This window comes from Streptomyces sp. NPDC049040, assembly GCF_043197715.1.
Taxonomy (GTDB): Bacteria; Actinomycetota; Actinomycetes; order Streptomycetales; family Streptomycetaceae; genus Actinacidiphila.
In genome coordinates this window covers 282,378-332,679 of sequence record NZ_JBICTO010000003.1, presented here as the reverse complement: position 1 = coordinate 332,679, position 50,302 = coordinate 282,378, and the positions used below count along the sequence as shown (strand labels likewise).

37 protein-coding genes and 1 riboswitch are annotated in these 50,302 nt (G+C 73.6%); of the genes, 22 read left to right on the top strand and 15 right to left on the bottom strand.

Annotated elements, in window-relative coordinates; genetic code table 11:
- The first annotated feature begins 371 nt into the window (after nt 1-371).
- The 4 genes from ACGFMP_RS10645 to ACGFMP_RS10630 all read left to right on the top strand — a co-directional run bounded on the left by ACGFMP_RS10645 (nt 372) and on the right by ACGFMP_RS10630 (nt 6,265).
- The gene (locus tag ACGFMP_RS10645) at nt 372-1,184 is read left to right on the top strand and encodes an SAM-dependent methyltransferase (RefSeq protein WP_393671692.1); all 813 of its coding nucleotides are present in this window, start codon (nt 372-374) and stop codon (nt 1,182-1,184) included.
- Nucleotides 1,181-3,370 carry a putative bifunctional diguanylate cyclase/phosphodiesterase gene (locus tag ACGFMP_RS10640; protein WP_393671690.1) on the top strand — a complete coding sequence of 730 codons (2,190 nt, stop codon included), beginning with the start codon at nt 1,181-1,183 and terminating at the stop codon, nt 3,368-3,370. Before ACGFMP_RS10645 ends, ACGFMP_RS10640 begins: the two co-directional genes overlap by 4 nt.
- 82 nt (nt 3,371-3,452) lie before the next feature.
- Nucleotides 3,453-4,751 (top strand): SLC13 family permease, encoded by a 1,299-nt coding sequence (locus ACGFMP_RS10635; protein WP_393671689.1) that lies wholly within the window; start codon nt 3,453-3,455, stop codon nt 4,749-4,751.
- 338 nt (nt 4,752-5,089) lie between these two features.
- A complete protein-coding gene (locus ACGFMP_RS10630) occupies nt 5,090-6,265 on the top strand; it encodes an acyl-CoA dehydrogenase family protein (RefSeq protein WP_393671687.1) in 1,176 nt (391 codons plus the stop codon).
- A gap of 203 nt (nt 6,266-6,468) precedes the next feature.
- On the opposite strand, the gene ACGFMP_RS10625 is transcribed toward ACGFMP_RS10630, so the two are convergent.
- Nucleotides 6,469-6,960 carry a hypothetical protein gene (locus tag ACGFMP_RS10625; protein ID WP_393671686.1) on the bottom strand — a complete coding sequence of 164 codons (492 nt, stop codon included), beginning with the start codon at nt 6,958-6,960 and terminating at the stop codon, nt 6,469-6,471.
- A gap of 287 nt (nt 6,961-7,247) precedes the next feature.
- Here ACGFMP_RS10625 and ACGFMP_RS10620 point away from each other — a divergent pair, with 287 nt between their 5' ends.
- From ACGFMP_RS10620 to ACGFMP_RS10600, 5 genes are all read left to right on the top strand, one after another.
- Nucleotides 7,248-8,489: an FAD-binding protein gene (locus ACGFMP_RS10620; protein ID WP_393671685.1), complete on the top strand. Its 1,242-nt coding sequence runs from the start codon at nt 7,248-7,250 to the stop codon at nt 8,487-8,489.
- A 35-nt stretch (nt 8,490-8,524) separates the two neighbouring features.
- Nucleotides 8,525-8,965: an Lrp/AsnC family transcriptional regulator gene (locus ACGFMP_RS10615; RefSeq protein ID WP_393672138.1), complete on the top strand. Its 441-nt coding sequence runs from the start codon at nt 8,525-8,527 to the stop codon at nt 8,963-8,965.
- 172 nt (nt 8,966-9,137) lie between these two features.
- Entirely contained in the window at nt 9,138-10,802 is a 1,665-nt protein-coding gene (locus ACGFMP_RS10610; protein WP_393671684.1) for an amidohydrolase, read from the top strand.
- A gap of 599 nt (nt 10,803-11,401) precedes the next feature.
- Nucleotides 11,402-13,105, top strand: coding sequence for an apolipoprotein N-acyltransferase (lnt, locus tag ACGFMP_RS10605; RefSeq protein ID WP_393671683.1), 1,704 nt, complete (start codon nt 11,402-11,404; stop codon nt 13,103-13,105).
- Nucleotides 13,102-13,992: a polyprenol monophosphomannose synthase gene (locus ACGFMP_RS10600; protein ID WP_393671681.1), complete on the top strand. Its 891-nt coding sequence runs from the start codon at nt 13,102-13,104 to the stop codon at nt 13,990-13,992. Before lnt ends, ACGFMP_RS10600 begins: the two co-directional genes overlap by 4 nt.
- Before the next feature lie 76 nt (nt 13,993-14,068).
- On the opposite strand, the gene ACGFMP_RS10595 is transcribed toward ACGFMP_RS10600, so the two are convergent.
- A complete protein-coding gene (locus ACGFMP_RS10595; protein ID WP_393671679.1) occupies nt 14,069-14,761 on the bottom strand; it encodes a hypothetical protein in 693 nt (230 codons plus the stop codon).
- Between the two features lie 89 nt (nt 14,762-14,850).
- Here ACGFMP_RS10595 and fxsA point away from each other — a divergent pair, with 89 nt between their 5' ends.
- The gene (gene fxsA / locus ACGFMP_RS10590; protein WP_393671677.1) at nt 14,851-15,447 is read left to right on the top strand and encodes an FxsA family membrane protein; all 597 of its coding nucleotides are present in this window, start codon (nt 14,851-14,853) and stop codon (nt 15,445-15,447) included.
- Between the two features lie 245 nt (nt 15,448-15,692).
- Here the strand turns inward: fxsA and ACGFMP_RS10585 are convergent, their stop codons facing one another.
- Both ACGFMP_RS10585 and ACGFMP_RS10580 read right to left on the bottom strand, forming a co-directional pair.
- The gene (locus ACGFMP_RS10585) at nt 15,693-16,067 is read right to left on the bottom strand and encodes an RNA polymerase-binding protein RbpA (protein ID WP_031517570.1); all 375 of its coding nucleotides are present in this window, start codon (nt 16,065-16,067) and stop codon (nt 15,693-15,695) included.
- 256 nt (nt 16,068-16,323) lie between these two features.
- Nucleotides 16,324-16,953: a YitT family protein gene (locus tag ACGFMP_RS10580; protein ID WP_393671676.1), complete on the bottom strand. Its 630-nt coding sequence runs from the start codon at nt 16,951-16,953 to the stop codon at nt 16,324-16,326.
- 172 nt (nt 16,954-17,125) lie between these two features.
- On the opposite strand from ACGFMP_RS10580, the gene ACGFMP_RS10575 reads away from it, so the two are divergent.
- Entirely contained in the window at nt 17,126-18,616 is a 1,491-nt protein-coding gene (locus ACGFMP_RS10575; protein ID WP_393671675.1) for a PLP-dependent aminotransferase family protein, read from the top strand.
- A 505-nt stretch (nt 18,617-19,121) separates the two neighbouring features.
- Here ACGFMP_RS10575 and ACGFMP_RS10570 read toward each other — a convergent pair.
- Both ACGFMP_RS10570 and ACGFMP_RS10565 read right to left on the bottom strand, forming a co-directional pair.
- Nucleotides 19,122-20,696 (bottom strand): hypothetical protein, encoded by a 1,575-nt coding sequence (locus ACGFMP_RS10570; RefSeq protein ID WP_393671673.1) that lies wholly within the window; start codon nt 20,694-20,696, stop codon nt 19,122-19,124.
- 147 nt (nt 20,697-20,843) lie between these two features.
- Nucleotides 20,844-21,038: a hypothetical protein gene (locus ACGFMP_RS10565; RefSeq protein WP_073502384.1), complete on the bottom strand. Its 195-nt coding sequence runs from the start codon at nt 21,036-21,038 to the stop codon at nt 20,844-20,846.
- A 269-nt stretch (nt 21,039-21,307) separates the two neighbouring features.
- Here ACGFMP_RS10565 and ACGFMP_RS10560 point away from each other — a divergent pair, with 269 nt between their 5' ends.
- The 3 genes from ACGFMP_RS10560 to ACGFMP_RS10550 all read left to right on the top strand — a co-directional run bounded on the left by ACGFMP_RS10560 (nt 21,308) and on the right by ACGFMP_RS10550 (nt 24,436).
- The gene (locus ACGFMP_RS10560) at nt 21,308-21,937 is read left to right on the top strand and encodes a uridine kinase (RefSeq protein WP_393671672.1); all 630 of its coding nucleotides are present in this window, start codon (nt 21,308-21,310) and stop codon (nt 21,935-21,937) included.
- A gap of 73 nt (nt 21,938-22,010) precedes the next feature.
- Nucleotides 22,011-23,027, top strand: a complete 1,017-nt coding sequence (locus ACGFMP_RS10555; RefSeq protein WP_393671671.1) for a GNAT family N-acetyltransferase — start codon at nt 22,011-22,013, stop codon at nt 23,025-23,027.
- A 388-nt stretch (nt 23,028-23,415) separates the two neighbouring features.
- A riboswitch (cyclic di-AMP (ydaO/yuaA leader) is annotated at nt 23,416-23,606 on the top strand.
- Between the two features lie 5 nt (nt 23,607-23,611).
- Nucleotides 23,612-24,436, top strand: coding sequence for a peptidoglycan DD-metalloendopeptidase family protein (locus ACGFMP_RS10550; protein WP_393671670.1), 825 nt, complete (start codon nt 23,612-23,614; stop codon nt 24,434-24,436).
- A gap of 99 nt (nt 24,437-24,535) precedes the next feature.
- Here ACGFMP_RS10550 and ACGFMP_RS10545 read toward each other — a convergent pair whose 3' ends face one another.
- From ACGFMP_RS10545 to ACGFMP_RS10525, 5 genes are all read right to left on the bottom strand, one after another.
- Nucleotides 24,536-27,283: an AAA family ATPase gene (locus ACGFMP_RS10545; RefSeq protein ID WP_393671669.1), complete on the bottom strand. Its 2,748-nt coding sequence runs from the start codon at nt 27,281-27,283 to the stop codon at nt 24,536-24,538.
- A gap of 9 nt (nt 27,284-27,292) precedes the next feature.
- A complete protein-coding gene (locus tag ACGFMP_RS10540) occupies nt 27,293-28,114 on the bottom strand; it encodes a phytanoyl-CoA dioxygenase family protein (protein WP_393671667.1) in 822 nt (273 codons plus the stop codon).
- A 57-nt stretch (nt 28,115-28,171) separates the two neighbouring features.
- On the bottom strand, nt 28,172-29,323 hold the full coding sequence (gene rho / locus ACGFMP_RS10535) for a transcription termination factor Rho (protein WP_393671666.1): 1,152 nt from the start codon (nt 29,321-29,323) through the stop codon (nt 28,172-28,174).
- A gap of 329 nt (nt 29,324-29,652) precedes the next feature.
- Nucleotides 29,653-30,849: a D-alanyl-D-alanine carboxypeptidase family protein gene (locus ACGFMP_RS10530; RefSeq protein ID WP_393671665.1), complete on the bottom strand. Its 1,197-nt coding sequence runs from the start codon at nt 30,847-30,849 to the stop codon at nt 29,653-29,655.
- Between the two features lie 121 nt (nt 30,850-30,970).
- Complete coding sequence (locus ACGFMP_RS10525; protein ID WP_393672136.1) at nt 30,971-31,981, bottom strand: MsnO8 family LLM class oxidoreductase; 1,011 nt, start codon at nt 31,979-31,981, stop codon at nt 30,971-30,973.
- Nucleotides 31,982-32,180: 199 nt separating this feature from the next.
- Here ACGFMP_RS10525 and ACGFMP_RS10520 point away from each other — a divergent pair, with 199 nt between their 5' ends.
- Complete coding sequence (locus ACGFMP_RS10520) at nt 32,181-33,455, top strand: transglycosylase family protein (protein WP_393671664.1); 1,275 nt, start codon at nt 32,181-32,183, stop codon at nt 33,453-33,455.
- 24 nt (nt 33,456-33,479) lie between these two features.
- On the opposite strand, the gene ACGFMP_RS10515 is transcribed toward ACGFMP_RS10520, so the two are convergent.
- The 4 genes from ACGFMP_RS10515 to ACGFMP_RS10500 form a co-directional block, all read right to left on the bottom strand.
- Nucleotides 33,480-34,133: a phosphatase PAP2 family protein gene (locus tag ACGFMP_RS10515; RefSeq protein ID WP_393671662.1), complete on the bottom strand. Its 654-nt coding sequence runs from the start codon at nt 34,131-34,133 to the stop codon at nt 33,480-33,482.
- A 106-nt stretch (nt 34,134-34,239) separates the two neighbouring features.
- Complete coding sequence (locus ACGFMP_RS10510; protein WP_393671661.1) at nt 34,240-35,244, bottom strand: aldo/keto reductase family protein; 1,005 nt, start codon at nt 35,242-35,244, stop codon at nt 34,240-34,242.
- A 44-nt stretch (nt 35,245-35,288) separates the two neighbouring features.
- Entirely contained in the window at nt 35,289-37,652 is a 2,364-nt protein-coding gene (locus ACGFMP_RS10505; RefSeq protein ID WP_393671659.1) for a discoidin domain-containing protein, read from the bottom strand.
- A gap of 482 nt (nt 37,653-38,134) precedes the next feature.
- Nucleotides 38,135-38,791, bottom strand: a complete 657-nt coding sequence (locus ACGFMP_RS10500; RefSeq protein ID WP_393671658.1) for a hypothetical protein — start codon at nt 38,789-38,791, stop codon at nt 38,135-38,137.
- 207 nt (nt 38,792-38,998) lie between these two features.
- On the opposite strand from ACGFMP_RS10500, the gene ACGFMP_RS10495 reads away from it, so the two are divergent.
- The 7 genes from ACGFMP_RS10495 to ACGFMP_RS10465 all read left to right on the top strand — a co-directional run bounded on the left by ACGFMP_RS10495 (nt 38,999) and on the right by ACGFMP_RS10465 (nt 49,816).
- Nucleotides 38,999-39,664, top strand: a complete 666-nt coding sequence (locus ACGFMP_RS10495; RefSeq protein ID WP_393671656.1) for an LAETG motif-containing sortase-dependent surface protein — start codon at nt 38,999-39,001, stop codon at nt 39,662-39,664.
- 307 nt (nt 39,665-39,971) lie between these two features.
- Complete coding sequence (locus tag ACGFMP_RS10490) at nt 39,972-42,692, top strand: alpha/beta fold hydrolase (RefSeq protein ID WP_393671655.1); 2,721 nt, start codon at nt 39,972-39,974, stop codon at nt 42,690-42,692.
- The gene (locus ACGFMP_RS10485; protein ID WP_393671654.1) at nt 42,689-43,570 is read left to right on the top strand and encodes an ABC transporter permease; all 882 of its coding nucleotides are present in this window, start codon (nt 42,689-42,691) and stop codon (nt 43,568-43,570) included. The genes ACGFMP_RS10490 and ACGFMP_RS10485 overlap by 4 nt, the downstream gene beginning before the upstream one ends.
- Nucleotides 43,571-43,819: 249 nt before the next feature.
- Nucleotides 43,820-44,629: a hypothetical protein gene (locus ACGFMP_RS10480; protein WP_393671653.1), complete on the top strand. Its 810-nt coding sequence runs from the start codon at nt 43,820-43,822 to the stop codon at nt 44,627-44,629.
- 220 nt (nt 44,630-44,849) lie between these two features.
- The gene (locus tag ACGFMP_RS10475) at nt 44,850-46,400 is read left to right on the top strand and encodes a glycosyl hydrolase family 18 protein (protein WP_393671652.1); all 1,551 of its coding nucleotides are present in this window, start codon (nt 44,850-44,852) and stop codon (nt 46,398-46,400) included.
- Between the two features lie 153 nt (nt 46,401-46,553).
- Nucleotides 46,554-47,390 (top strand): undecaprenyl-diphosphate phosphatase, encoded by an 837-nt coding sequence (locus ACGFMP_RS10470; RefSeq protein WP_393671651.1) that lies wholly within the window; start codon nt 46,554-46,556, stop codon nt 47,388-47,390.
- 185 nt (nt 47,391-47,575) lie between these two features.
- Nucleotides 47,576-49,816, top strand: a complete 2,241-nt coding sequence (locus ACGFMP_RS10465; protein ID WP_393671650.1) for an RICIN domain-containing protein — start codon at nt 47,576-47,578, stop codon at nt 49,814-49,816.
- The last annotated feature ends 486 nt before the right edge of the window (nt 49,817-50,302 follow it).

Genomic DNA, 50,302 nt, shown 5'->3' with positions numbered 1-50,302 from the left:
CGCGGCCCCCGCCGCTGACCGCACCGCCGCCGACCGCACCGCCCCCGCCGCGGCCCCGGCCGGCCCCCCCCCCCCCCCCCCCCCCCCCCCCCCCCCCCCCGCCCCCCCCCCCGCCCCCCCCCCCCCCCCCCCCCCCCCCCCCCCCCACCGCCGTGTGCCGCCCCGTTCGGTCATGTGTGCGCAAAATCGCCGTGGCGCGAATTCGCAGCTGCACATGCCGGTGGTTGTTGTCCGAAAACGGACCTCTCATCTCCGGTTGCTTGTTTCGCTCGGTACAGGTGATCAGTAGCCTCGCAGAGTAAGCGGCCCACCGTCCGCGAGAGTTGACTCCGGACGCGTCGACCCGGCCCCACGACCTGGAGACTCACACCGTGACCGACCGTCCTTCCTGGGCACCCCCCGGCATCGACATCACCGTGCCCAGCGTCTCGCGGGTCTACGACTACTTCCTCGGCGGCTCCCACAACTTCGAGGTCGACAGGGAAGCGGCCAGAAACGCGCTCAAGGCCATCCCCGCGATACCGCGGGTCGGGCAGGCCAACCGGGCGGTGATGCGCCGCGCGGTCCGGCACGCGATGGGTCAGGGCATCGACCAGTTCCTCGACATCGGCTCCGGCATCCCCACCTTCGGAAACGTGCACGAGGTCGTCCACGCGCTGAACCCGGACGCGAACGTCGTCTACGTCGACAACGACCCGGTGGCCGTCGCCCACAGCAAGGCGGTGCTGGACGGAAACGAACACGCCACGATCGCCGCCGCCGACCTGCGCGACCCGCGCTCGGTCCTTGAACACGCCGAGACCAGCCGGATGCTGGACCTCGACCGGCCGGTCACCCTGCTGCTCGTCGCCGTCCTGCACTTCCTGTCCGAGGCGGACAACCCCTACGAGGTCGTCGCCACCCTGCGCGACGCGCTCGCGCCCGGCAGCATCCTGGTGGTCACCCACGGCGCCCCGCAGCAGGCCTTCGACGCCGACCAGCGCCGGGTGCAGGACGTCTACCAGCGCACCAGCACCCCGGTGGTGCTGCGGGACACCGCTGAGGTGGAACGCTTCTTCACCGGCTTCGACCTGCTCGAGCCCGGCGTCGTCCCGGTGCAGGACTGGCGCCCGGACACCCCGCCCGCCGAGGACGAGGACCCCGCACTGCTCGCCTTGCTCGCCGGTGTGGGGCTGAAGGCGTGACCGCGCGACCGGCCGTCGCAGGACACGGGCCGCGGGCCGCGGGCGCGACGGTGTACGGACCGCCGACGGACCGGGACAACCTGGCGCGGTTCGCCGCGATCTGGAGCCGGGCGATCTACCCGGTGACCGCCACCTCGATGACCCGGGCGGAGTTCGAGCAGCACCTGCTCCCGCTGGCGCGGACCCTGAAGGACACGCTGCACGCCGAGCGCTTCGACCCGCGCGACGCCGCCCCGGTCGGTGCGGGCCTGGTCGACGCGCACTGCACCGACCCCGAGGCGCTGCCCAGCATCCTCGGCGTCATCGACGCCTACCTGGTGCTCTACTGCGGCCCCGGGCTCGACCTGCCCGCAGAGGAGTGCCGGGTGCGCTGCTCGCGGCTCCAGCACGCGGTCGCCGTCGGCTTCTCGCACGCGCTGCGCGAGCGCACCCTGCACGAGCAGGAGTCGATCTCCCGCGCCGCGCTCACCGCCAAGTCCGAGGCGGAGGGCGCCCTGGCGGAGAGCGAGGCCCGCTTCCGCGCGGTCTTCGAGACCGCCGCCATCGGCATCGGCATCGCCGACCTCGAAGGCAACGTGCTGGAGGTCAACGCCGCGCTCACCCGGATGTTCGGCAGCGAGGCGTACATCAGGCACCGCAGGACCGGCGACTGGGTGCACCCCGACAACGCCTCCGGCACCGAGGACCTCAACCGCCGGCTGGTGCGCGGCGAACGCGACCACTACGAGATCGAGAAGGCCTACCCCCGCGCCGACGGCTCCGTGCTGTGGGCCAACGTCCAGGTCTCGCTGCTGCGCGACGCGGCAGGCCGGCCGCGCTACCAGCTCGCCCTGCTGGAGGACGTCACCGAGCGCCGCCGGCTGCTGGAGCGGCTGCGGCACCAGGCCACCCACGACGCGCTCACCGGACTGCCCAACAGGGCGCTGTTCTTCGAGCGCCTCGACCAGGCGCTGGCGGGCTCCGCCGAGGACCGCAGGATCGGCGTCTGCTACCTCGACCTGGACGGCTTCAAGGCCGTCAACGACAGCCTGGGCCACGCCGTCGGCGACCGGCTGCTGGTCGCCGTCGCCGAGCGGCTGCGCGGCTGCGTGACCTCGCCCGACCAGCTGGTCGCCAGGATCGGCGGCGACGAGTTCGTCGCCCTCTACGCCGACCCGCCGAGCCTGCGCTCGGTCACCGACCTGGCCGGCCGCATCCTGAAGACGCTGTCCACCCCGGTGCTGCTCGACGACCGCCAGCTCCCCGTGCACGGCAGCATCGGCATCGTGCACGGCAAGGTCGGCGCCCGCGGACCCGCCGACGTGCTGCGCAGCGCCGACATCACCATGTACCGCGCCAAGGAGCGCGGCGGCAACCGCTACGAGGTCGCCGACCCCGACGCCGACGCCCGCGCCATCACCCGCCACGGGCTCACCAACCAGCTGCCCAGCGCCCTGCGGCACGGCGAGTTCTTCGTCGAGTACCAGCCGCTGATCGGCCTGGAGGACGGCGCCGTGCTGGGAGCCGAGGCACTGGTCCGCTGGTGCCACCCGGTGCACGGGGTGCTCGGCCCCGACCAGTTCATCCCGCTCGCCGAGAGCACCGGGCAGATCGTGCCGCTCGGCCGCTGGGTGCTGGAGCAGGCCGCGCAGCAGGCCCGCGACTGGCAGGACGGGCACATCGCGGGTCCCGCGCCGCGGATCAACGTCAACCTCTCGCCGGTGCAGCTCGGCCACCCCGACCTGGTGGCCGAGGTCGCAGCGGTCCTGGACGAGACCGGCCTCGAACCCAGCGCGCTGTGCCTGGAGGTCACCGAGAGCGCCCTGATCGGCGCCCACGAGTGCGCCCTCAAGCCGCTGCGCCGGCTCGCCGACCTCGGGGTGGCCATCGCGCTCGACGACTTCGGCACCGGCTACTCCAACCTGTCGTCGCTGCGCTGGCTGCCGGTCAGCGTGCTCAAGCTCGACCGGTCCTTCACCCGCGGCATGCGGCAGCAGCCGGCCGACCCGGTGGAGCTCAAGATCGTCGAGGGCATCGTCTCGCTCGCCCACACCCTCGACCTCACCGTGACCGTCGAGGGCGTCGAGACCCGGGCCCAGGCCGAGCACCTGCGCGCGCTGGGCTGCGACACCGCGCAGGGCTGGTACTACGGCAAGGCCGGCCCGGCCGACCAGCTGCACATGCTGACGCTGGCGGACGCGAGCTGACCGCCCGCGGCGCGCCGCCCCCGGCGGCGCGCACGGCGGGTCGCGCGTCGGCGGCGCTGCGCGGACGGTGCGGGCCGCTGTGATGGAATCCCCGGGTACACCGCATCCGGACCGGGGAGTTCCACTGAGTACCGCAGCCGCAGAGACGCTGTCCGTGGCCGCGCTGCTCGTCGTGCTCGGCTTCGCCGTGCTGCGGCCGCACGGCTGGCCGGAGGCGGCGGCCGCGGTACCCGCCGCGGCGCTGCTCACCGCGGTCGGCGCGGTCCCGCCGTCGGCCGCCTGGGGCCAGATCAAGGAGCTGGCACCCGTCGTCGGCTTCCTGGCCGCGGTACTGGTGCTGGCCGAACTGTGCGCCGACGACGGCCTTTTCACCGCCGCGGGCGACGCCATCGCCCAGGCCTGCCACGGCGAACCGCAGCGGCTGCTCGCCGGGGTCTTCGCCGTGGCCGCCGTGGTGACCGCGGTGCTCAGCCTGGACGCCACCGTCGTGCTGCTCACCCCGGTGGTCATCGCGACCGCCGCCAGGGCCGGTGCCCGGCCCCGTCCGCACGTCTACGCCTGCGCCCATCTGGCCAACTCCGCCTCGCTGCTGCTGCCGGTCTCCAACCTGACCAACCTGCTGGCCTTCACCGCCGCCGGGGTGACCTTCACCCGCTTCGCGCTGCTGATGGCCGTGCCGTGGCTGCTGGCCATCGGCATCGAGTACGTGATCTTCCGCCGCTTCTTCGCCGCCGACCTCAAGGTCGCGGAACACCCGCCGGAGCGCGGTGAACCGCCCGCGGTGCCGGTGCTCACCCTGGTGGTGCTCGGCCTGACGCTCGCCGGCTTCGCGGTCACCTCGCTGGCCGGCGTCAACCCCGCCTGGGCGGCGCTGGCCGGCGCGCTGGTGCTCGGGGTGCGGGCCCTGCACCGCCGCAGGGCCACCGCGGGAAGCCTGGTGGCCGCGGCAGGCCCGCTGTTCTGCCTGTTCGTCCTCGCGCTCGGCGTGGTCGTCGAGGCGGTGGTGCGCAACGGCCTGTCCGACGCCGCCGACCACATCCTGCCGTCCGGCAGCGGACTGCCCGCGCTGCTGGCCACGGCCGCCTTCGCCGCCCTCCTGGCCAACGTGATCAACAACCTGCCCGCCGTCCTGGCACTGCTCCCGCTCGCCGAGACCGGCGGCGCGGGCCCCGTGCTCGCGGTGCTGATCGGCGTCAACCTCGGCCCCAACCTGAGCTACGCCGGGTCGCTCGCGACGCTGCTGTGGCGGCGGGTGCTCCAGGACCACGGCACCGACGCCTCGCTGCGCACCTTCACCCGGCTCGGACTGCTCACCGTGCCGCCGACGCTGGTGGCCTCCACCGTCGCGCTGTGGGCGGGGCTGCGGCTCACCGGCACCTGACGGCCGGCCGCGGGACACCGGCCCCCTGCCGGCCTTCCCGACCGCCCCGACCGGGCGGATGTCGGCGGCGCCCGGCGGACGGCGGCGCGCCCGTGCGGACCGGGGGCCGCGCGGGGAGGGCCCGCCACCCCGGGAAGCGCTCCTCCGCCACGCTCGCCCGGGCCAGGCGTCGGTGACGGCGTGTCGTCCTATCGGGCATACTCCAACCCGCCGGTCGCGTTGATCAGCCCGTGCCGTGATCCGGTACGGGAGCTTTGTGACCGGATATGCCCATCGGACGGCACCGCCCACCCGCGCGGTATGCCGCCGTCGCCCCCGTAAGGGAGGAGTCCGCCGCCATGCAGAGTTACGGACCGCAGCCGGTGTCCCGCGAACTGCCCACAGAGGAGGCGCGCGACCTGCTCGCGCTCACCCGGGACCTGGCCCAGCGGGAGATCGCCCCCGCCGCGGCAGCGCAGGAGGAGGCAGGGCGTTTTCCGCGTGAGACCTTCGCCCTGATCGGTGAGGCCGGGCTGCTCGGCCTGCCCTACCCGGAGGAGTACGGCGGCGGAGGCCAGCCGTACGAGGTGTACCTCCAGGTGCTGGAGGAGCTCGCGGCCGCCCGGCTGACCGTCGGCCTCGGAGTCAGTGTCCACACCCTGGCCTGCCACGCCCTGGCCCGTTACGGCAGCAAGGAGCAGCGCGCCGAGCACCTGCCCGGCATGCTCGGCGGCGCCATGCTGGGCGCCTACTGCCTGTCAGAGCCGACCTCGGGCTCCGACGCGGCGGCCCTGCGGACCCGGGCGGTACGCGACGGCGACGGCTGGACGATCGACGGGACCAAGTCCTGGATCACCCACGGCGGCGTCGCCGACTTCTACACCGTGCTGGCCCGCAGCGGCGGCGAGGGCGCGCACGGCATCTCGGCGTATCTCGTACCGGGCGACGCATCGGGACTGTCGGCGGCGCCGCCCGAGCGGAAGATGGGCCTGAAGGGCTCGCCCACGGCGCAGGTCCACTTCGACGCGGTCCGGGTCCCCGACACCCGCAGGATCGGCGAACCCGGCCAGGGCTTCGCCATCGCGCTGAGCGCCCTGGACTCGGGGCGGCTCGGTATCGCCGCGTGCGCCACCGGCGTGGCGCAGGCCGCCCTGGACACCGCGCTCGGCTACGTCATGGAGCGCCGGCAGTTCGACCGGCCGGTCGCCGACTTCCAGGGCGTGCGCTTCATGCTCGCCGACATGGCCACCAGGATCGAGGCGGGCCGGGCGCTCTACCTGGCGGCGGCACGGCTGCGCGACGCGGGGCAGCCCTTCTCCGCGCGGGCCGCCATGGCGAAGCTCTTCTGCACCGACACCGCGATGCAGGTGACCACGGACGCCGTCCAGCTGCTCGGCGGGTACGGCTACACCGCGGACTTCCCGGTCGAGCGCTACATGCGGGAGGCGAAGGTGCTGCAGATCGTGGAAGGCACCAACCAGATCCAGCGGATGGTGGTGGCCCGCCACCTGGCGGGCCCTGAGACCAGGAGCTGACCAGCGGTTCCGCGGTGACGCGGGGTGTGCCGGGCCGGCGTCGTGCGCGCCGGCCGGGCGCACCGAGAGCCGTCCCGCGCTCCGCGGCGAGCAGCGCGCGGGGCCGGGGCGCGGCGGGCACCGGTCGTCCTGCTGCCGGGCCGCCGTCCGGCGATCCGGCAGCGCCCCGGCGTGGCCGCCGCCGTGTGTCCGCGGGGCGGCCGTCAGGCCGCGAGCCGCTGCTCGGGCATGTGGATGGGGCGCGACTCGGGGCCGCCGACGTGCGAGAACGGCTGGGTACGCCAGTCGAGGCCGACGGGCAGCGTCAGCAGCGCCGCGAGGTCCTGCTGCGCGCTCGCGCCCGCGCCGCCGTCGGCCGGACGGGCGTCGGCCACCGCGCGGCCGGAGCCGCCGCACACGGTCAGCCCGAACGGATTCCACGGCGTGGGGCACAGCGCGTGCTGCGGCAGCCGCTCCTCGTCGGTGAAGACCGCGATGGGGCGCCCGCAGTCCGGGCACGACAGCCGGACGACGTCGCCGAAGTCCTCCTCGAACGCCTCGTCGGCGTCCATGTCCTCGCCGTCCATGAGGTCGTCCGGCAGGCCGGAGTCAGCCGATTCCACGGCCGGGAAGGCGAACGCGGCGTCGCGTTCGTGACCCTCCTCGAACGCGGGCCTGATCCGCTCGCTGCGGCTGTGGCGCACGTGATTTCGCATGCTGCGTCCCCCTCGGGTGGAATGCCCTTCATCGGGTCGGCCGGGCGTCACGCCTGCGGCCATAGCGAGCACTTCCCGCCACGCTACGCGGGTAACCACGCCATAGCGGACGGAGCGGTCCACCCGGTGTGGCCTTCGTCACACTGCTCGTTATGGCTGGTTCATGCGCCCCCGCCGTGCGCCTGCGCACCCCCCTGCGCCCCCGCGCGGCGCCTTGCCGCGCAGCCGGATAAGGTGCCAACGGGCGAGGCCAGGACAGGTCGCGCCGGGAGCGGAAGCGTGGCGAGATGCAAAACAACTGGGCGGGCAACCTGACCTTCTCCGCGGCCGAAGTACGCCGTCCTGCCACCGTCGCCGAACTGCGGGCCCTGGTGGCCGCCGGCCGCCGGGTCAAGGCGGTCGGCAGCGCCCACTCGTTCAGCGACATCGCCGACACCGACGGCACCCTCGTCGACGTGTCCGCGCTGCCGCCCGAGATCGACGTCGACTCCGCCGCGCGCACCGTGCGGGTCGCCGCCGGCGTGCGCTACGCGGAACTCGCGGCACATCTGCACTCCCGCGGATTCGCACTGCCCAACATGGCGTCCCTGCCGCACATCTCGGTCGGCGGCTCCGTCGCCACCGGCACCCACGGCTCGGGCGACGCCAACGGCGGCCTGGCCACCTCCGTCTCCGGCTTCGACCTGGTCACCGCCGACGGCGGCATCCACACCATGAGCCGCGCCGCGGACGGGGGCGCCTTCGACGGCGCCGTCGTCGCCCTGGGCGCACTCGGCGTCGTCACCCACCTCACCTTGGACCTGCGCCCCGCCTTCGACATCCGCCAGCGGGTGTTCACCGGTCTCGAACTCGCCGACGCCACCGCGAACTTCGACGCGATCACCGCCGCCGCGTACAGCGTCAGCCTCTTCACCGACTGGCGCGGCCCGCGCTTCACCCAGGTATGGCTCAAGCAGCTCGCCGACGCCCCCGGCGCCGACTTCCCGTGGGCCAAGCCCGCCGACACCAAGATGCACCCGGTGCCCGGCGTCGACCCCGTGCACTGCACCGAGCAGTTCGATGTGCCGGGCCCCTGGCACGAGCGGCTGCCGCACTTCCGCCCCGGCTTCACGCCCAGCAGCGGCGATGAGCTGCAGTCCGAATACCTGGTGCCCCGCGCCCACGCCGCCGCCGCGCTGACCGCCCTGGACGCCATGCGCGACACCATCGCGCCGGTCCTCCAGATCTGCGAGGTCCGCACGGTCGCCGCCGACCGGCTCTGGCTCAGCCCCGCCTACGGCCGCGACACCGTGTGCCTGCACTTCACCTGGATCAAGGACACCGCCCGCGTCCTGCCGGTGCTGGGCGCCATCGAGCAGGCGCTGGCCCCCTACGACCCCCGCCCGCACTGGGGCAAGCTCTTCACCACCGCCCCCGCCGAGGTCCGCGCCCGCTACCCCCGCATGCCGGACTTCCTCGCCCTGGCGTCCGCCACCGACCCGGCCCGCACCTTCTCCAACGGCTTCCTCGACCGGATGCTCCACGCATGACCGAAACCACCGGCGGGCCGGTAAGGTCGTCGGCTGTGGAGGAGCTGGATCGTCAGATCGTGGAACTGCTCATGGCCGACGGGCGCATGAGCTACACGGACCTGGGCAAGGCCACGGGCCTTTCCACCTCCGCGGTGCACCAGCGGGTGCGCAGGCTCGAACAGCGCGGCGTCATCCGCGGTTACGCCGCGATCGTCGACACCGAGGCGGTCGGGCTCTCGCTGACCGCGTTCATCTCGGTCAAGCCCTTCGACCCCAGCGCGCCCGACGACATCCCCGAGCGGCTCGCCGACGTGCCCGAGATCGAGGCGTGCCACTCGGTGGCGGGCGACGAGAACTACATCCTGAAGGTCCGCGTCTCCACCCCGAGCGAGCTCGAACACCTCCTCGCCAGGGTCCGTTCGCTCGCCGGTGTCTCCACCCGCACCACGGTCGTCCTGTCGACCCCGTACGAGTCCCGGCCGCCCCGCCTCTGAACGCCCCCCGCGGGCGCTCACCGCTGCACCGCCGCGCGCCCCCGCCAGCGTGCCCACACCGCCGCCGGAGCCCGGGACCGGCCAGGCCCGCGGGTTCCACGCGGCCGGACGCACCCGGCGGTCCCGGGGGGTGGGCCCTGCGGGCCGGGCGGGGCGGGGGAGACTTGGGGGTATGCACCCCAGTTCCGCAACGGCAAGGCCCTCCGCGAAGGGCGCCCCCACCAGCACCACCGTGATGCTGCGCGGGGGCTTCGTCCACACCCCCGCCGACCCCTTCGCGACAGCGATCGTCGTGGACGGCGGCACCGTCGCCTGGGTCGGTGAGGAGGCCGCCGCCGACTCCTTCGCCGACGGCGTGGACGAGGTCGTCCAGCTGGACGGCGCCCTGGTCACCCCGGCGTTCACCGACGCCCACGTGCACACCACCGCCACCGGCCTGGCGCTGACCGGCCTCGACCTGACCACCGCCGCGTCCCTGCCCGAGGCGCTGGCCAGGACCGCCGCGCACGCCGCCGCCCACCCCGCGGACCGCGTCCTGCTCGGGCACGGCTGGGACGAGACCCGCTGGCCCGAGCGCCGCCCGCCCACCCGCGAGGAGCTGGACCGGGCGACCGGCGGCCGCCCGCTCTACCTGTCCCGCACCGACGTGCACTCCGCCGCCGTCACCAGCGGCCTCGCGGCCCTCGTACCCGGCCTCGCCGGCCTGCCGGGCCACCACCCGAGCGCACCGCTGACCCGCGACGCGCACCACGCCGTACGCAAGGCCGCGTACGCCGCCGTGACCCCCGCGCAGCGGGAGGCCGCACAGCGCGCGGCGCTGCGGCACGCGGCGGCCCAGGGCATCGGAGCGCTGCACGAGTGCGCCGGGCCAGACATCTCCTCGCAGGACGACCTGACGGGCCTGCTGGCGCTGGCCGCGGCGGGCGACGGCCCGCGGGTGCTCGGCTACTGGGCGGAGCCGGTGCGGACACCTGCCGACCTGGACCGCATCCGCGACCTCGGTGCGGTCGGCGCGGGCGGCGACCTGTTCGTGGACGGCTCGCTCGGTTCGCACACCGCCTGCCTGCACGCCCCCTACGCCGACGACGCCGCCGCCACGGGCGTCTCCTACCTCGACGGCGAGACCATTGCCCGCCACTTGCTGCTGTGCACGCAGGCGGGCGTACAGGCCGGTTTCCACGCCATCGGGGACGCGGCCGTGGACGCCGTCGTCGCCGGGGTGCGGGCAGCGGCCGAGGCGGCCGGCCTCGACCGGGTACGGGCCCTGCGGCACCGGGTCGAGCACGCGGAACTGCTCAGCGGCGCCGCCATCGCCGCCTTCGCCGAGTTCGGCCTCGTCGCGTCCGTGCAGCCCGCCTTCGACGCGGCCTGGGGCGGAACCGACGGGATGTACGCGGAAAGGCTCGGCGCCGAGCGGGCCGCGGCGCTCAACCCGTACGCCGCGCTGACCCGAGCCGGTGTGCCGCTCGCGCTCGGCTCCGACAGCCCGGTCACCCCGCTCGACCCGTGGGGCGCGGTACGGGCCGCCACCTTCCACCGCACACCGGAGCACCGGATCTCGGCCCGCGCAGCCTTCACCGGGCACACCCGCGGCGGCTGGCGGGCGGTCGGCAGGGACGACGCGGGCGTGCTGGTACCGGGAGCGCCGGCCGACTACGCGGTCTGGCGGGTCGGCGACCTGGTGGTCCAGGCACCCGACGAGCGGGTCGCGAACTGGTCGACCGACCCCCGCTCCGGCACCCCTGGCCTGCCCGATCTGACGCCGGGCCGCGAGCTGCCGACCGCGCTGCGCACGGTCGTCGGCGGCCGCACGGTCCACGTTCGGCCGAACGGGTGACCGGCGGCGGCTGCCGATGGGGCCGAACGGTGCGCCCTCGGGGCGCCGCGGCGTGTCGCATGCTCCGCACGCGGTCCGCACTGACCTGCTGATTTGGTGAAAGTTCGCAGGTCAAAGGGCTGTTGACAGTTGCCGGTCGGAGGCGAGTAGGTTCGGCGAAGTCCACCACAGGATGTCGAACCGGGGGTCCTCCGCGGTTGCGTCGACCGCCGCTGGGCCATGGGGTGTCGCGCCGCACGTGCACGCCGCCACTGGCAGCCAGGTCCAGCGCGCACGACGCAGAACGCGGCTCGCCAGTGGGCCTCTCCGCCCGGGAGGGTACGGAGGGTGAGCGCCGCCCGATCGGCAGGTGTGACCCGGGAAGGGCCCGGACGCCCAGTAGACAACGGCTTTGGTACGACCCGCAGCCAGCAGGTCCCAGGTCGGCCCGAAGGGCGTCCGGGCCCGTTCCGCAGGATCACCCGCGCGCGGGGCGAAGACGCCGGATTCCTGGCGGAGCCCGGCGGGATGGGAAGCTTTGCACACCCGCGGCTCACCCTCGCGCCATCACGAGGTACGGTCGCCTTCACCACCCCTCCACCTGCAGGAAGGCCGCCACCGTGCGCCTGCGCCCCGAAGCCGCGCCCGCGGCGCCCCCGGCGGACCCCGGTGTACCGCGGACGGAGCCCGACCGGCCGCTGGACGAGCCGGACCGCGGCCCGGCCGCGGCCCCGCCGGCGCGCGCCCCGCGGCGGAAGCGGTTCGCCGCCCTGGTCCGCAGGTCCGCGCCCGCCAGCGCGGTCGCCGCCGTGAGCGGCCTGGCACTGGCCGCCGCCTTCCCGCCCTACGACCTGTGGCCGCTGTCGCTGGTCGCGGTCGCCGCGCTGTCGCTGCTGACCCGCGGCAGGACCGTGCGCCAGGGCGCCTGGCTCGGCTTCGCCTTCGGGTGGCCCTTCTTCATCTGGCTGCTCCAGTGGCTGCACACCGTCGGCTGGGACGCCGTCGTGGGCCTGGCCGCGATCGAGGCGGCGTTCCTTGCCGCGCTGGGCGCCTGCCTGGTGCTGAGCGCGCGGCTGCCCGGCGCGCCGCTGTGGGGCGCCTGCCTGTGGGTGACCGAGGAGCTGGCCAGGGACCGGCTGCCGTTCGGCGGCTTCCCGTGGGGCCGGCTCGCCTTCGCCAACACCGGCTCCCCCTACACCCCGCTGGCCGCGCTCGGCGGCGCACCGCTGGTGACCTTCGCGGTGGCGCTCAGCGGCACCCTGCTGGCCGCCGCCGCGGTCACGGCGGTACGCCTCCGCCGCGCGCACACCTGGACCCCGCGCGCGGTGCTGCCCGCCGCCGGCGCGCTGGTGCTGTCCGCGGCCGTACTGCTGGCCGGCCTGTTCGTACCCGTGCCGACCGGCGCCGACGACCACGTACGCATCGCCGTGGTGCAGGGCAACGTCCAGCAGCCGGGGCTGCACTTCCTCGGCCGGCCGATGATGATCCTGGACAACCACGTCAAGGCCACGCTCAAGCTCGCCGCCGACATCAAGGCGGGCCGGGTGCCCAAGCCGGACCTGGTGCTGTGGCCGGAGAACTCCTCCGACCTCGACCCGTTCTCCAACCCGGCCGCCTACGACAAGATCACCCAGGCCGTGCAGGCGGTCGGCGTGCCCGTGCTGGTCGGCGTGCTCGTGGACGGCCCCGACGCCGACCACGTGCAGAACGAGGGCATCGTGTGGGACCCGGTCGACGGGCCCGGCGCGCACTACACCAAGCAGCACCCGGTGCCGTTCGGCGAGTACGTGCCCTTCCGCAAGGAACTGACCAAGGTCATCAGCCGGCTCGACGAGATCCCCCGCGACTTCTACCCCGGCAAGACCACCGGCGTGCTCGACATCGGTCCCGCCAGGCTCGGCGACGTGATCTGCTTCGAGGTCGCCTACGACGGCATCGTGCGCGACACGGTCAACGCCGGGGCTCGGGCCATCGTCGTGCAGACCAACAACGCCACCTACGGCAGGACGGGGCAGCCCGAGCAGCAGCTCGCCATGTCCAGGCTGCGGGCCATCGAGCACGGGCGGGCCGTCGTCACGGCCGCGACCAGCGGGATCAGCGCGATCGTCGGCCCTGATGGCAAGATCGAGCAGCGCAGCAAGGAATTCACCCAGCAGGTGCTCAACGCCGACATCCCGCTGCGCGACGGCACAACGCTCGCCGATCGCGTCGGTGCGGCACCCGAGTGGACCCTCGCTATGGTGGGGCTTCTGTCCTGTGCGGCCGCCATCGCACTCGGCAGGCGGGACCGCACCCGCACGACGAAAGGACAAGAACAGCAGTGAACGACGGCGAGCAGCGGAACTTCGGGCCGCTCGGCAAGGTCCTGGTCATCATCCCGACGTACAACGAGGCCGAGAACATCGTGCCCATCGTGCGGCGGGTGAGGGCCGCGGTGCCCGAGGCCGACATCCTGGTCGCCGACGACAACAGTCCTGACGGGACCGGCCGGCTCGCCGACGAGCTGCGCGAGGACGACCCGTCGGTGCACGTCCTGCACCGCGAGGGCAAGGAAGGACTCGGCGCCGCCTACCTGGCCGGCTTCCGCTGGGGCATCGACAACGGCTTCGACGTCCTGGTCGAGATGGACGCCGACGGGTCGCACCAGCCCGAGGAGCTGCCGCGGCTGCTGACCGCCCTCAAGGGCGCCGACCTGGTGCTCGGCTCCCGCTGGATCCCCGGCGGCCGGGTGGTGAACTGGCCCAAGAGCCGCGAGTTCATCTCCCGCGGCGGCAGCACGTACTCCCGGCTGATGCTCGGCGTCACCATCCGCGACGTCACCGGCGGCTACCGCGCCTTCCGCAAGGAGACCCTGCTGGGCCTCGGGATGGACGACGTCGCCTCGGCCGGCTACTGCTTCCAGGTCGACCTCGCCTGGCGCGCGGTCAAGGCCGGCTTCCACGTGGTGGAGGTGCCCATCACCTTCGTGGAGCGGGAACGCGGCGACAGCAAGATGAGCCGCAACATCGTCGCCGAGGCCTTCATGCGGGTCACCGTGTGGGGCCTCAGCTCACGCGCGGGCCGGATCGGCGGCGGAAAGCCGGCGGCCGTCGAGGAGCGCAAGGACAGCGAGGACCAGCCGGAGGCCACGCCCCGGGTCGGCCCGCAGGCCGACGGCGAGGCCGACGACGCCGGCATCGTCGCGGAGGCAGCCCGCCCGTCCTCCTCCTGACCGGCGGGCCGGGGCGCGGCCCGGTCTCCGGGCCCGCCGGGTCTCCGTCGGCTCATGGCGACCCCGCCGGCAGGCCTCAGCCGAGGATGTTCACCGCACGGGCCACCACCAGCACCACGGTCAGCAGGGACACCGCGGACTGCGCCAGCATCAGCGCCTTCGCCCAGCGCGTCATCGGCATCACGTCGGTGGGGCTGAAGGCGGTGGAGTTGGTGAAGGACAGGTAGAAGTAGTCGAAGAACGCCGGCTCCCAGTGCGGCGGAGCCAGATCGGGCGACTGCATCTGGACGAAGAGGAAGTCCGGCATGTCCCGCTCGCCCTGGGCGCGGGCGGCCGGGCCGCCCCGGTCCAGCTCCCAGTACAGCAGGGCGAAGATCACGATGTTCGTCAGCCAGATCGCCCCGCCGGTCAGCAGCAGGGTGCCGGCGGCGGCGGTCTCGGTGCCGCGGATCAGGCCGGTCACCAGGCGTACCGCCGAATAGGCGTTGGCACCGCCGATCACCAGGGCGAGCCCCAGGCCCAGGGCCCGGTAGGCGCGCGAGCTGCGCTCGATCCGGTGCGGATTGCCCGCGATCAGCGCCACCAGCAGTGCCAGCTCCACGGCCGGCATCAGCCAGCGCGGATGCGCGGCGAGCCGGGACGGCAGCGCCAGCTGGATCACCACCACGGCCACCACCGCCGCTGTCGAGGCCCAGCGCGGTTCCCCCCGGGTGACCCGCCGCCAGGCCGGCGTCGGCCGGTGGTCGGGGTCCGGTGCGTTGTGCGTCACGTGGCACATCGTGTCGGTACGGCCTCGTCCCGTCCACCGCGGGCCCCCTGCCCACCCGGCCTTTACCTGCTCTTTGGCACACTTGAGCTATGACGACGAGCACACCGCCCCCCGTCCGCCCGCGCCCCGCGCAGCCGCGGCGGCGCTCCCGTGCCCGCACCGTGGTGCCGCTGGTGATCGCGGCATGGGCGGTGCTGGAGATCTGGCTGCTCGTGGTGGTGGCGTCCGCCACCAGCGGCCTGGTGGTGCTGCTCTGCATCCTCGCGGGCTTCGTGCTGGGCGCGGTGGCGGTGAAGCGGGCAGGGCGAAGCGCCTGGCGCAATCTGACCGCGGCGATGCAGCAGCAGCAGCCGGGCGGCGAGCAGGGTGCCGAGGTGCGCCCGGCCGGCGGCGGGCGTACCGGCCTGCACATGCTGGGCGGGGTGCTGCTGATCATCCCGGGCTTCATCTCGGACGCGGCCGGCCTGCTGCTGCTCTTCCCCCCGACGCGCAAGCTGATCGGAGCCCTCGCGGAGCGGGCCGCGGCGCGCTCCCTGAGCCGCCACGCCGGCGCAGCCGACCCCGGCTCGCTCGGCGACCTCCTCCAGCAGGCCCAGCAGGCCGACGAGCAGAACCGCATCCACCGCCCCGACGGCAAGGTCATCCAGGGTGAGGTCGTCGACCGGGAGCACCGCGGGCAGGACTGACCCGTGCCTGGCGGGTGCCTCCTCGGGGGCGCCCGCCGGGGAGGGGGAGCGGCAGGGCGCGGGGGCCCGGGCAGGATCGGGTCGATGAGCCGGACAGGGCTTGGCCGGACATGATCAGGCCGCACAGGACAGGCGGACAGGACGCGCCCGGACACGACAAAGCCGCCCGGCGGAAAACGCAACGCTGCGTTCCGCGCCGGGCGGGAGAGTCGAGCCGGCCCCGGATGTCACCCCGGGGGTCGGCGTCAGGCGGTCTTGCGGTTGTCCCGCGGATGCACCGCGATGTTCATCGCCCCGGAGCGCAGGACGGCCAGCCGTTCGGCCAGCACCTCCTCCAGCTCCTCCAGCGTGCGGCGCTCCATGAGCATGTCCCAGTGCGTGCGCGCGGGCTTGGTGGTCTTCTCCTCCGGGCCCTCTCCGTCCACCAGGAGTGCGGTCTGGCCGCAGGCGCGGCACTCCCACTCCGGCGGAATCTCGGCCTCGACCGAAAACGGCATCTCAAAACGATGTCCGTTCCGGCATGCGTACTCAACGGTCTGGCGAGGGGCCAGATCGATACCGCGGTCGGTCTCGTAGCTGGTGGCCCCGAGTCGCGTGCCGCGGAGAGCTCGCTCACTCATGAATCGTGCCTCCCGGGCTTGGTCGCCCACAGGACAGGTGTCGCTGTCGTCGTCATCCGGTCAACGTCCGGTCGGCGGTGAAGATTCCCGAAGAGGGATATGCGTCGCCCGTCGTGTCGCCCCTGTTTGTACCCACCGGCGCCCGGTTTGTCACATCTGAGGGGAGATGTCACCCGGTGTTGTCATATCTTTTGCGTGCAGTAACGGTCAAGCTACAGGGCCAACCGCGTACACTACCGGTCCGCGTCGCCCCAGGCTAAATCGAGTCCGCCACCGCGCGTTCTCGCGGGTCGGGCGCAGCCGGTACGGCGACGGTGGGTGGCGTACCCGCCGCCGAGCCGCCGAAAACCCGGAGGAAGAACTGCGCGAGCGGGCCGATCGCCAGCGCGTACAGCACGGTGCCGACGCCCACCCCGCCGCCGAGCACGAAACCGGCGGCGAGCACGGTCAGTTCGATGCCGGTGCGGATCAGGCGCAGCGAGCGGCCTGTCCTGCGGTGCAGCCCCGTCATCAGGCCGTCCCGTGGACCCGGGCCGAAGCGGGCGGCGATGTACAGGCCGGTCGCCACCCCGTTGAACAGCACACCGGCGAGCAGCAGCGGTATGCGGGCGCTCAGCGCCTCGACGTGCGGGACCACCGCGCACGTCGCGTCGATCGAGGCGCCGACGAGGACCACGTTGGACACCGTGCCGAGGCCCGGCCGCTGCCGGATCGGCCACCACAGCAGCAGCACCACCGCACCGACGAGAATGGAGACGTTGCCGATGCTGATCCCGGTGTGCCGGGACAGGCCCTGGTGGAAGACATCCCACGGGTCAAGTCCGAGGTCGGCGCGGATCACCAGGGCGTCGGTCACGCCGTACAGGACCAGGCCGGCGTAGAGCATCACGAGACGGTCCACCGGCAGCGGGCCACGCCGGAAGGCAGGTGGACGGGACGGAAGCAGGCGAAACGGTGACAACGGAACCCCCCTGGTGGTCGTGCGAGCGCGCATGCCACTCTGTGGCCTGAAAAGGAAAAGAATCCATGGCCAATCCGCGGAAGGTGGACTGAATTCCATGTCGCAGTGGACTGCGTCGGTGAGTGCGGCACATCTCGCCCGGCTGCTGGAGCCAGGACCGGCGCCACGCACCGGCGGGCGGAAGCTCCCCGCCTACCGCGGACTCGCGGACGGGGTGCGGCTGCTGGTGCTCGAAGGCCGGGTCCAGGTCGCGGCCAGGCTGCCGGCCGAGCGGGAGCTGGCGCTCGCCCTCGGGGTGAGCAGGACCACCGTCGCCGCCGCCTACGAGGCCCTGCGGGCCGAGGGCTTCGCCAGGTCCAGGCGTGGCGCCGGCAGCTGGACCGCGATCCCCGAGGGCCATGTGCTGCCCACCCGCAGCCTCGAACCGCTGCCGCCGGACGCCGCCGGATCCGTCATCGACCTCGGCTGCGCCGCCCTGCCCGCGCCCGAGCCGTGGCTGACCCGGGCCATGGAGGGCGCGCTCGCCGAACTGCCCGCGTACGCCGCCACGCACGGCGACTTCCCCGCGGGCCTGCCGGTGCTGCGCGAAGCCATCGCCGACCGCTACACCGCGCAGGGCGTGCCGACCATGCCCGAGCAGATCATGGTGACCACCGGTGCGATGGGCGCGATCGGGGCCGCGGCCCGGCGGGTGGCCGGCTTCGGCGAGCGCGTCGCCGTGGAGTCGCCCAGCTACGCCAACGTGCTGGAACTCTTCCGCGAGACCGGGGCGCGGCTCGTGCCGGTCGCGCTGCGCGAAGGCCTCGGCGGCTGGGACATGGGCGCGTGGCGGCGGGTGCTGCGGGACGCGGCGCCGCGGATGGCGTACGTGATGCCGGACTACCACAACCCGACAGGGACGCTCATCGGCGACGAGCAGCGGCGCGAACTCGTGGAGGCCGCACGGGCGGCCGGCACGGTCGTCGTGGCCGACGAGACGATGGCCGAACTCACCCTCGACGGTGGAGAGTCGGGCGTACGTCCGATGGCCGCGTTCGACCGCGGCGGAACCGTGATGACGGTGGGCTCCGCCAGCAAGGCGGTCTGGGCCGGGCTGCGCATCGGCTGGGTCAGGTCCACCCCCGACGTGGTCCGGCGGCTGGTGTCGGCCCGCGCCTACCTCGACCTCGGCTCGCCGGTCGTCGACCAGCTCGCCGTCGCCTGGCTGCTGCGGGGCGGCGGCTGGGACCAGGCCCTCGCCACCCGGCGGCAGCGGGCCCGCGAGTGCCGGGACGACCTCGCGGCGGCGCTGCGCGAGCACACTCCCGGGTGGGAGTTCACCGTGCCGCGCGGCGGCATGACCATGTGGGTGCGCACCGGGGACGTCTCCGGCTCCCGGGTCGCCGTGGCCGGCGAACGCCTCGGCGTGCGCGTCCCCTCGGGCCCGCGCTTCGGCGTCGACGGCGCCTTCGAGTCCTACGTCCGCATCCCCTTCACCGTCAGCGGCACGACGGCGGTCGAGGCGGCGACCCGGCTCGCCGCCGCCGCGGACCTGGTCCGCTCCGGCGCCGCCCCTGACGCCGAGTCCACCGGGCTCTTCGTGGCCTAGCCGGCCCGCTTGGAGGTGGCCCTCCCGCGGGGTGCGGCGCCTTGGGGGCACCCCCGTGCGGGGTGCGGGTCGTCACCGGCCGGGTGGGGGTGTTCGGTCCGTGCCGGACCACCGGGCCGGTGGTGGGTTGTTCGCGCCGTTCCTCGCGCCCCTTTGGGGTGCCGCCCGTTTGGAGGGTGCCCTCTTGGGGGGTGCGGGTCGTCACCGGCCGGGTGGGGGCGTTCGGTCCGTGCCGGATCTCCCGCCGGTGGTGGGTTGTTCGCGCCGTTCCTCGCGTCCCTTTGGGGTGCGCTCTTGGGGGGTGCGGGTTGTTGCCGGCCGGGTGGGGGTGTTCGGTCCGTGCCGGGTCTCCCGCCGGTGGTGGGTTGCTCGCGCCGTTCCTCGCGCCCCTTTGGGGGTGCCCTCTTGGGGGGTGCGGGTTTTTGCCCGCCGGGTGGGGGGTTTGGGCCGTGCCGGACCACCGGGCCGGTGGTGGGTTGTTCGTGCCGTTCGTCGCGTCCCTGGGTCAGGTCAGGTCGGCGACGGTGCGGATGACGGCTTCCTTGCGGAGGGACGCCGGTTCCGGGTCGGGGGTCGGGGCGGCGCCCGGGAGGAGGGCGAGGACGGCCTCGCGCTGGGGCGGGGTCGTCTCGTCGTCGTACGGGTCGGGGGTCGCCGGGACCTGGAGGCGCAGGACCGGCCCGGTGCCGAGCCGCGCGTATCCGCGGCCCGGGGGGACGTCGGCGGCCGGCGTGGTGCGCTGGGCGGCGCCCAGCACCGCCTCGACGTGCTCCGGCGCGAGCCGGCCCAGCACCACCCGCGCCCGGGTGTGCGCGATCACCACCGGGGCCAGCGCCTCCGTCGCGTCGAGCTGGTCGGCGACGGCGACGGCGACACTGGCCGTACGCCCGTGCCGCAACGGCACGTCCAGCAGCAGTTGCGGATCGGGCCGCCCTTCCGCCAGCGCCAGCTGGCTCAGCGCGGTCGGCCGGTCGACCAGGATCCACAGCGGCCTGCGGGCGTCCTCGTCCACCGGCCGCCCCTCCTGCCGGGCGCGGTTGACCGCGATGAGCCGGCGCTCGGTCTCGTGCGCGGCCCATTCCAGGGTGGCGGCGGCGCCGAGCAGCCCGTCCTCGACGGCGAGCACCCCGGGGCGCCCGGTCAGGCACGCGTACTCGCCGGTGCCGCTGCCGTCCACGATGACGACGTCGCCGTGCACCAGCGACTGCAGCGCGATGGACCGCAGCAGGCTCGTCGTGCCGGTCCCGGGCTGGCCGAGCGCCAGCAGGTGCGGCTCGGTGGAGCGCGCGCCGGTGCGCCACACCACCGGTGGCGCGTCCCTGGTCTCCTCGCCGCCGCCGGCGACCGGTACGGTCCGCGGCATCGCGTCCGCGTCGGTGAAGCCGAGCACGGTCTCGCCGGGCGCGGTGACGAACCGCTGGGCGACGATGTCGGTGGGCAGTGGCGGCAGTGCGGTGAGGGTGAGCTGGTTGTCCTCCTCGTTCCAGTCGAAGCGGTACTCCCTGCCCCGCCCGGCCTTGGCGTGCAGCAGCTGCTCGACCCGGGTCCGCGATTCGACCTCCCCGTCGGTGAAGTACGCGGGGTAGCGCAGGTGCAGCCGCACCAGCCGGCCGTCCGCGAAGTCGAAGGAGGTGAAGGCCTTCGCCCAGCTGCCGTCGTAGGTGTAGAGCGGCGCGGGGTCGGCGGGGTCGGAAAGGTAGGGCACCAGCGCCTCGTACAGCGACTGGAGCCGCCCGGCCTCCGCCTCGCCGGGGCCGGCCGGAGCGGCGGCCGCGCTGTCCCGGCCCATCCACGCCGCGGACGCCACGACCGCGGCGATGGCCAGCAGCGGGCCGTACGGCATCATCACCAGCACCACCACCCCGGCGGCGGCCAGCAGCAGTGCGGGCCCGCGCCGGTCCTTGGGGGTGCGGTTCCACCAGCCGCCGGTCCAGGACGCCTGGCGGCGCATGCCGCGGGCGATGGTGATCACCGGGTGCAGCACGTCGGAGGCGCCGTCGGCGGCGCTGCGCGCCATGTCGCGACCGCGGACGAGCGCCGGTCGGCTGCTCAGGATGCTGGGAAGAGGACGCCTGGCCACGGTTGCTCCATGGGGTGGTTCGGGTGCGGGGACCGCGGGGGAGGCGCGGCGGTGCGGTGGGGGACGGATCGAAAGCGACCCGGGAGCGGGGCGGCCGCTCCCGGGTCTGCGGGTGACATACCTCGTGCCGTCTGCCGGGACGGCCCGTCAGATCCTGATCCCGCCCAGCAGGCCGGCCAGGCTCGCGCCGCCCGCCGTGATGCTCGGAGCGATGGCGGTACTCGCCAGGTAGAAGCCGAAGAGGGCGCTGACGATGCCGTGGGACACCTTCAGCCCGTCCTTGCGGAAGAACAGGAAGACGATGACGCCGAGCAGTACGACGCCGGAGATGGACAGGATCATGGGCTTTCTCCTGGGTGATGGGGACGGTCACCATGAGTTCTTCAAGGGTCACAAAAAGTCGCGATTCCCGCTCGGTGGCAAACGGGTGATTCGCCGAGGATCGCCCCAGGCGAGCGGGGTCCCGCGGGCCCGGACCGGTCCGCGCGCCGCCGCCGGTCCCGCCCGACGGGGTGGGCCCGGGGCGCGGTCCGCGCGCCGCCCCCGTCCCGCCCGGCGGGGCGGCCCCGGCCGCCCGCCGCGCAGGCGACCCGCTCCGGCAGGATGGCCGTGTGCAGCTCACCCCGATCACCTGGCCCCGGCTCGCGGAAGCCCTCGCCGACCGGATCGCCTCGGCCCCGCCGCCCGCGGGCCCCTGGTGGCGTGTCGCGGTGGACGGCGCGCCCGCGGCCGGCACCGCCGACCTCGCCGACGCGCTGGCCGCCGCACTGCCCGCGCTCGGCCACCCGGTGCTGCGGGTGCGGGCCCAGGGCTTCTGGCGGCCCGCGTCGCAGCGCCTGGAGTACGGGCACGAGGACGTGGACGCGTACTACCAGCTCTGGCTGGACACCGGTGCGCTGCGCCGCGAGGTGCTCGAACCGCTCGGGCCGGCCGGCAGCGGGCGCGCCCTGCCGTCGCTGCGCGACCCCGGCACCGACCGCTCCACCCGGGCGGACTACGTGGCGCTGCCGCCCGGCGGGGTCCTGGTGCTGGACGGACCGCTGCTGCTCGGCCAGGGTCTGCCGCTGGATCTGACGGTCCATCTGCGGCTGTCGGAGGGCGCGCTGCGGCGGCGTACGGAGCCGGCCGAGCACTGGACGCTGCCCGCCTACGAGCGGTACGCCCGTGAGGCGCTGCCGGAAGAGAGCGCCGATGTCCTGGTACGTGCCGACGACCCGCGGCATCCGGCGTGGACCGGCTGACGGCGCGGCACGGTCCCGCACCCCGGACCGCCTTGCCGTGGGGGTACGCGCCCCGCTAGCGTCCTCGAACACCATGACTGTCGCCACCGCGCCGCTGACCGCCGAGCACATACCCCTGGCCGTGCAGCGCTACGACCGCTGGTTCTCGCGCGCCCGGCGTCCCCCCTCCCAGCGGTCCTGGCTGGCCGACGGACCCGTGCGCGGCGACGAGCTGGTGGGCAAGCTGCACGCCGTCCCGGGTCTCGAGGCGTGCCGCGCCCTCGACGGCGACGGCAATCTGATCGGCTACCTCGCCGCCCAGCCGGTCACCCTCTCCCCGGACGACCCGGCGGCGCTGCGCACCCACCCGCGCTCCGCCCTGGTCCCCTACGGCGGCCACGCGCTGCCGGGCGGGCGGGAGACCGAGGTGCTGCGGTCGCTCTACGCCAAGGTCGCGGAGCGGCTGGTCGCCGACCGCCGCCTGGTGCACTACGTGCAGGTGCCCGCCGGGGAGGTCGCCACCGCCCCCTGGGCGGACCTGGGCTTCGGGCGCGAGCTGGTGCACGGCCTGATGGCGGTCAAGGCCAGGGGCCGCCAGCCGCGCGGCGTCGACGGCCTCGGCATCAGGCGGGCCGGTCCCGGCGACCTGCCGCAGGTGGGCCGGATGGCCGCCGAGTCGTCGCGGCGGCAGCGCGAGTCGGCGATGTTCCAGCCCCAGCCGGAGGGCGCGCTCGCCGCGCTGCGGCTGCACTACGCCGACGCGCTCGCCGACCCGCGCTGCGGTGCCTGGATCGCCTCCCGCAGGGGTGAGGAGATCGCCATGGTGCTGCTCGTCCCCGCCGTCCCTGACCCGGTGATACCGGAGTCCTGTGTCGAACTCGCCGAGGCGTACGTGGAGCCTTCCGCACGGGGCGAGGGCATCAGCCGGGTGCTGGTGGCGACCGCGCTTGCGTGGGCGTACGACAACGGCCACCGCTACATGTCGGCCCGCTGGCACTCCGCCTCGCCGCTGGCCGCCGGGCACTGGCCCGCGGTCGGCTTCCGGCCGGTCGGCTACCGGCTCAGCAGGAATCTCGACGCGCGGATCGGCGGGGCGCCGGGGAGTTACTGAAGCGGCGGCTGACGTGCCGTCGGCTGCAATTCAGGTCATAGGTCAAAATCCGGTGCAATTCCGGCATTTCGCAGTGAGGTGGCTCACTGTCCCGCCGTCGAGTGACAGGCGTCACCGCGGGAACACGGTCCGGCTTCCCCGCGACACCCACTGTTCCCGACCTGCCCCGTTTGTCACCCCTCGCCCCTCGATGGTCCACCCGCCGTGACGGCCGCGCACACGTACCGCCGTACCGGGATGGCGAGGAGTAACCGCCGGTACGGGCGGAATGGTGCGGCATGCCGCGTTTGGTTGCCCGCCGCTCCGGGGGTCGTCTAGCTTCGCCGTACCGCGGGCAGGACGCCCGCGGCATCCGCCGGGCGGGACGCCGAATCCTGCCGCCGCCCGGTACCGGGAACAGCCGAGCAACTCAGGGCAGGAGCGGGGGACCCAGGCAAGCCGCCGTCCGGGAGCACCGGACGGCTCGGGGTGAAGCCGCGCCGCCGTACGCGCAACCGCACAGCGCGGACACGGCGGGACGCGGCCGGGCATCTCCTGCCCGAACCCGACAGCTCACCTCGCAGGCGTAGGAGAGGAATTCCCCCATGCCCGCAAAGGGACAGCACCGCAAGCCCCGCTCGCTCAACAGCCTCACCCGGGTGTGCATCGCCGCCGGCACCGGAGGCGTCGCCCTCGCGCTGCCGCTGGTCACCGTCGGCCACGCGTCCGCCGCGGAGCCGGCCAAGGCGTCCGCCGCCGTGTCGGCCAAGGCCCAGTACACCGTGGCCCCCGGCGACACCCTGTCGAAGATCGCCACCGCCCACCACGTCAAGGGCGGCTGGAAGGCGCTGTACAAGGCCAACGAGAAGGTCATCGGCACCAACCCGAGCCTGATCCGCCCCGGCCTGCACCTCACGCTGAACACCGCCCCGGTCAAGGCCGCGCCCGCCCCGGCGAAGAAGGCCGCCCCGGCCCCGGCGAAGAAGGCCGCGCCCGCCGCTGCCAAGAAGGCCGTCAGCTCCAGCGGCTACACCAAGCCGGTCGGCGACGCGGCCATCGGCACCCCGTACCACGCCCAGGGCTCCAACTGGTCGTCCGGCTACCACACCGGTGTCGACTTCCTGGTCTGGAGCGGCACCCCGGTCCACTCCGTCGCCGCGGGCACCGTGATCCACGCGGGCGCGGACGGCTCCTACGGCAACGACGTGATCATCCGGCACGCCGACGGCAAGTACACCCTGTACGGCCACCTGACCAACCCGGTCGTCTCGGTCGGCCAGACCGTCACCGCGGGCCAGGAGATCGGCATATCCGGCGCCACCGGCAACGTCACGGGCCCGCACCTGCACTTCGAGGTGCGCACCACCCCCGACTACGGCTCCGACATCGACCCGGTCGCCTACCTCGCCGCGCACGGCGTCACCATCTGATCCACCCGACGCCCCAGGACGTGCCCGCCCGGTCTTCACCACCGGGCGGGCACCGCCGTTTCCCGGCCGCCGTCCCTGTACGGCCGGCGCCTTCCGCGATCAGTCGAACAGCCCGGCCAGTTCACCGCGGGAGACCACGCCGAGCTTCGGATACGCCTTGTAGAGGTGGTAGCCGACGGTCCGCGGGCTCAGGAACAGCCGGGCCGCGATGTCCTTGTTGGACAGCCCTTCCGCGGCGAGCCGTACGATCTGCGACTCCTGCGGGGTGAGCCCCGCAGCCGCGTCCACCGGGCCGCTCTCCCGGCCCGCCTCTGGCACCGCACCGCCCGCCGCGCCCAGCTCACCGCGGGCCCGGTCCGCCCACGGGCGCGCGCCGAGCCTCTCGAAGGCGTCGAGGGCGCCGCGCAGCCGCACCCTGGCCTCGTTCTTGCGCCGCGCCCGCCGCAGCCACTCCCCGTACAGCAGCTCCGTGCGGGCCGACTCCATGGCGCGCCGGTGCGGGTCGTGCGCCGCCAGCGCATCGAGGAAGTAGGCCTCCGCCTCCGCGTCCGGCGCCCGCAGGGCCCGGCAGCGGGCCACCAGCGCCGCCGCCCACTGCTGCCCGGTGCGCGCCGCCCACGCCTCGAACCGGGCGAAGGATGCGTCCGCCCGCCCGGGCACGCCGAGCCGGACCGCCGCCTCCACCAGGTCGGGCACGCTGCGGGTCGCGCAGATGTGATGGCGCACCGACTCCTCGCCGAGCAGCGCGAACCGGTCGAGCGCCGCCCGTGCCCGGCCGAGCCCCAGCTCCAGCAGGCCCTGCGACCAGTACGCCCATGGGGCGCCCGGCGCCATCGCCGTACCCGAGCCGCCCGCCAGCGCCGCGTCCACCAGCCGGCGGCAGCCGTCCTCGTCGCCGCGCACCGCCGCGATGTGCGCCAGGGCGCTGCTCAGCTGGCTCACCCACTGGCGCTGCCCGGTGTCGGCGGCGATCCGCAGCCCCTCGGCGGCGGTCGCCGCCGCGTCGTCGAAGCGGCCGTCGAAGATCTCCGCCTCCGCCCGGAAGAACATGATCGTGGTGAGCCGCCCCACCCCGCCGCTCTCCCGGCTCTCCGCGGCGAGTGCCGTCGTCAGCTCGTGCGACTGCGCGTCCTGGCCCAGTGTCAGGCCCACCCCGCAGAGCATCACCAGGTCCCGCGGGTCGACCCGGCCGCCGTGCGCCGCCCTGGCCGCCGCACCCGCCTCACCGACGTCGGGCGGCACCCGCCCGGCCGCGTCACGTCCGAGGGCGCCGGTCAGGAAGCGGGCGACCGGCAGGATCGCGGCGTCCGCCGGCAGGTCGAGCGCGGCCAGCCGCTCGACGGTGTCCGCGACCTCGTCGGCGCCGAGATACCAGGCGGTGTGCGTGGCCTGCACCAGCATCCGCGCCGCCCGCGCGGGATCGCCCGCCGCGGCCAGGCCTGCCCCCTCGGTGAGCAGCCGGTGCGCCCCGGGGAAGTCGCCCTCCCAGAAGCCGGCCAGGCCGCGGACGTGCAGCGACCGCGCCATTGCCTGCCCCGCGGCGTCACCGCCCGCGGCTGCGGCCGAGCGGGCGGCGAGCTCCGCGAAGGAGCGGGCCCGCGGGATCTCGCCGGCCTCCGAGGCGGACTCGGCGGCCAGCAGCAGGCGGCGCAGCCGGGCCCGCGGGTCGGTGCTGAGGCGGGCGGCCCTGTCGTAGGCGGCGGCCGCGGCGGTGTGGCCGCTGCGCTCCCTGGCCCGGCCCGCGGTCTCCTCCAACGCGGTCGCCACGTCCTCGTCCGGCCCTGTCGCCGCGGCGGCCAGGTGCCACGCCCGGTGGTCGGGGTCGCGCTCCGGATCGGCGGCGCCGGCCAGGGCGCGATGAGCGGCGAGGCGTTCCGGCAGCGCGGCCCGCTGGTGGATCGCCGCCCGCACCAGCGGGTGGCGGAAGCGCAGGTCGGTGCCCTCGACGGTGACCAGCCCGCTGTCCTGAGCGGGCGGCAGGTCCGCGACCCCCGCGCCCAGGGCCTCCGCGGCCCGCAGGATCGTCCCCAGCTCGCCCGTGTGGTCGGCTGCGGCCACCAGCAGCAGCGTCTGGGTGCCCCGCGGCAGATGGCTGACCCGGCCGTGGAAGGCCAGTTGCAGCCTGCTGGTCAGCGGCAGCGTCCCCGCCGCCGCGGCGCCCTGGTCGGCGGCGCGCAGCCCGACCGGCAGTTCGAGCAGCGCCAGCGGATTGCCCTGGGCCTCGGCGAGCACCCGGCGGCGTACCGGCTCGGCGAGCGTGCCCGTCCGGTCGGCGAGCAGCGCCGTCGCCGCCGCCTCGTCCAGCGGGGCCGGGCGCAGCTCGGTCAGTCCTGCGGCGGCGAAGGCGCCCTCGCCGTCCCGTGCGGCGAAGACCATCGCGATCCCCTCCGCGTCCAGCCGCCGGGCCGCGAAGAGCAGCGCGTCCGCCGACGCCCGGTCCAGCCACTGCGCGTCGTCCACGACGCACAGCAGCGGTCCTTCCCCCGCGTGCTCCGACAGCAGCGACAGCACCGCGAGCCCGACGAACATCGGCTCGCCCGCCCCCTCCGCCGCGAGCCCGAACGCCGCCCGCAGCGCCCGCCGCTGCGGCTCGGGCAGCGCGTCCAGCTGCCCCATGGCCGTACGCAGCAGCAACTGGAGTCCGGCGAAGGGTAGTTCGGCCTCGAACTCGACGCCGGAGCCGCGTACCACCGTCATGTCGCTGGCCGCGCCCGCCATGTCGTCGAGCAGCGCGGTCTTGCCGATACCGGCCTCCCCGCGCAGCACCAGCACCCCGCTTCGCCCGTCCCGCGCGCCATCCAGCAGTGCGCGCAGCGCGGCGGCTTCCCCTTCCCGTCCGTGCAGCATGCCGGAACGCTAACCGATCGGTCCGCCGCCGCCGTCCGCACCGAGCCCCCGCCGGATCGCCAGCTCCACCGGCGAGTACGCACCGTCGGCCCGCTCCAGCTCGAACGGCACCGCCGGATGCAGCGGCGGCTGGGCCAGGAAGCGCGGCGCGGTGCCGTGGTTGGGCTGCGCGGCGTGGACCAGGAAGGGATGGCAGAGGAAGACGTCGCCCGCGCGGCCGGTGGCCAGTGCGACCTGGCGGTGGTCACTGGCGGCCACCAGCGCTGGTGCCAGCGCGAGCCCGGAGACGCCCGCCTCGCCGTACGGGGCGAGCAGCGGCGGCATGTCGAGGTGCGAACCGACCCGGATGCGGGTCGGCGCGTTGCCCTCGTCCACATCGGTGAACAGGAACAGCATCAGCAGCGCCCGGTCCCGCGACCGCAGGTTGGTGAAGAACCAGTCGGCACCCTCCGGCAGATAGCTGCCCTCGATGTGCCAGCCGGCGTCGTCAGGCTCCTCCTGGTGCGGGAAGCGCAGCGGAAACGAGCCGAGTGACGTGCGCGGCACCCAGCGCCCCGCGCCGACCAGGAGGTCGAACGCGGCATGCAGGGCCGGGGTGTTGGCCGCGTCCACGAAAGGCTGCTGCGCCATCCCGCCCACCCAGTGCACCGGCCGGGTCCAGGTCGCCGGGTCCTGCGGATCGCAGCCGGTCTCCTGCCACAGCAGCGCCGCGCAGTCCCGCGCCGTCGCGGTCGTGAAGGCCCCCTCGAGCCTGACGAAGCCGTCCCGCAGGAAGGCCTCCACCAAGGCCCTGCCGCCGTCGTCCCCGCCGAGCACAGCATCCGCATCCATGGGCCCGATCATCACGCGGCACGGCCGGCGCGGGCCACCGGATTTCGCCGAGCGGGATCAGTCGTGGGCGGGCAGGGTGCCGTGCACCTGGCGCAGGAAGGCCGCGTTGTCCGGTGTCCTGCGCAGCTTGTCGAGCAGCACGTCGAGGCCGGACTGCGCGTCCCTGCCGTGCAGCACCTGGCGCAGGCCGCGCACCACGGGCAACTCGGCCGCCGACAAGAGCAGTTCCTCGCGCCGGGTGCCGGAAGCGGTCACGTCCACCGCGGGGAAGACCCGCCGCTCGGCCAGCGAACGGTCCAGGTGCAGCTCCATGTTGCCGGTGCCCTTCAACTCCTCGTAGAAGAAGTTGTCGGCCCGGGAGCCGGTGTCGACCAGCGCGGTCGCCAGGATGGTCAGCGAACCGCCCTCCTCCGCCAGCCGCGCCGCCCCGAACAGCCGCTTCGGCGCGAGGAGTGCGGCCGCGTCCACACCGCCGGAGAGCGTACGGCCGCTGCTCGCGCCCGCCGTGTTGTGCGCCCGGCACAGGCGGGTCAGCGAGTCCAGCAGGATCACCACGTCCTGCCCCATTTCCACCAGGCGCTTGGCCCGCTCCACCGCCAGTTCGGCCAGCGCGATGTGCTCCTTCGCCGGCCGGTCGAAGGTCGAGGAGAGCACCTCGCCGCGCACGCTGCGCCGCATGTCGGTGACCTCCTCGGGGCGTTCGTCCAGCAGCACCACCATCAGGTGGCACTCCGGGTGGTTGGCGGCGATCGCCGCCGCGATGTTCTGCAGCAGGATGGTCTTGCCCGCCTTCGGCGGGGCCACGATCAGGCCGCGCTGGCCCTTGCCGACCGGTGAGATCAGGTCCATCAGCCGCCCGGACAGCGCGCCGGAGCCCTTGAGCAGCGGGCTTTCCAGGCGCAGCCGCTCCCGGGGGTGAAGCGGCGTCAGTTCGGCGAAGTGCGGCCGGCCGCGCTGCGCGGGAGCGCCGTTGACGAGCAGCACCTCGCCGAGGGCGCCGGGCCGTGCGGCCGTGCCCTCCACCAGGTCGCCCTTGCGAAGTCCCGACCTGCGGATCTGTGCGGCGGAGACCTGGATGTCGCCGGACGACGCGTGCCAGCCTGAGGTGCGCAGGCGGCCTTGGCCGCCGGCGCCCTGGATGTCGAGGACACCCGCCACCCGGGCGGATGTCGGCGGCCGTACGTCCGGCCGCTGGAGAGTGTCTGTCATGGAAGTCGTCCTTTCGCGGACGGAAGAGGAGTGTGCGGCGCGAGCGGACTCGTCACGCTCCGCGGACCGCGGACATCACCCGGTGGCCCGGGCCGTGGCATTCGGCCACGGCGCTGGGGGCGAACCGGCGCACTTCGCTGCGCGTGGGGCTGTGGGGAACCGCACGCTCACGACTGCGGAAGGGGTCCACCTGGCCGGACGCGATCGCTGCCGGGCGGTGGGAATCGGGAACCAGCACCGGCGCCGCTAAGCAGAGGGCGCAGACATGTGCTGATCGCACTGTAGCACGCGATCCGCCGCGGCCGGCAGGCCGACGCGCATCCCGGCGGTCACCGGTTGCGGCCGCCGCCCGCCTTGCGCCGCAGCAGCAGCACGGATCCGGCCGCCAGCACGGCGAGGCCGCCGCCCACGTACCAGGCACGCGCGGAGGCGCCGGACGAACGCTCGGCGGGCGCGGGCGCCGGGTGCGGCGCCTGCGCGGCGGGCGCCGGGGCCTGCGCGGTGATGCCCTTGAGGTGGTAGGCGGTCGGCGCGGCGTTCAGGGTGCCGACGGAGGCGGTGTGCCCCGCGGCGGCGAAGCCCCAGTCGAGCAGCTTGCCCGCCTCCTTGTACACCGCCTGCGGCAGGCCCGACTGCGGGTTCATCACGGTGACGATGAGCGTCCTGCCCTGCCGCTCCGCGGCGGCGACCAGTGTGTTGCCCGCGTTGGTGGTGTAGCCGTTCTTCACCCCGACCAGCCCCGGATACGGGGTGACGCCGCCCGCTCCGGTCAGCAGCCGGTTGGTGTTCTGGATGCCGAACGACTTCACGAAGACGCCGTGCGCGTCGTAGCCGCCGGGGAACTGCGCGCTCGCCGTCGAGGCGTAGGCGGCGAAGTCGGGGTTGCCCAGGCCCGCGCGGGCGAACAGCGCCAGGTCGTAGGCCGACGAGACCTGGCCCGGGTTGTCGTAGCCGTCGGGCGAGACGACCTGCGTGTCGTCCGCGCCCAGCATCTTGGCCTTGGCCTGCATCTGGGCCACCGTCAGCGGAACCGAGCCGTTCATGTGCGCCAGGACGTGCACCGCGTCGTTGCCGGACGCGAGGAAGACGCCGCGCCACAGGTCGGCGACCGTGTACGTCTGGCCGGCCTGCACGCCGACCATGCTGCTGCCCGCCCCGATGCCGGTCAGGTCGCCCTCGGTGACCGTGTGGGTCCTGTCGGCGGGGAAGCGGGGGAGCACGGTCACCGCGAAGAGCGTCTTGAGCGTGGAGGCCGGCGGCAGTTGCCGGTGCGCGTTCTTCGCGGCGAGGACCTGGCCGGTCGTGGCGTCCGAGACCGTCCACGACAGGGCGGAGATGCCGGACGGCAGTTCGGGCGCGCCGTCCTCGCGCTGCACGTGCACGCCGGGCTCGAACAGCAGCGCCCCGCCGGCCTGCGTGTCGCCCGAGGCCAGCGCCGGCCCCGCGAGCACGGCCAGGAAGCATCCCGCACCGAACACGGCGGCGACGCGGCGGCGGACACGGGTGGCTGCGCGGCGGTTGCTCATACGTTCACCGTATGAATGCCGCTGCTTCGCGGGCGCGGTGACGAGGCCCATCCGGGTCCGCCATGCCACCCCCGGGTGAACGACTGCTCCGACCAGCCCATCCCTGCCCCCGGGAGCGGGGTCAGGACAGCAGGCCGGCCAGCAGGCGGTAGGACTCCAGCAGCCGGGAGCGGTCATAGGTACTGGTCGTGACCAGGAACTCGTCCGCCCCGCTGCGCAGGAGCAGCGACTCCAGCGCGGCGGCGACGTCCTGCGCCGTCCCGTGCACCTGGCCCGCGTCCATGGCCGCGTCGAAGCGGTCCCGCTCCGCGGCGGTCATCGGCATCGACTCGACCGCCTCCGCGGGCACGAGCGGCGGGAAGACGCCGTGGACCCGCGAGTAGGCCGTCGACCAGGCCTCCGGTATCAGCAGCCTGCGGGCATCCGCGGCCGAGGGCGCGACCGCGACCGTACCCGAGAGCACGACATGGGGTGCGCCCGCCCAGCGTGAAGGGCGGAAGGCGGCACGGTAGCGGTCCACCGCCCGCAGCATCGCGTCCTCGCCGCGGATGCCGCCGATCACCAGCGGCAGCCCGAGCTCCGCCGCGAGGTCCGCGCCGCTGCCGGTGGCCAGCAGGAAGGGAGCGGGCCGCAGCCCCTCAGCCGGCCACGCGTGCACCTGGGGGTGGACGGTCTGGTCGCCGGTGAACCAGCCGAGGAGTTCGCCGACCTGCCCGCCGAACCCGTCCGCCGCGTCCTTGTCGTGGCCCAGCGCCCGCCGCACCCCGCCGGTGAATCCGACCGAGCGGCCCAGGCCCATGTCGATCCGGCCCGGGAAGAGCGATTCGAGTACGCCGAACTGCTCGGCGACGACCAGCGGCCGGTGGTTGGGCAGCATCACCCCGCCGGTGCCGACCCGGATCCGCGAGGTCGCCGCGGCGACCGCGGCGGCCAGCACGGTGGGGGCGGAGCCGGCGACGCCCGGCACCCCGTGGTGTTCGGAGACCCAGAAGCGGTGGAAGCCCAGCTTCTCGGCCTCGCGCGCGAAATCCACGGTGTCGCGCAGCGCCCGCGGGCCGTCCTCGCCCTCCCTGGTCCTCGACCGGTCCAGGACGGAGAACGGCGTGTCGCGCAGTACGGAGCTCACCCCCATTCCAACGCTCACGCCCGCCGGTGATTCCCCGCCTCCACCAGGAGGCGTACGAGAGGCGTAGAGGTGGGGCGTACCCGCGCAATGCGCCCTTGTGGCGCGCCCGGGGCGGGCCTACTCTGTGGCCGCCCGGCAATTCGGGCGTACGGCATCCCGGGTCGCCGAGGGCGGCACCGGGCCGGTCCCGGGGAGGACTCGCGCTATGCCCTTACGCGGACGCCACCGCCGATACCGCCCGAGCAGGGTCTCCCAGGCCTCGCTGACCGTCACCGCCGGCGGTGCGGGCCTCGCACTCCCGCTGATCGGTCTGAGTAGCGCGCACGCGGAATCGGCCGGGGTGTGGGACAAGGTCGCCAACTGCGAGTCGTCGGGCAACTGGCACATCAACACCGGCAACGGCTACTACGGCGGCCTCCAGTTCGCGGCCTCCACCTGGAAGTCCTTCGGCGGCGGTGCCTACGCGGCCCGCGCCGACCTGGCCACGAAGAACCAGCAGATAGCGGTCGCGGAGAAGGTGCTGCGCAGCCAGGGCCCTGGCGCCTGGCCGGTCTGCTCGGTCCGGGCCGGGCTGACCCGGGAGGCGGCCTCCGCGTCGCACACCGTGCACGTGCCCGCAGCGAAGATCCGCCCGGTGTCCGCGCACACCGGCGGCGCGAAGGCTCCGGCGAAGAAATCGGCCACGGCGGCACCCGCCAAGGCCCAGGCGAAGGCCCCCGCCAGGACTCCCGCGGCCCACGACCGCTACACCGTCGTGCCCGGTGACACGCTGTCCGGGATCGCCGCCGACCAGCACGTCTCGGGCGGCTGGCCGCGGCTCTACGCCGACAACCGCTCCGTCGTCGGGGGCGACCCGGACCTGATCCTGCCCGGCCAGCGTCTCGCGCTGTCCACCCCGCAGGCCGCGCCCACCAAGGCCGTGCAGAAGGCGGCGCCCAAGCCGAAGCCGGCCCCCAAGGCGGTGCCGAAACCGGCACCCAAGGCGACGCCCAAGCCGAAGCCCGCCCCCAAGGCGGCCCCGAAGAAGACCGCGACCTCCGTATCGGCCCACACCAGGCCCGCCACGGTCACGCACACCGGCTACACCCTGCCGGTGCACGCCTCCCTCGGCACGCCCTACCACGCGTCGGGCAGCCACTGGGCGAGCGGCTACCACACCGGCATGGACTTCCTGGTGCCGACCGGCACCGCCGTGCACTCGGTCGCCGCGGGCAAGGTCGTCACGGCCGGCTGGGGCGGCAGCTACGGCTACCAGGTGGTGATCCGGCACGCCGACGGCCACTACAGCCAGTACGGCCACCTGTCGCAGATCTCCGTCAAGGTCGGGCAGCAGGTCAACGAGGGCCAGCGGATCGCCCGCTCCGGCTCGACCGGGAACGTCACCGGGCCGCATCTCCACTTCGAGATCAGGACCGGTCCTGTCTACGGCGACGACATAGACCCGCTGCGCTACCTGCGCGCCCACGGCGTGTCGGTCTGACGCCGGCCGCCGGGCCGCACGCCGTCAGCCGTCGGCCGTACGGCCGGCGTACGCCGACAGCGGCGGCAGCAGGGCGGTGAGCCAGCACGCGGCGAACAGCCAGCCGCCGAGCACGTCGGACGGCCAGTGCACGCCCAGGTAGACCCGGGTGCAGCCGATCGCGAGTGCCGCGAGACCGCACAACGCGGCCAGTACCCGCCCCAGGGTGCCGGGCCAGGCCCGCAGCAGGCCCCAGGCGAGCAGCGTGGCGGCGATCGCGGATGAGGCGGTGTGCCCCGAGGGGAAGGCGTGCCCGCCGGCGTGCGCCGCCCAGTCCGCGGCGGGCGGCCTGGCCCGGTGCAGGGCCGCCGCGAGCCCGGTGCGCAGCAACTGGCCGACCAGCAGGACCAGCACGGACAGCAGCGCCACCCGCAGCCGGCGCGCGGCGGTGCGCCCGCCGGCCAGCCAGCCGCCGAGCGCGGCGGCCAGATACGGGTAAGGCCCGGTCCCCGCGTCGGTGACGGCGCGGGCGGCGACGGCCATGCCGTGCGGGCGGTGCGCGACGGACCAGTGGTGCGGCCCGGTGTCGAAGCCGTAGGGCGTGCCGTGCCTGGCCAGCACCAGCCAGGCCAGCAGGGCGAAGGCGACGGCGAGCGCGGCGGGCGGCAGCAGCCGGGACCGGCGGAGGCGCAGGGTCATCGAGAAGGTGCCCTTCCCCCGCTGCGGGGACGGCCGTGCGTGCCGGCCGCGGCGGCGGTTGACTACAGATCTGTAGTCAGACTACGCCGCGGCCGGCACGATGACGCTACGGCCGGGCCGTCGGCACGTTCTCGTGCACCTTGAGCGGGTCGGTCACCGCGACCGGCTCCAGGATCTGCTCGATCTTCGCCATGACCTCGGCGTCCAGCCGGACTCCCGACGCCTTGGCGTTCTCCGCGACCTGCTCGGGGCGGGAGGCGCCGACGATCGCCGCCGAGACGTTGCGGTTCTGGAGCACCCAGGCGACCGCGAGCTGCGCGAGCGACAGGCCCGCGTCGGCCGCCAGCGGCTTGAGCTCCTGCACCCTGGCCAGCAGATCGTCCCGCATCCAGCGGCCGATCATGTTGGCGCCGCCCTTGTCGTCGGTGGCCCGGGAACCCGCGGGAGGCTGCTGACCCGGCAGGTACTTGCCGGTGAGCACGCCCTGGGCGACCGGCGAGAACACGATCTGGCCCAGACCCAGCTCCTCCGAGGTCGGTACCACCTCGCCCTCGATGATCCGCCACAGCGCGGAGTACTGCGGCTGGTTGGACACCAGGGGTATCCGCAGCTCGCGGGCCAGCGCGTGGGCGCGGCGGATCTGGTCCGCGGTCCACTCGGAGACGCCGATGTAGTGCGCCTTGCCCGAGTGCACGACGTCGGCGAAGGCCTCCATCGTCTCCTCGAGGGGAGTGAACCGGTCGTATCGGTGGGCCTGGTAGAGGTCGACGTGGTCGGTCTGGAGTCGTCGCAGTGAGTTGTCGATCGACTCCATGATGTGCTTGCGCGACAGGCCCCGGTCGTTGTGACCGGGGCCTGTGGGCCAGAAGACCTTGGTGAGGATCTCCAGGCCCTCGCGGCGCTCACCCTTGAGCGCCCGGCCGAGTACGGACTCCGCGCGGGTCTGCGCGTAGACGTCGGCGGTGTCGAAGGTGGTGATGCCGACGTCCAGCGCGGCGCGTACGCACGCCGTCGCCGCGTCCTCCTCCACCTGGGAGCCGTGGGTGAGCCAGTTTCCGTAGGCGATCTCGCTGACGATCAGGCCGCTGCGGCCGAGGTGACGGTATTCCATGGTGATCGACCTTAATCGTCACCCCGGCGCGCGGAGAAGGCGGCTCAGGAGGTGTAGGCCTCCAGCTCGGAGAGCTGTGCGGCGGGCCAGCCGGTGTTTCCTGTGATGGTGAGTCGCAGGTAGCGGGTGGTGGTGGGGGTCAGGGTGATGGTGGCGGTGTTGCCGGTGGCGGGGTTGAGGGTGTAGCCGGTGGAGGGTTTGAGGGTGGTCCAGGTGCCGTTGTCGGTGGAGCCGAGTACGGAGAGGGTTTCCGTGCGGGTGGCCCAGGCGGTGGCGGGGGGGAGTTTGACGACGACGCGGCCGATGGTCCTGGTGGCGCCGAGGTCGACGGTGAGGGACTGGGGGAAGGCGTTGTTGGTGGATTCCCAGTAGGTGGAGGCGTTGCCGTCGACGGCGTTGCCCGCGGTGTAGACGTCGGCGTGGCCGGTGTCGGTGACCGGGCGGCCCTTGGCCAGGTTCACGTCGGCGGGGGTGGTCGGCGGCGTCGTCGGGGGAGTGGTGGGCGGGGTGGTGGGCGGGGTGGTCGGCGGGGTGGTGCTGCCGCCGGTGGTGCCGCCGCTGCCGCCGGTGGGCACACCGCTGTTGGTCCAGATCGGGGTCGGCCAGGTGCCTGTGCAGGTCTGGCCGGTGTTCCAGCCGGAGTTGCCGCCGCCGTCGGTGATCTGCAGGCCTGTCCCGATGCAGTTGTGGATCGGGGTCGCGGACTGGCCGATGTGCTTGGCGGTGACGTTGATGAAGGTCATCTGCGCCGCGGCCTGCGCCTGGATGGCGTAGGTGCCGGCCCCGTCGATGTTGACGTTCCTCATCGTGACACCGGTGACGCCGGTCTCGATGGACTGGATCGCCTCGTAGGAGCTGTCGAGGATGTCGGTGTCGCTGATCTGGATGTTCGCGTTGACCTGGCCCTGGAGTCCGTCGAACCAGATGGCTCCGACGCCGAACTGCCAGTTGTAGTCGCTGTTCCCGGTCCTGATCAGGGTGTTGCGGGCGGCGGTGATGGTGCCCGCGACCGCGGTGCCCTGTCCGGCGCTGACGCCCGGGTAGCGGTTGGCGATGTGCAGCCCGCCGCCGTTGCTGATGGTGTCGGCCATGACGTTGTCGGACAGATTGAAGTCCTTGCCGCCGTAGGTGACGATGTTGTTCGCCAGGATCGGCAGCACCACCGTGTTGTGGTCGAAGCTGTCGTTCACGTTCGGCACGTTCTCCGGCCACGAGGCCAGGCCGTCGTCACCGACGTTGCGCACGAAGGTGTTGGTGACCGTCGAGTTGGTCACGCCGATGTGGAAGTTGACGCCGTCGGCGGTCGTGTCGAGGATCCGGCTGTTCTTGATGGTGAAGTGGTCCATCGGACCGTCCATCCAGGCGCCGACCTTGACGTGCTGGATCCACAGGTCGTCGACGGTGGAGTTCGACATGGCGCCGCCGATGCCGTTGACCTGGTCGTTGTCCTCGCGCTCCCGGATGTCGCCGATGATGGCGAAGTCCTTGAGCTGCACGTTGGTGCTGGGGCCGCCCTGGTTGGCGTACTTGCCGTAGAAGCCCGCCGCGTTGGACCGGTTCACCGGGTCGCGGCCACCGAAGACGGTGTACCAGGGGCCGGCCCCCTGGACGGTGACGCCGTCGACGATGACATGGCTGTAGAGGGTGTAGTTGCCCTGCGGGACGTAGACGACCTTGCCCTGCGCCTTGCCCGCGTTGACCGCGGCCTGCATCTTGGCGGTCGTGTCGGTCGCGCCGGTCGGGTCGACGCCGTAGTCGGCGACCGCGTCAATGGCCCCCGCCGGCTTGGCGATCGGCGCGCCGACCTGCTCGAAGTCGGCCAGGTCGATGGTGAAGGTCGGCGACTGGGCGGTCGAGGTCACCTGGACCCGGATCTTGGTGCCGGCCGGGTAGGTGGCGCTGAACTTCGTCCTGGCCTCGTCGTAGAAGTGGTGCGGGTTGGTGTCGCCCGGGTTGTTGTTGAACGGGTAACCCCCGTAGTACCAGCTGTACTTCGAGGTCACCGGCAGGGTCTTGACCGACTGCCCGTTGGCCTGCACGTCCAGACTGGCGTCACGGCCCTTGCCGTCCGCGGTGTCCGGCAGGCTGTAGCGCAGCGACATCGCGTTCGCGGGCGCGGTCAGCGTGAACTCGACGTACTGGCCTGCCGCGTTGAGGGTGACCGCCTGGCGCCCCGAGGCCTCGGACGGCAGATGGCCGTAGAGCCGGTCGGGGCCGATCAGGGTGCCGTTGGTGTTGGCGTACTCGGCCTCCAGCTCCTTGAACGGCACGTTCGCGCCGCGGCCGGAGATGCCGACGGGCGACGGCGCGGGCACGCCGCCCGCGGCGTGCGCGGTCGGGGCGCCCACCAGGGTGACGGCGGTCAGCGCCGCGGCGCCCGCCACGGCGAAGGACAGGACGGCCGCCATCCCGCGGCGTCTGATCCGGTGGGGCCGCGGCGAAGCGGAGGGAGCGGCGGTGGAGAGGGGAGGCGTCGGCTGGGGGCCGTGCGGTGGTTGCGACACAGGCGGAGTCCTTGCGGCTCGGGGGTGGGGGGAGGTGGAGCGCCCGGCCGGGGCGCTGGAGAGACTACGAGCGTCGCCGCAGTAAGTCCATGAGTCTGCGCAAAACAGCGATGATTCTTCGCAATATTCATGACATACAACCGTCATAGACGGGGCGGAAGTTGGTGATTTTCCGACCGCCGCTGCGCGGTCGCGGCCTGCGGAGATCCGCGGGGCAGCTCGGGGCTGGGACGGGAGTCGGCTGCGAGGCCGGCGGGTCCGGAGAGGGGGAGGCGGCCGACCCGAGGCGGTGCGGCGGCGGTCCTGATCCGGGGCGGCGGGCAGCCCCGGCGCGGAGTGGTGGGCAGGCCCTGCCCTACGAGGGCGGCGGGGCCCGCGCTACGAGGTCAGCGGGTCCTGCGCGGGGAGGCCAGCAGGAAGGGTGCGCCCCCGCGGGCACGGTGCTCGGTGCACTGCCAGCCGTACCTGCCGAGCAGGTCCGCGCATCTCGCGAGCGCCCGTGCGGCGGTGTCCTGGTCCGCCGCGCCGCGCCAGGCCACCTCGGGCAGGCCGTCCTGCCCGCCGGCCGTCACCGCGTACCCGGTGCCGCCGGAACCGGCCGGCGGGCAGCCGCCCGCTTCCAGGGCCAGCGCCACCGAGTGCACCGCGCGGTCCCGCTCCCAGGGGGCGGGCACGTCGGTCGCGCCGTCGAGCAGCAGCGCGCGGATCCGCAGCAGGCCCTCCCACGCGGTCGCCACCTCCGCCGCCCGCCGCGCCCCGCCGGGTGGCGCCGTCCCCGTGCCGTCGTCGGCGGTGAAGGTGTCCGCCGCGGGCACCGGCCCGCCCTCGGCGGGGACTTCGGGCCGGGCCGCCGTCAGATCGGCGCGCAGTCGCAGCCCTTGCTGTGAGAGGTAGTGGCCGTGGTGCCCGGCGCGGCCGTGCGCCACGGCGAGCCCGCGAGCGACGAGCGCCGCGCAGACATCGGCCCTCGCCGTCAGCCGTCCGGTCGCCGGGTCGGAGCCGGTGACCGCACGCCGCTGGGCCGCGGTCAAAGCGGTGGGCATGGGTCCTCCTCCCTGGTGCCGTCCTCGCACCGTACCCCGGGGCACCGACAACCCCGGCCCGCGGGAACACCGTTGAATTCGCTACGGAATTCGTAAGGGGGACGCCCGGTGAAAGCGCGCGGAAGGGCAGGGTGTATTGTCCCGGTCCCACGGTAATCAGGCGGGCGGGGCCGTAGGGATGAAGTCCGGTCTGCAATGGGAGGGTTCATGAGATTGACGGTTCAGGGCCGCAGGAGATCCGCGGCCATCGCGGCGACCGGAATGGCCGCCATGATCGGTACAGCGCTGATGACGGGAACCGCCTCGGCGCACACTCCCGTCTGGTCGGTCACCTGCGATTCGGTCAAGGTCGACCTGACGAGCTACAGCACCGCCAAGCACGTGCACAACTCGGTGTCGCTCACCATCGTCGGCGGTGAGGGCGCGCTGGCCGACGACGAGGACTTCGGCAGCAGCTTCCACTTCAAGGACGCGCTGCCCCCGCACGACAGCCCGCTCACCCTGCACCTGGTGGTCAAGGCAGGCGACAACAAGAAGTACGACGTGGACGAGACCAAGGTCTCGCCGGTGTGCGAGAAGCCGACGTCACCGCCGCCGACCACGCCGGCCACCACGCCGCCGACGACCCCGGCCACGACTCCGGCGACCACCGCCCCGGAGACGACCCCGCCGACCACCACACCGGCGCCCTCGGCCACCACCAACGCCCCGGTGGTCGCCGGCACCTCGTCCGCCTCAGGCGGCGGCGACCTGGCCGAGACCGGCAGCTCCAACGCCACGCCGGTGATTGCGGGCGTCGCCGTGGCCGTCGTCCTCGCGGGTGGCGGACTGGTCTTCTGGACCCGCAGGCGCGGCTCCTCGACCCACCGCTGACCGGCCCCCACGGGACCGGCGGAAACACCCCGGGGAATGCGCCATCGATTCGTGGCGCATTCCCCGGAAAAGCCGATCACGGCCCTCGGCCGACCGGCCGAATTCCTTGATCGACAAATGTGCGGGCGCCGGTCCACCGGCGCCCGCACATCTGCGTTGATCAACCCGGCCCGCAATTCCCGATCACCGGGGAATCCGCGCCGACCGTGCGGCGGGCGGCGGGCGAGCGCGCCGCCCGGCCTGTGAAAACCCGGAGAATGCCCCGCCCATGTCCGGCCGCAACGGCGGCCACACTTAGGATCGGGGGATGGATCTTCGATGGCCGCGGCGCAGGCGGTGGTTGGCCGGGGTGGGGGCGCTCGCGGTTCTGGTGGCAGGCGGCGTGGTCGCGGGCACCGCCGTGGCGGCCGGCGGGAGCGGCGCGGTGCACCGCAGTGACGCGATGCTCACCGGGGCCGGCGGCGTACGCCTGGACACCTCCTACTTCAGCACCGGCGGCCCGGCCCGCAGACCCGCTGTGCTGCTCGGCCACGGCTTCGGCGGCAGCAAGGATGACGTCCGCGGCCAGGCCGAGTCGCTGGCCAGGCACGGCTACGCGGTACTGACCTGGTCGGCCCGCGGGTTCGGGGCCTCGACCGGCTCCATCGGGCTCAACGCGCCCGACGGGGAGGTCGCCGACGTGAGCCGGCTGATCGACTGGCTCGCCGCCCGCCCCGACGTCCGGCTCGACGCCCCCGGCGACCCGCGGGTCGGCGTCTCGGGCGTGTCGTACGGCGGCGCCATCTCGCTGCTGGCCGCCGGATACGACCACCGGATCGACGCGATCGCACCCCGCGAGACGTACTGGAATCTCGCCGACGCGCTCTTCCCGAACGGCGTCTACAAGAAGCTGTGGTCCGGCATCTTCTTCTCCTCCGGCTCCGCCGCACTACCCGCGGCCCCGCGGAAGGCCCCCGCGGGCGGCCCGACCGGCGGCCCGACCGGGGCCTCCGCGGCGCCGGCGCCGGCCGACCCGCTGTGCGGCCGCTTCACCCCCGCGATCTGCGCCCTCTACCAGCGCGTCGCCACCTCGGGCGTACCGGACGCCGCCGCCCGCGCCCAGCTCGAAGCGCTCAGCCCCGCCGCGGTCGCGTCCCGTATCAAGGTCCCGGCGCTGATCGTGCAGGGCCAGACCGACTCGCTCTTCACGCTGGCGCAGTCCGATGCGATGGCCACGGCGATCAAGGCCAACGGCGCGCCCGTCGCCGTCGACTGGATCGCGGGCGGCCACGACGGCGGGGACACGGAGGACGGCAGGGTCGACCGCAGGGTCACCTCGTGGTTCGACCACTACCTCAAGGGCAGCACCGGAACCGGGACGGGCCCCGCCTTCCGCGTCACCCGCACCGGCGGCCTGAACTCCACCGACGGCAGCGTCGTGCTGCGCGGCGCCGACAGCGGCAGCTACCCGGGCCTGGGCGGCGCCACCTCCCGCCGGATCGCGCTGTCCGGCCGCGAGCAGCGGATCACCAACCCGGCGGGCGGCGCGCCACCCGCGATCTCCGCGGTGCCAGGCACCGGCGCGCTCAGCGACCTGTCCTCGCTCGGCGCCGGCCTGTCCCTCGACATCCCCGGGCAGTACGCGCAGTTCGAGTCCGCACCCCTCAAGGCCGGCACCCATCTGACCGGCGCGCCGACGGTCACCCTGCGGGTCGCCACCGGCGCGCCCGACGCGGTCCTCTTCGGCAAGCTCTACGATGTCTCGCCCGGCGGCAAGGCCACCCTGCCCGCGGCGCTGGCCGCACCGGTCAGGGTGCAGGGCTCGCCCGGCGGCAGGACCCTCACGCTGCGACTGCCCGCCGTCGACCACGACTTCGCGGCCGGCCACCGGATGCGGCTGGTGCTCGCCACCACCGACCTGGGCTACGCATCCCCGGCCGCGCCCGCCACCGTGACCGTTTCGCTGGCATCGCCGCAGCTGACCGTGCCCGTGGACGGCGCGCTCGGCGACGACGACGCCGCGCTGCCCTGGTGGGCCTGGGCACTGCCGCCGCTGGCGCTGCTGGCCGCCGCCGTGCTGCTGCTCACCGGTCGCCGCCGGGTCCGGCCGCGCCGCGCCGACCCGGCGCTGGCCGCGGTGCCGCTGGAGATCACCGGGCTGAGCAAGCGGTACGCCAAGTCGGCCGACCGCTACGCCGTCCGCGACCTGTCCTTCCGGGTCGAGCCCGGCCAGGTGCTCGGCCTGCTCGGGCCGAACGGCGCGGGCAAGACCACCACGTTGCGGATGCTGATGGGGCTGATCCGCCCCGACGACGGCGAGATCCGGGTGTTCGGCGAGGCGGTCCGCCCGGGTGCGCCGGTGCTCTCGAGACTGGGCGCCTTCGTGGAGGGCGCCGGCTTCCTGCCGCATCTGACCGGCCGCGCCAACCTGGAGCTCTACTGGCAGGCCACCGGCCGCCCGGCGCAGGACGCCCGGCTGGCCGAGGCGCTGGAGATCGCCGGGCTCGGCGAGGCGCTGGAGCGGGCGGTGCGCACGTACTCGCAGGGCATGCGGCAGCGGCTGGCCATCGCGCAGGCCATGCTCGGCCTGCCCGACCTGCTGATCCTCGACGAGCCGACCAACGGCCTCGACCCGCCGCAGATCCGCGAGATGCGCGAGGTGCTGATCCGCTACGCCGCCGAGGGGCGCACGGTCATCGTCTCCAGCCACCTGCTGGCCGAGGTCGAGCAGAGCTGCACGCATCTGGTGGTGATGGACCGCGGACGGCTCGTCACCTCGGGCCCGGTCGCGGACATCATCGGCTCGGCCGACACGGTATTGGTCGGCGTGGACGGCGAGATGCCGCAGAGCGTGGTCGACAAGGTCGCCGGGCTGGCAGGGGTGGCCACCGCAGTCCGGGAGGAGGACGGGCTGCTCGCGGTGCTCGACGGGCTGACCTCGGCGCAGTTCGTGGCCGAACTCGTCCGGCTCGGGGTGCCGGTGGCCCGGGTCGGGCCGCACCGCCGCCTGGAGGACGCCTTCCTGACCCTGATCGGAGGCTCGGCATGAGCGCCGCACCCCCCGCCCCCCTGCCCGCACCGCCGCACACCGCGGCCTCCGGCTACCGGCCGGGCCGCACCCTGCGGCTGCGGGTGGAGGCCCGCAGGCAGCTGCGCAGGCGGCGCACCATGATCGTGGCCGCGCTGCTCGCCGCGCTGCCCTTCATCCTGATCATCGCCTTCGCGATCGGCGGCACTCCGAAGGAGGGGCGCAACGGCCCCACCCTGATCGACACCGCCACCGCTTCGGGTGCGAACTTCGCCGCGACCTGCCTGTTCGTCTCAGCGGGCTTCGTGCTGGTGGTGCCGGTCGCGCTCTTCTGCGGCGACACGGTCGCCTCGGAGGCGGGCTGGTCCAGCCTGCGCTACCTGCTGGCCGCGCCGGTGCCGAGGACCCGGCTGCTGAGCGTGAAGCTCGCGGTGGCACTGGGCTTCAGCGCGGTCGCGCTGGTGCTGCTGCCGGCGGTCGCGCTGGTCGCCGGCACGGTCGCCTATGGCTGGGGCGATCTGGAGCTCCCCACCGGCGGCACGCTGGCCTCGGGTGACGCGCTGCCGCGGCTCGCCGTGGCGGTGGCCTACATCTTCGTCAGCCAGCTGGTCACCGCCGCGCTCGCGTTCTGGCTCTCGACCAAGACGGACGCGCCGCTGGGCGCGGTCGGCGGGGCGGTCGGTCTGACGATCGTCGGGAACGTGCTGGACGCGGTGACCGCGCTCGGCTCCTGGCGGGACGTGCTGCCCGCGCACTGGCAGTTCTCCTGGGCCGACGCGCTCCAGCCCCACCTGGAGTGGACCGGCATGCTGCAGGGCGCGTCGGTGTCGGTGTCGTACGCGATCGTGCTGACGGCGCTGGCCTTCCGCGGCTTCCGCACCAAGGACATCGTGTCCTGACCCGGCGGCCCGGGGCGCCGTCGTCCCGGGCCGCCGGACGGGTGCAGCGGGCCCTGCCGCGGGCCCGACCGGGGGCCTGAAAGCGGGGGCCATCCGGGTGGTAGGGCCGCGGGCGAACGGCGAATCCTCTTGTCCTGGGCATGATCTCCGGGTCCGATCACGTCACCCGCCCCGCGCGTTTGGCCGCCCCGCAAGGAGTGCCCGTGCGGCAGAGCCCGCCCGCGGTCCGGCGCCTGTGTCGCTGTGGCCGTGGCCACCGCCCTTGCCGCCGCCCTGACGGCCGCCCCGACCGGCGGCAGCGCGGCGGCCGCGCCGGCCGGTCACCGCCCTGCGGTCAAGCCGGTCCCCACCGCCGCAGGCCACCGGCTGATCCGCGGCGTGAGCAGCCCGCTGAGCATCGCCCAGTGCCAGGCCACCTGGGGCATCGACTGTTACGGCCCGCTGCAGTACCGGCAGGCGTACGCCCCCGATCCGCTCCACCGCGCCGGTGTCACGGGCAAAGGCCGCACCATCGTGGTCGTGGACTCGTTCGGCTCGCCGACGATCCAGCACGACCTGGACGTCTACAGCGCCCACTGGGGCATCAAGAGCTCCACGGTGCAGGTGGTCGAGTGGGGCGATGTGCCGCCGTTCGACCCGGCAGACCCGGACCACGGCGTCAGGGACATCGTGGGCGCCCGGCGCGGTACCCCGGACATCTCGATGGCCGCCGCGGTCGACGGCGGCGCGTGGGTGTACTCCAGCTACGATCCCGCGGCCACCGGCTGGGACGTCTACGGCGGCACCAGCGAGGCCGCCCCGCTGTTCGCCGGCGTCATCGCGCCGGCCGACCAGCTCGGCGGGTGCCGGGTCGGCGACATCCACAAGGCGCTTTACCCGCCGGCCAGGGGCGACGCGAGGTCCACCGGCGTGGTGGACGTCGAGGACGGCACGGACAACACCTGTGACGGCGTGCCCGGTCACACCGCGGTGAAGTGCTACGACATGGCGACCGGTGTGGGCACACCGGACGCCTCGCGGTTCGTTCCCGCGCTCGCCGCGGCCGGCCGGGGGCGCTGACCGGCGCGGAGGCATCGGGACAGGTCACCGCCGCGCCCTTCCCGGTGCGGCGGCGCCGGTTGGCGCGGCGGGTGCCGGAAAAGCCGGAATTCAGCGGCCGGGTGGTCCAAGTCCTTTATCTGTTAGGACTCTTGACAGTTGGGTGGTCCAGGCCAGCAGTATTGGTCCAGACCAGCAGGCCGCCGCCTGCTGATCCCCCCACCTGGAAGGAGCGCGGTCCATGACCGGACCCGTTCGCAGACCCCCCGTCCGCGCACTGCTCACCGGACTCGTCACCGCCGCCGCGTCGGCGGGGCTCGCCCTGACCGGCGGCGGCACCGCACACGCGGCCACCGCACTGCCCACCCACATAGCGGCGCCGTACTTCGAGGCGTACAACGGCGACAGCCTCGCCGGGCTCGCCTCCGCCTCCGGCAACAAGTACCTGACGATGGCCTTCATCCAGACCCCGTCGGTCGGCTCCTGTACCCCGTACTGGAACGGCGACAGCTCGATGCCGATCAGCCAGGCGAACTTCGGCGCCGACATCGACACCATGCAGGCAGCCGGCGGCGACGTCATCCCGTCCTTCGGCGGCTACGCGGCCGACAACAGCGGCACCGAGATCGCCGACAGCTGCACCAACGTCAGCTCGATCGCCGCCGCTTACGAGAAGGTCATCACGACCTACGACATCAGCCGGATCGATCTGGACATCGAGGACAACTCGCTGACCAACTCCGGCGGCATCGACCGCCGCAACAAGGCCGTCAAGATGGTGCAGGACTGGGCGGCCGCCAACGGCCGCCCGATGCAGTTCTCCTACACCCTGCCGACCACGACCCACGGCCTGGAAGGCGGCTCCGTCGGCTCGGGCAGCGGCCTGGCCGTCCTGCAGAACGCCGTGAGCAACGGCGTCAAGCTCGACGTCGTCAACATCATGACGTTCGACTACTACGACAACGCCAGCCACAACATGGCCAACGACACCCAGACCGCGGCCCAGGGCCTGCACGACCAGCTGGGCCAGCTCTACCCGTCGAAGACCGACGCCCAGCTGTGGAACATGGTGGGCGTCACCGAGATGCCCGGCATCGACGACTTCGGCGCCGCCGAGACCTTCACCACCGCCAACGCCACCTCGGTCTACAACTGGGCCGTCGGCAAGGGCATCAACACCCTGTCCTTCTGGGCGCTCCAGCGCGACAACGGCGGCTGCCCCGGCCAGGGCGGCTCGGACACCTGCTCAGGCACCACCCAGAGCACCTGGCAGTTCAGCCACACCTTCGAGCCGTTCAACGGCGGCAGCACCCCGCCGCCGGCCAACGACTTCTCGGTGTCGCTGTCCCCGGCGTCCGCCACGGTCACCGCGGGCGGATCCGCCACCTCCAGCGTGCACACCGCGGTGACCACCGGCTCCGCGCAGTCCGTGGCCCTGAAGGTCACCGGCGCACCGGCCGGCGTCACCGCCTCGGTCAGCCCCGCCTCGGTCACCGCGGGCGGCAACGCCACCCTGTCGGTGTCCACCACCGCCTCGGCGGTCTCGGGCAAGTACACCCTGACGGTGACCGGCACGGCGGCAGGTGCCAGCCACTCGGCCACCTACACGCTGACGGTCACCGGCGGCACCACCGGGTGCACGGCCGCGGCATGGAGCAGCACCGCGGTCTACGTTGGCGGCAACACCGTCTCCTACGGCGGCCACACCTGGAAGGCCAAGTGGTGGACGACGGGCGAGACGCCCGGCACCACGGGGGAGTGGGGAGTCTGGCAGGACCTCGGCGCCTGCTAGGCCGCCAGGTCGTGGTCCGGCGGCCGGGCCGCCCCGGATTCGGGGTCCGGCCGCCGATCCTCTAAAGTCGCACCGACGTCTACCGCAATGTAGTCGCAGCAGTAGTCGGAGCGGGCCGGGTGATCACCGGCAGACCAGGGGACAGGACCACCCATGAGTGCCATCGGCGTCGGCCAGGCCGTCATCCTCGGAGTCGTGGAAGGAGTCACGGAATTCCTGCCGGTCTCCTCCACCGGGCATCTGAAGCTGGCCGAGGGCCTGATGAACATCAAGGTCGACGACGACGCCGTCGTCGGCTTCACCGCGGTGATCCAGGTCGGCGCCATCGCCGCGGTCTTCGTCTACTTCTTCAAGGACATCGCGCGGTTCGTCACCGCGTGGCTGCGCGGGCTGACGAACAAGGGGGAGCGCGACAACCACGACTACAAGTTCACCTGGTGGGTGATCTACTCCACGATCCCGATCGTGATCGTCGGCCTCGCGGCCAAGCCGCTGATCGACGGTCCGCTCGGCTCGCTGTGGGTGGTCGCCCTGTCACTGATCGGCGGCAGCATAGTGATGTGGGCCGCCGAGCAGATGGCCAGGTTCAAGCGCGGCGAGCAGGAGGTGACGCTCAAGGACGCCATGTACGTCGGCACCTCGCAGATCCTGGCGCTGCTCTTCCCCGGCTTCTCCCGGTCGGGCGCGACCATCTCCACCGCGCTGATCCGCGACCTGGACCGGATGGCGGCCACCCGGCTGTCGTTCTTCCTCGGCCTGCCCGCGCTCACCGGCGCCGGGCTGTACGAGCTCAAGGACGCCACCGGCGGCGGGGTGAGCGCCACCGCGCTGGGGGTCGGCACCCTGGTGTCCTTCGTGGTGGCCTACGGGTCCATCGCCTGGCTGCTGCGCTTCGTCGCCAAGCACTCCTTCAACTCCTTCGTGATCTACCGGATCGTGGTCGGCCTCATCCTGATCGGGCTGCTCGCGACCAACGTCCTGGACGCGTGACGCCCGCCGTCCCCGCCGCCTGACCAGCGGCGCGACCGAGTACGCAAGGCCGGGCCCGATGGCCCGGCCCTTGCTTTCGCCGCATAATTCACGACTTATTTTTTGATGTGTATTGACTCGCCGACAGGCGGCCCCTAGCGTCCACACCGCATCGCGCACCCCACAACGCGACCGAGGAGACACGTGTGACCCAGGTACCCGCCGGGCCCGGCACGCCGGCCCGCACCCCCCGCCACCGCAGACGAACGGCCGCCCTCGTGGCGGCACTTCTGATACCCGTCGGCGCCGGCATCGCACTGGTCTCCGCCCCCGGCGCCGGGGCCGCGACCATCCCCACCGCCCCGGCCACCGTGACCGGCGTCGGCAGCGGCAAATGCGTGGACGCCCGCGCCGCGGCCACCGGCAACGGCACCGCCGTCCAGCAGTACACCTGCAACGGCAGCGCCGCGCAGCAGTGGCAGTTCACCGCCACCGACAGCGGCTACTACCGGATCGGCGCCGCCTCCGCCCCCAGCCAGGTCTGGGACGAGACGGACGTGTCCACCGCGGACGGCGCCCTCACCCAGCTGTGGCTGTACGGTGGCGGCTCCAACCAGCAGTGGCAGCCGGTCGCCGAGTCCGGCGGCTCCTTCCACTTCGTCAACCGCAACAGCGGCAAGTGCCTCGACGTGCCCTCCGCCTCCACCGCCGACAGCGTCCAGTTGCAGCAGTACACCTGCAACGGCAGCGCGGCGCAGTCCTTCAATGTCAGCGGCTCCGGGGGCGGCACCACCACCCCGCCCACCGGCAACGACCCGGATCTCGGGCCCAACGTGGTCACCTTCGACCCGTCGATGTCGGCCTCCTCGATCCAGTCCCGGCTGAACACGATCTTCAACCAGCAGCAGACCAACCAGTTCGGCGGCCAGCGCTACGCCGTGCTGTTCAAGCCGGGCACCTACAGCGCCGATGTCAACGTCGGCTTCTACACCGAGGTCGCCGGGCTCGGCCTGAGCCCCGACGACGTCACCATCAACGGCGCCGTGCACGCCGAGGCCGACTGGTTCCAGGGCAACGCCACCCAGAACTTCTGGCGCGACGCCGAGAACATGTCGGTCAACCCCACCGGCGGCACCGACCGCTGGGCCGTCTCGCAGGCCGCGCCCTACCGGCGGATGCACGTACGCGGCAACCTGGCGCTGGACGACGGCGGCTGGTCCAGCGGCGGCTTCATCTCCGACTCCAAGGTCGACGGCCAGATCCGCTCCGGCTCCCAGCAGCAGTTCCTCACCAGGAACTCCACGATGGGCAGCTGGTCGGGGTCCAACTGGAACATGGTCTTCGTCGGCGACCAGGGCGCGCCCGCCCAGTCCTTCCCGACCTACACCACGGTCGCCTCCTCGCCCACCATCCGCGAGAAGCCGTTCCTGTACATCGACGGCTCGGGCAAGTACCAGGTCTTCGTGCCCGCGCTCCAGTCCAACGCCTCCGGCACCACCTGGAGCGGCAAGACCCCGCAGGGGCAGTCGCTGCCGATCGACCAGTTCTACATCGTCAAGCCGGGCGCGACCGCGTCGGACATCAACGCGGCCCTCGCGGCGGGCAAGAACCTGCTGGTCACCCCGGGCGTCTACCACCTCAACCAGACGCTGAACATCACCCGGCCCGACACCGTCGTGCTCGGCCTCGGTCTGGCCACCCTGGTGCCGGACAACGGGATCACCGCGATCAGCACCGCCGACGTCGACGGCATCAAGCTGGCGGGCCTGCTGATCGACGCGGGCACCACCAACTCGCAGCAGCTGATGCAGATCGGCCCGGCCGGCTCGTCCGCCGGCCACGCGGCCGACCCGACCAGCCTGTCCGACGTCTTCTTCCGGATCGGCGGCGCCACCGTCGGCAAGGCCACCCAGTCGCTGGTGATCAACAGCAGCAACACGATCATCGACCACACCTGGATCTGGCGGGCCGACCACGGCAACGGCGGCACGGTCGGCTGGAGCACCAACACCGCGGACACCGGACTGGTCGTCAACGGTGCCAACGTGACGGCCTACGGCCTGTTCGTCGAGCACTTCCAGAAGACGCAGGTCCTCTGGAACGGCAACGGCGGCAGAACGTACTTCTTCCAGAACGAGATGCCCTACGACCCGCCCAACCAGAGCTCCTGGATGAACGGTTCGTCGCAGGGATACCCCGCCTACAAGGTCGCCGACTCGGTCGGCACCCATGAGGCCTGGGGCCTGGGCAGCTACTGCTACTTCAGCAGCAACCCGTCGGTGGTGTCCGCCAACGCCTTCCAGGTGCCCAACACCTCGGGCGTGCGCTTCCACGACATGGTGACCGTCTCCCTCGGCGGCACCGGCACCATCAGCCATGTCGTCAACACCACGGGGGCCGCCGTGAACAGCGGCCACCAGGTCACCGACCTGACCAGCTACCCCTGACCCACCCCCGACGACCCCACGGGCCCGAACCTCCCCCGGTCCCGTGGGGCCGCAATTTCCCCCGGCCCCGTGTGGCCGCATTTTTCCCGGCCCACCCCTTGTGTAGCCGGCGAGCCGAAGGGCGCGCCGGTGTCGAAAGGGAGAACGCGCGGAGGTCCCCGAGGAACGAGGGGATCGAGCACGATCGACTGTCGACACCGGCGCGAAGCGCCCGGAGGCGAGCGGGCGGCAAAAAGGGGGAACGAGGGGATCGAGCACGATCGACTGTCGACACCGGATCGAAGCGCCCGGAGGCGAGCCGGCGGCAAAAAAGGAGATACAAAACCCGGCCGACCCATCCCCCCACGGGTGGGCCGGCCGGGCGTATCGAGGGCCGCGCGGGCGGCCCTCGGTGGTGGGGGGGGCGGGGGGGGGGGGGGGGGGCCCCCCCCGCGGCCCGCCGGGGCGGGGGGGGGGGCCCCCCCCCGCGCCCGCCCACACCGGGCG

Coding starts and splice junctions, on each gene's coding strand:
- ACGFMP_RS10635 (WP_393671689.1), top strand. CDS start 3,453: ATGGAATCCCCGGGTACACCGCATCCGGACCGGGGAGTTCCACTGAGT.
- ACGFMP_RS10630 (WP_393671687.1), top strand. CDS start 5,090: ATGCAGAGTTACGGACCGCAGCCGGTGTCCCGCGAACTGCCCACAGAG.
- ACGFMP_RS10625 (WP_393671686.1), bottom strand. CDS start 6,960: ATGCGAAATCACGTGCGCCACAGCCGCAGCGAGCGGATCAGGCCCGCG.
- ACGFMP_RS10620 (WP_393671685.1), top strand. CDS start 7,248: ATGCAAAACAACTGGGCGGGCAACCTGACCTTCTCCGCGGCCGAAGTA.
- ACGFMP_RS10610 (WP_393671684.1), top strand. CDS start 9,138: ATGCACCCCAGTTCCGCAACGGCAAGGCCCTCCGCGAAGGGCGCCCCC.
- fxsA (WP_393671677.1), top strand. CDS start 14,851: ATGACGACGAGCACACCGCCCCCCGTCCGCCCGCGCCCCGCGCAGCCG.
- ACGFMP_RS10585 (WP_031517570.1), bottom strand. CDS start 16,067: ATGAGTGAGCGAGCTCTCCGCGGCACGCGACTCGGGGCCACCAGCTAC.
- ACGFMP_RS10580 (WP_393671676.1), bottom strand. CDS start 16,953: ATGCTCTACGCCGGCCTGGTCCTGTACGGCGTGACCGACGCCCTGGTG.
- ACGFMP_RS10575 (WP_393671675.1), top strand. CDS start 17,126: ATGTCGCAGTGGACTGCGTCGGTGAGTGCGGCACATCTCGCCCGGCTG.
- ACGFMP_RS10565 (WP_073502384.1), bottom strand. CDS start 21,038: ATGATCCTGTCCATCTCCGGCGTCGTACTGCTCGGCGTCATCGTCTTC.
- ACGFMP_RS10555 (WP_393671671.1), top strand. CDS start 22,011: ATGACTGTCGCCACCGCGCCGCTGACCGCCGAGCACATACCCCTGGCC.
- ACGFMP_RS10550 (WP_393671670.1), top strand. CDS start 23,612: ATGCCCGCAAAGGGACAGCACCGCAAGCCCCGCTCGCTCAACAGCCTC.
- ACGFMP_RS10545 (WP_393671669.1), bottom strand. CDS start 27,283: ATGCTGCACGGACGGGAAGGGGAAGCCGCCGCGCTGCGCGCACTGCTG.
- ACGFMP_RS10540 (WP_393671667.1), bottom strand. CDS start 28,114: ATGGATGCGGATGCTGTGCTCGGCGGGGACGACGGCGGCAGGGCCTTG.
- rho (WP_393671666.1), bottom strand. CDS start 29,323: ATGACAGACACTCTCCAGCGGCCGGACGTACGGCCGCCGACATCCGCC.
- ACGFMP_RS10530 (WP_393671665.1), bottom strand. CDS start 30,849: ATGAGCAACCGCCGCGCAGCCACCCGTGTCCGCCGCCGCGTCGCCGCC.
- ACGFMP_RS10525 (WP_393672136.1), bottom strand. CDS start 31,981: ATGGGGGTGAGCTCCGTACTGCGCGACACGCCGTTCTCCGTCCTGGAC.
- ACGFMP_RS10520 (WP_393671664.1), top strand. CDS start 32,181: ATGCCCTTACGCGGACGCCACCGCCGATACCGCCCGAGCAGGGTCTCC.
- ACGFMP_RS10515 (WP_393671662.1), bottom strand. CDS start 34,133: ATGACCCTGCGCCTCCGCCGGTCCCGGCTGCTGCCGCCCGCCGCGCTC.
- ACGFMP_RS10510 (WP_393671661.1), bottom strand. CDS start 35,244: ATGGAATACCGTCACCTCGGCCGCAGCGGCCTGATCGTCAGCGAGATC.
- ACGFMP_RS10505 (WP_393671659.1), bottom strand. CDS start 37,652: ATGGCGGCCGTCCTGTCCTTCGCCGTGGCGGGCGCCGCGGCGCTGACC.
- ACGFMP_RS10500 (WP_393671658.1), bottom strand. CDS start 38,791: ATGCCCACCGCTTTGACCGCGGCCCAGCGGCGTGCGGTCACCGGCTCC.
- ACGFMP_RS10495 (WP_393671656.1), top strand. CDS start 38,999: ATGAGATTGACGGTTCAGGGCCGCAGGAGATCCGCGGCCATCGCGGCG.
- ACGFMP_RS10490 (WP_393671655.1), top strand. CDS start 39,972: ATGGATCTTCGATGGCCGCGGCGCAGGCGGTGGTTGGCCGGGGTGGGG.
- ACGFMP_RS10485 (WP_393671654.1), top strand. CDS start 42,689: ATGAGCGCCGCACCCCCCGCCCCCCTGCCCGCACCGCCGCACACCGCG.
- ACGFMP_RS10475 (WP_393671652.1), top strand. CDS start 44,850: ATGACCGGACCCGTTCGCAGACCCCCCGTCCGCGCACTGCTCACCGGA.
- ACGFMP_RS10470 (WP_393671651.1), top strand. CDS start 46,554: ATGAGTGCCATCGGCGTCGGCCAGGCCGTCATCCTCGGAGTCGTGGAA.